44 protein-coding genes and 3 pseudogenes are annotated in these 57671 nt (G+C 38.3%); 38 read left to right on the top strand and 9 right to left on the bottom strand.

The features are described 5' to 3' along the window. The first annotated feature begins 183 nt into the window (after positions 1-183). From B0I26_RS13505 to B0I26_RS13480, 6 genes are all read left to right on the top strand, one after another. On the top strand, positions 184-3024 hold the full coding sequence (locus tag B0I26_RS13505) for a 2-oxoglutarate dehydrogenase E1 component (RefSeq protein WP_111645950.1): 2841 nt from the start codon (positions 184-186) through the stop codon (positions 3022-3024). 43 nt (positions 3025-3067) lie between these two features. Then, positions 3068-4318, top strand: coding sequence for a 2-oxoglutarate dehydrogenase complex dihydrolipoyllysine-residue succinyltransferase (gene odhB / locus B0I26_RS13500; protein ID WP_111645949.1), 1251 nt, complete (start codon positions 3068-3070; stop codon positions 4316-4318). Positions 4319-4658: 340 nt separating this feature from the next. Continuing rightward, positions 4659-6284 carry a methyl-accepting chemotaxis protein gene (locus B0I26_RS13495; protein ID WP_111645948.1) on the top strand — a complete coding sequence of 542 codons (1626 nt, stop codon included), beginning with the start codon at positions 4659-4661 and terminating at the stop codon, positions 6282-6284. A 166-nt stretch (positions 6285-6450) separates the two neighbouring features. Next, positions 6451-6705 carry an enoyl-CoA hydratase-related protein gene (locus B0I26_RS13490; protein ID WP_281268712.1) on the top strand — a complete coding sequence of 85 codons (255 nt, stop codon included), beginning with the start codon at positions 6451-6453 and terminating at the stop codon, positions 6703-6705. A gap of 301 nt (positions 6706-7006) precedes the next feature. After that, positions 7007-8278 carry a DNA polymerase IV gene (locus B0I26_RS13485; RefSeq protein WP_111645947.1) on the top strand — a complete coding sequence of 424 codons (1272 nt, stop codon included), beginning with the start codon at positions 7007-7009 and terminating at the stop codon, positions 8276-8278. A 159-nt stretch (positions 8279-8437) separates the two neighbouring features. Further along, on the top strand, positions 8438-9265 hold the full coding sequence (locus B0I26_RS13480; RefSeq protein ID WP_111645946.1) for an ABC transporter ATP-binding protein: 828 nt from the start codon (positions 8438-8440) through the stop codon (positions 9263-9265). A 380-nt stretch (positions 9266-9645) separates the two neighbouring features. On the opposite strand, the gene B0I26_RS13475 is transcribed toward B0I26_RS13480, so the two are convergent. Together B0I26_RS13475 and B0I26_RS13470 are read right to left on the bottom strand one after the other, a co-directional pair. After that, positions 9646-9849 (bottom strand): tautomerase family protein, encoded by a 204-nt coding sequence (locus B0I26_RS13475; RefSeq protein ID WP_111645945.1) that lies wholly within the window; start codon positions 9847-9849, stop codon positions 9646-9648. Then, a complete protein-coding gene (locus B0I26_RS13470) occupies positions 9830-10984 on the bottom strand; it encodes a YbfB/YjiJ family MFS transporter (protein WP_111645944.1) in 1155 nt (384 codons plus the stop codon). Before B0I26_RS13470 ends, B0I26_RS13475 begins: the two co-directional genes overlap by 20 nt. 179 nt (positions 10985-11163) lie before the next feature. Here B0I26_RS13470 and B0I26_RS13465 point away from each other — a divergent pair, with 179 nt between their 5' ends. The 12 genes from B0I26_RS13465 (at position 11164) to B0I26_RS13405 (ending at position 26497) form a co-directional block, all read left to right on the top strand. Then, positions 11164-12039, top strand: a complete 876-nt coding sequence (locus tag B0I26_RS13465; RefSeq protein WP_111645943.1) for a LysR family transcriptional regulator — start codon at positions 11164-11166, stop codon at positions 12037-12039. A 727-nt stretch (positions 12040-12766) separates the two neighbouring features. Further along, entirely contained in the window at positions 12767-12955 is a 189-nt protein-coding gene (locus B0I26_RS13455) for a hypothetical protein (RefSeq protein WP_111645941.1), read from the top strand. Between the two features lie 475 nt (positions 12956-13430). Beyond that, positions 13431-14801 carry a sensor histidine kinase gene (locus tag B0I26_RS13450; protein ID WP_111645940.1) on the top strand — a complete coding sequence of 457 codons (1371 nt, stop codon included), beginning with the start codon at positions 13431-13433 and terminating at the stop codon, positions 14799-14801. Between the two features lie 6 nt (positions 14802-14807). Continuing rightward, positions 14808-15479 carry a response regulator transcription factor gene (locus B0I26_RS13445; RefSeq protein WP_111645939.1) on the top strand — a complete coding sequence of 224 codons (672 nt, stop codon included), beginning with the start codon at positions 14808-14810 and terminating at the stop codon, positions 15477-15479. Positions 15480-15491: 12 nt separating this feature from the next. Continuing rightward, the gene (locus B0I26_RS13440; RefSeq protein ID WP_111645938.1) at positions 15492-16061 is read left to right on the top strand and encodes a TVP38/TMEM64 family protein; all 570 of its coding nucleotides are present in this window, start codon (positions 15492-15494) and stop codon (positions 16059-16061) included. Between the two features lie 211 nt (positions 16062-16272). Continuing rightward, positions 16273-17004 carry an urease accessory protein UreH domain-containing protein gene (locus B0I26_RS13435; RefSeq protein WP_111645937.1) on the top strand — a complete coding sequence of 244 codons (732 nt, stop codon included), beginning with the start codon at positions 16273-16275 and terminating at the stop codon, positions 17002-17004. A gap of 549 nt (positions 17005-17553) precedes the next feature. Then, a complete protein-coding gene (locus B0I26_RS13430; RefSeq protein ID WP_111645936.1) occupies positions 17554-17865 on the top strand; it encodes a metal-sensing transcriptional repressor in 312 nt (103 codons plus the stop codon). 16 nt (positions 17866-17881) lie between these two features. After that, positions 17882-20278, top strand: coding sequence for a heavy metal translocating P-type ATPase (locus B0I26_RS13425; protein ID WP_111645935.1), 2397 nt, complete (start codon positions 17882-17884; stop codon positions 20276-20278). A 33-nt stretch (positions 20279-20311) separates the two neighbouring features. Next, on the top strand, positions 20312-20515 hold the full coding sequence (gene copZ / locus B0I26_RS13420) for a copper chaperone CopZ (protein ID WP_111645934.1): 204 nt from the start codon (positions 20312-20314) through the stop codon (positions 20513-20515). A 399-nt stretch (positions 20516-20914) separates the two neighbouring features. Further along, positions 20915-22408 (top strand): efflux RND transporter periplasmic adaptor subunit, encoded by a 1494-nt coding sequence (locus tag B0I26_RS13415; RefSeq protein ID WP_111645933.1) that lies wholly within the window; start codon positions 20915-20917, stop codon positions 22406-22408. After that, positions 22401-25505, top strand: coding sequence for an efflux RND transporter permease subunit (locus B0I26_RS13410; RefSeq protein ID WP_111645932.1), 3105 nt, complete (start codon positions 22401-22403; stop codon positions 25503-25505). The genes B0I26_RS13415 and B0I26_RS13410 overlap by 8 nt, the downstream gene beginning before the upstream one ends. A 107-nt stretch (positions 25506-25612) precedes the next feature. Continuing rightward, positions 25613-26497 carry a TetR/AcrR family transcriptional regulator gene (locus B0I26_RS13405; RefSeq protein WP_181502905.1) on the top strand — a complete coding sequence of 295 codons (885 nt, stop codon included), beginning with the start codon at positions 25613-25615 and terminating at the stop codon, positions 26495-26497. A gap of 210 nt (positions 26498-26707) precedes the next feature. Here B0I26_RS13405 and B0I26_RS13400 read toward each other — a convergent pair whose 3' ends face one another. After that, positions 26708-28243, bottom strand: a complete 1536-nt coding sequence (locus B0I26_RS13400; RefSeq protein WP_111645930.1) for a multicopper oxidase family protein — start codon at positions 28241-28243, stop codon at positions 26708-26710. Between the two features lie 859 nt (positions 28244-29102). Here B0I26_RS13400 and asnB point away from each other — a divergent pair. After that, positions 29103-31004 (top strand): asparagine synthase (glutamine-hydrolyzing), encoded by a 1902-nt coding sequence (gene asnB, locus B0I26_RS13395; RefSeq protein ID WP_111645929.1) that lies wholly within the window; start codon positions 29103-29105, stop codon positions 31002-31004. Between the two features lie 62 nt (positions 31005-31066). Here the strand turns inward: asnB and B0I26_RS13390 are convergent, their stop codons facing one another. Next, positions 31067-31345, bottom strand: a complete 279-nt coding sequence (locus tag B0I26_RS13390; protein ID WP_111645928.1) for a hypothetical protein — start codon at positions 31343-31345, stop codon at positions 31067-31069. A 776-nt stretch (positions 31346-32121) separates the two neighbouring features. On the opposite strand from B0I26_RS13390, the gene B0I26_RS13385 reads away from it, so the two are divergent. Continuing rightward, positions 32122-32520, top strand: coding sequence for a gamma-glutamylcyclotransferase family protein (locus B0I26_RS13385; protein ID WP_181502903.1), 399 nt, complete (start codon positions 32122-32124; stop codon positions 32518-32520). Positions 32521-33067: 547 nt separating this feature from the next. Beyond that, entirely contained in the window at positions 33068-34129 is a 1062-nt protein-coding gene (locus B0I26_RS13375) for a PQQ-dependent sugar dehydrogenase (protein WP_111645925.1), read from the top strand. Positions 34130-34259: 130 nt separating this feature from the next. Here the strand turns inward: B0I26_RS13375 and B0I26_RS13370 are convergent, their stop codons facing one another. After that, positions 34260-34565, bottom strand: coding sequence for a hypothetical protein (locus B0I26_RS13370; RefSeq protein ID WP_111645924.1), 306 nt, complete (start codon positions 34563-34565; stop codon positions 34260-34262). Positions 34566-34783: 218 nt separating this feature from the next. Here B0I26_RS13370 and B0I26_RS13365 point away from each other — a divergent pair. Continuing rightward, positions 34784-34924, top strand: a pseudogene (locus tag B0I26_RS13365) (CAP domain-containing protein); the annotation flags it as partial. Between the two features lie 360 nt (positions 34925-35284). Here the strand turns inward: B0I26_RS13365 and B0I26_RS13360 are convergent. Both B0I26_RS13360 and B0I26_RS13355 read right to left on the bottom strand, forming a co-directional pair. Further along, complete coding sequence (locus tag B0I26_RS13360; protein WP_111645923.1) at positions 35285-37381, bottom strand: DNA topoisomerase III; 2097 nt, start codon at positions 37379-37381, stop codon at positions 35285-35287. A 287-nt stretch (positions 37382-37668) separates the two neighbouring features. After that, a pseudogene (locus B0I26_RS13355) lies at positions 37669-38283 on the bottom strand (aminotransferase class I/II-fold pyridoxal phosphate-dependent enzyme); the annotation flags it as partial. A gap of 32 nt (positions 38284-38315) precedes the next feature. On the opposite strand from B0I26_RS13355, the pseudogene B0I26_RS19040 reads away from it, so the two are divergent. Continuing rightward, positions 38316-38414: pseudogene (locus tag B0I26_RS19040) on the top strand (dihydrofolate reductase); the annotation flags it as partial. Positions 38415-38966: 552 nt separating this feature from the next. Here B0I26_RS19040 and B0I26_RS13345 read toward each other — a convergent pair. Continuing rightward, positions 38967-41006, bottom strand: coding sequence for a molybdopterin oxidoreductase family protein (locus tag B0I26_RS13345; protein ID WP_111645922.1), 2040 nt, complete (start codon positions 41004-41006; stop codon positions 38967-38969). Between the two features lie 815 nt (positions 41007-41821). Between B0I26_RS13345 and B0I26_RS13340 the strand changes: the two genes are divergently transcribed. The 14 genes from B0I26_RS13340 (at position 41822) to B0I26_RS19030 (ending at position 54864) form a co-directional block, all read left to right on the top strand. Continuing rightward, positions 41822-42367 carry an RNA polymerase sigma factor gene (locus tag B0I26_RS13340; protein ID WP_111645921.1) on the top strand — a complete coding sequence of 182 codons (546 nt, stop codon included), beginning with the start codon at positions 41822-41824 and terminating at the stop codon, positions 42365-42367. Then, positions 42364-43125 carry a hypothetical protein gene (locus B0I26_RS13335; protein ID WP_111645920.1) on the top strand — a complete coding sequence of 254 codons (762 nt, stop codon included), beginning with the start codon at positions 42364-42366 and terminating at the stop codon, positions 43123-43125. Before B0I26_RS13340 ends, B0I26_RS13335 begins: the two co-directional genes overlap by 4 nt. 1 nt (position 43126) lies before the next feature. Then, positions 43127-44008 (top strand): ABC transporter ATP-binding protein, encoded by an 882-nt coding sequence (locus B0I26_RS13330; RefSeq protein ID WP_111645919.1) that lies wholly within the window; start codon positions 43127-43129, stop codon positions 44006-44008. Then, the gene (locus B0I26_RS13325; protein WP_111645918.1) at positions 44005-45261 is read left to right on the top strand and encodes a hypothetical protein; all 1257 of its coding nucleotides are present in this window, start codon (positions 44005-44007) and stop codon (positions 45259-45261) included. The genes B0I26_RS13330 and B0I26_RS13325 overlap by 4 nt, the downstream gene beginning before the upstream one ends. A 10-nt stretch (positions 45262-45271) precedes the next feature. Further along, positions 45272-46408 (top strand): hypothetical protein, encoded by a 1137-nt coding sequence (locus tag B0I26_RS13320; protein WP_111645917.1) that lies wholly within the window; start codon positions 45272-45274, stop codon positions 46406-46408. A 458-nt stretch (positions 46409-46866) separates the two neighbouring features. Beyond that, positions 46867-47088: an alpha/beta-type small acid-soluble spore protein gene (locus B0I26_RS13315; protein WP_111645974.1), complete on the top strand. Its 222-nt coding sequence runs from the start codon at positions 46867-46869 to the stop codon at positions 47086-47088. Positions 47089-47765: 677 nt separating this feature from the next. Continuing rightward, positions 47766-49553 (top strand): DUF2339 domain-containing protein, encoded by a 1788-nt coding sequence (locus B0I26_RS13310; protein WP_111645916.1) that lies wholly within the window; start codon positions 47766-47768, stop codon positions 49551-49553. A gap of 258 nt (positions 49554-49811) precedes the next feature. Continuing rightward, positions 49812-50771 (top strand): helix-turn-helix transcriptional regulator, encoded by a 960-nt coding sequence (locus B0I26_RS13305; protein WP_111645915.1) that lies wholly within the window; start codon positions 49812-49814, stop codon positions 50769-50771. A 76-nt stretch (positions 50772-50847) separates the two neighbouring features. Then, positions 50848-50970 (top strand): TrmO family methyltransferase domain-containing protein, encoded by a 123-nt coding sequence (locus tag B0I26_RS19035; RefSeq protein WP_220084983.1) that lies wholly within the window; start codon positions 50848-50850, stop codon positions 50968-50970. A gap of 229 nt (positions 50971-51199) precedes the next feature. Beyond that, positions 51200-52012 carry a molybdate ABC transporter substrate-binding protein gene (modA, locus tag B0I26_RS13295; protein ID WP_111645913.1) on the top strand — a complete coding sequence of 271 codons (813 nt, stop codon included), beginning with the start codon at positions 51200-51202 and terminating at the stop codon, positions 52010-52012. Between the two features lie 402 nt (positions 52013-52414). Next, complete coding sequence (locus B0I26_RS13290; protein WP_111645912.1) at positions 52415-52795, top strand: GntR family transcriptional regulator; 381 nt, start codon at positions 52415-52417, stop codon at positions 52793-52795. After that, the gene (locus tag B0I26_RS13285) at positions 52795-53649 is read left to right on the top strand and encodes an ABC transporter ATP-binding protein (protein WP_111645973.1); all 855 of its coding nucleotides are present in this window, start codon (positions 52795-52797) and stop codon (positions 53647-53649) included. The genes B0I26_RS13290 and B0I26_RS13285 overlap by 1 nt, the downstream gene beginning before the upstream one ends. 2 nt (positions 53650-53651) lie before the next feature. After that, the gene (locus tag B0I26_RS13280) at positions 53652-54302 is read left to right on the top strand and encodes an ABC-2 transporter permease (protein WP_111645911.1); all 651 of its coding nucleotides are present in this window, start codon (positions 53652-53654) and stop codon (positions 54300-54302) included. Positions 54303-54648: 346 nt separating this feature from the next. Continuing rightward, positions 54649-54864, top strand: a complete 216-nt coding sequence (locus B0I26_RS19030; RefSeq protein WP_111645910.1) for a 5-methylcytosine restriction system specificity protein McrC — start codon at positions 54649-54651, stop codon at positions 54862-54864. A 189-nt stretch (positions 54865-55053) separates the two neighbouring features. Here the strand turns inward: B0I26_RS19030 and B0I26_RS13270 are convergent, their stop codons facing one another. After that, positions 55054-55779: a MurR/RpiR family transcriptional regulator gene (locus tag B0I26_RS13270; RefSeq protein WP_111645909.1), complete on the bottom strand. Its 726-nt coding sequence runs from the start codon at positions 55777-55779 to the stop codon at positions 55054-55056. A gap of 257 nt (positions 55780-56036) precedes the next feature. On the opposite strand from B0I26_RS13270, the gene B0I26_RS13265 reads away from it, so the two are divergent. Then, positions 56037-57473 carry a glycoside hydrolase family 1 protein gene (locus B0I26_RS13265; RefSeq protein WP_111645908.1) on the top strand — a complete coding sequence of 479 codons (1437 nt, stop codon included), beginning with the start codon at positions 56037-56039 and terminating at the stop codon, positions 57471-57473. Positions 57474-57671 lie beyond the last annotated feature (198 nt).

Genomic DNA, 57671 nt, shown 5'->3' with positions numbered 1-57671 from the left:
ACAAAAACATGTTCAAAGGGTGGATATGACTATGATTTCCAATTAGCCATATCACTATTTACTACAAGGATGCATTATTTTGAGTGTTTTGTAGCACCCTCTTTCATGGTAAAAGTAGTGTGGAAAAACGGGGATTAATCATGATGTAAGGCGTATTTAATTAGCTTTGGAGGGTATTCAAAAATGAACACGCTTAGTGACAGCTTCAAAAATCCATGGGAAAAGTTTCACGGTCCAAATCTTGGATATGTTATGGAAATGTATGAACGGTATTTACAAAATCCAAGTTTGGTTGATCCAGAGTTGAAAGAGTGGTTTGACTGCTGGGGGCCGCCTGAGTTTTCGGACAGTAATAACGATAATAAGCCGAAAGATGTTGTGCATCACACAAATGTATCGGCAAACTTGTTAGAAAAATATGTTCAGGCAGTCAAATTGGCCGATTATATTCGTACTTTTGGTCATTTGGATGCCAAGATTAATCCATTAGAAACGTCTGAAAAAGATTCGCGTCATATTGATATTCAAAAGTTCGGATTAACAGAAGATGATTTAAAATCCATCCCTTCTTCCATTATAAGCCCGTATTTGCCTAACCATATTAAAAATGCGTTTGAGGCGATTCAATATTTAAAAGAAGTCTATACGTCCAAACTAGCGTTTGAATTTGGTCATGTCCAAGATGTAGAAGAAAAAAACTGGCTCTTACAAATGGTGGAGTCAGGCAGCTATCGACCTGCTATCTCGAATGAAAAGAAAATGGAACTGCTAAAACGGCTGACCGAAGTGGAGGTATTTGAGCATTTTTTACATCGGACATTCGTCGGCCAAAAACGTTTTTCCATTGAAGGTGTGGATACGTTGGTTCCATTGCTGGATGAAATTATTTCAGAAGCTGTGCAAAAAGGAACAAAATTGATTAATATCGGAATGGCTCATCGCGGCCGGTTGAATGTATTGGCGCATGTATTAGGGAAGCCTTATGAAATGATTTTTGCGGAATTTCAACATGCACCAAATAAAGATTTGATTCCATCCGAAGGTTCAATTGGGATTACATATGGATGGACGGGCGACGTTAAATACCATTTAGGATTAGATCGAAAAATCAAGAATGAGAACACCGTTCGAGCCGTTATTACTTTAGCCAATAACCCAAGCCATTTGGAATATGTCAACCCTGTTGTTGTCGGCTATACGCGGGCCGCTCAAGAAACTCGCGATAAACCTGGTTTTCCTGAACAAGATGAGAGTAAATCGTTCGCCATTTTAATCCATGGGGATGCGGCGTTTCCAGGTCAAGGGGTAGTAGCGGAAACGTTAAATTTAAGCCGGTTAAAAGGTTATCAAACAGGCGGCACGATCCATATCATTGCGAACAATATGATTGGTTTTACGACGGAAAGCGAGGATTCTCGTTCTACAAAATATGCAAGCGATTTAGCAAAAGGATTTGAAATTCCGATCGTTCATGTCAATGCAGACGACCCGGAAGCAGTGCTTGCAGCCGCTCATTTGGCTTTCATTTACCGTCAGACATTTAAGAAAGATTTTTTAATTGATTTAATCGGATATCGTCGTCACGGCCATAATGAAATGGATGAACCAGCCGCGACCAATCCGTTAATGTATCAAATCATTCGTAAACATCCGACTGTCGGCAAGCTCTACGCTGCTCGTCTCGAACAGCAAGGGATCATCCCGTCAGCAGAGGAAGTGGATCGCTTTGCCAAAGAAGTGGAGAAGAAGCTGCAAGAAGCTTATAGCAGAGTAGCTGAGCTAAAAGAAGAACCTGATTATGAAATGAATCCGCCGGAAGTAGCGGAAAAAGGAATTCCAAAAATTGATACAAGCGTACCGGTTAACGTGCTTGAACAAATAAACCGCGAACTTGTACAATGGCCGGACGGCTTTCACGTATTTAATAAATTGGAACGAATTTTAAAGCGGCGCATTACCGCGTTTCAAGAGAACAAAATCGATTGGGCGCATGCCGAAGCGCTCGCATTTGCGACCATCCTTCAAGATGGCATTCCAATTCGTTTGACGGGCCAAGATTCAGAAAGAGGAACGTTCGCCCAACGTCATCTGATTTTACACGATGACAAAACAGGAAAAACGTTTTCGCCGCTGCACCAGCTATCGGGCAGCAAGGCGTCTTTTGCGATTCATAATAGTCCTCTGTCCGAGGCGAGCGTGCTTGGATTTGAATACGGTTATAACGTATTCGCTCCCGAAACGCTAGTGCTGTGGGAAGCGCAATTCGGTGATTTCGCAAACTCCGCCCAAGTCATCATTGATCAGTTTATCTCATCGGGAAGAGCAAAATGGGGACAAAAATCCGGTCTCGTTATGCTGCTTCCACATGGATATGAAGGACAAGGACCTGAGCATTCAAGCGCCCGTTTGGAACGATTTCTTTCATTAGCCGCTGAAAATAACTGGACGGTCGCCAATATGACGAAATCATCGCAATATTTTCACATTTTACGCCGTCAAGCGCTGATTTTACAAAAAGAAGAAGTGCGGCCGCTTGTCATTATGTCGCCAAAAAGCTTATTGCGTCATCCGTTGGTCGTATCAGGAGCAGCGGATTTGAGTGAAGGAAGTTTCCAACCGGTGCTGCCACAACCGGGATTAGGAAATGCCCCTGAGAAGGTTGAACGCTTAATCTTATGTTCAGGTAAAATCGCGATTGATTTAGCGGAAAAATTAAACGAAGTAAAAGACAAGGACTGGTTCCATATTTTACGGGTAGAAGAATTATATCCATTCCCAATGGAGGAAATTTCTCGTTACGTCAAACAGTTCCCGAATCTCAAAGAAATCGTATGGGTGCAAGAAGAGCCGAAAAATATGGGAGCTTGGAACTTTGTAGAGCCTCGATTGCTTACATTGGCTCCTGCGGGAGTTCAAGTCTCTTATATCGGCCGCAGAAGACGCTCTAGTACGGCAGAAGGCGATCCAATTGTTCATAAAAAAGAGCAGGCACGCATTATCAACCAGGCATTCACACGTTCGTAATTTTTGAATGATAAAAACGAAAATGGCGAAAGGAGATATAACAGTGGCAGAAATCAAAGTACCAGAATTAGCGGAATCGATAACGGAAGGGACCATTTTTCAATGGCTTAAAAAACCGGGAGATTTTATTAACAAAGGGGAGCCGATTGCCGAGTTAGAAACGGATAAAGTCAATGTGGAATTAATGTCGGAAGAATCAGGGGTCATTACCAAATTACTATTTAATGAAGGGGATACAGTCAAAGTAGGGGATACAATCGCCATTGTGTCAGCAGAAGCGGAAGCAAACGTGCCACAGGCGGCGGAAACACCACAGCAACCAGAAAAGGAAGAGCTAAGTCAAACGGCAGCTGTAAAAGAGACGCCGGTCAAGGAGGAACCAGTCGCAAGACCAGCGCAACGACCGGTTGCTTCACCAGCTGCGAGAAAGCTAGCCCGCGAAAAAGGGATTGACTTATCCAAAGTGACGCCATTTGATCCGCTTGGCCGCATACGTAAACAAGATGTAGAAGCGTATTCGAATCAACCGGTTCAATCGGCACCAACTGCGGAAACAGTCAAACCGACGATGCCTGATCTGTTTGAACCGGAAAAACCAGTGGAACGAATAAAAATGTCCAGACGCCGCCAAACGATTGCGAAGCGGCTCGTAGAAGCTCAACACACAGCGGCGATGCTTACAACGTTTAACGAAATTGACATGACGGCGATTATGGACTTGCGCAACCGTCGAAAAGATGCGTTTTATCAAGAACATGATGTACGGCTCGGCTTTATGTCTTTCTTTACGAAAGCCGTCGTCGCGGCATTGAAAAAATATCCTCTGTTGAACGCGGAAATTCAAGGGGACGAAATCATCGTGAAGAAATACTATGATATCGGGGTAGCCGTGTCGACGGACGAAGGCTTAGTCGTTCCGGTTGTGCGCGATGCAGACAAGAAAAATTTTGCCGAAATTGAACGGGAAATTTTACACTTAGCGACAAAAGCGCGTGAAAACAAATTAAGCTTAAAAGACTTGCAAGGCGGCACATTTACCATTACCAATGGCGGAGTGTTCGGCTCGTTACTGTCCACACCAATTTTAAACGGACCGCAAGTCGGCATCTTAGGAATGCATAAAATTCAACTTCGTCCTGTCGCCATCGATGAAGTGCGCATGGAAAACCGTCCGATGATGTATGTGGCACTGTCATACGACCACCGCATTATTGACGGAAAAGAAGCGGTCGGCTTTTTAGTGAAAGTAAAAGAACTCCTCGAAGATCCAGAGCAATTATTATTGGAATCATGAGGGAGAACTTCCTCATGAGAGACTGCCTCTATTCGAGTAATAGGGGCAGTTTTTTATTTATTAGAAAAAATAATAAAGAACGTTATTATTTATATTAACTATAATAAAATTATGTTAACTAATAGTCGTATTATCTTAAATTAGTACCGCTCAAACTTATTCCTCCTAAAATCTCTTCCTGTAAATATCATCGAGTTTTTCTGACTCACGGTGAATTTCACGATTTGTTTCTCATTGAGCAAGTTCTTCATTTTTCCGTTACCGTTAGTACCTAATTTTTTATTCTTTTTAATAGTCTTAAAATTGTGTATATTATTATTAAGGGGAGGGGGTTACAAAATTGGAAAAATTATTAAAGAGAAAAGTGGCACAAAAAGCATTGAACAAAGTTCAGCGAGTAGCGGAAGAAATTCAACGAACCATTCATCCTGACATGTCTATTTCAGAGCAATTGGAGACGTTGCGCCACATCTTAGATAAACGGTTAGAGCATGATGAATATTTTCTTATTGTCGATGAATCAGGATATGCAATCATTCATACAAATCGATTGCGTGAAGGAATAACGTTTAACGATGAAGTAGGAAGCAAAGCAGCAACAACGAACGTTCCCCTTCTGCAAATTTATAAACGGAATACAGGGGAAGTTTTAATCGATGCGTCATGTCCATTGTTTACTGACCGAAATGGAAAGCGCTTTAATTTGCGGATGGGAAGGCTTGTTCATCAGCCTTATTTAGAAGCATGGTTTAGTTCCATCGTTTTACTTCCGAGCATCACAGTCGCAATTGCTTCGTTCTTATTAAGTTTATCTCTTTTTCACATTTTTCTTTTAACATCGGGCGCTTTTTTGGTTAGCTTCGTTTGTTCGTTTTGTTTTTACCGTGTCCTTATTACACGTTTACGCAATTGGTATCACGTGACTCGAACCGTTTCATCTGGAAACTTGCATACGGAAGTACGCACCGTCGGCAAACGAAATGAATTCCATCAAATTGGCTATGAAATCAATAAAGTCATTCTTGGCATGCGTTCCATTTTGAATGAGTTTGCTAAAGCCACACATTCTGTTGATCAAGTGAGCAAAGAACAAAAAGAAGAAGCAAAAAGACTATCGGAAGCATTTGATGAAGTATCTGCTACAATGGAAACATTTCGTCAAGGGGCACAAAAACAAACAACATTCGTCCAACAAGCAAAAACGCGGATCGAAACGATGATGGAGAGCATTTGGAGAATTCAGAAGGAAATTGAACAAGCCGTTCAACGGGCTCAATCAACCCTTGATTCCGCTCAAATTGGAAATGAGCAAATTCAAAAAACAGAGCAAAAAATGCGCACCATTCAAACGAAAATTAGAGAAACCTCTCAGCTGATTCAAATGGTTGCAAAAGAAGCTGATATGGTGATGAAGAAGGTTTCTGCCATTACGGCGATTGCCGATCAAACGAATATGCTTGCCTTAAATGCGTCCATCGAAGCCGCTAGAGCGGGAGAAGCAGGAAAAGGGTTTGCTGTCGTCGCTTCAGAAGTGCGAAAGCTAGCAGAGGATACAAATAGTTTCGCATCTGAAATTTTATCTTCACTAAACAAAACACGAAAGGATTTAATAACGGCTGTGCAAGCAGTCGATGAAAATGTTGATGCCATTGAAGAAACGACCTCTTCCCTTTTGAAAACGAGCAAAAGTATTGCCGAATTCCAAGAAATGTCTACACAAATGAACGAACTCATCAGTCATAATCGTTCTTACGTCGAAAAAGCAACAGCAGAAGGAGAGGAGCTGCAACATTTAATCACAGACGTTTACTATATAGCTGAAGATTTTACAAATGTTGTCCACGAAACAGCGACTGGAATAGAGCAACAAGTCTCTGGGGTACACATGTTGGCAAAAGAAGCAGCTGCTTTGGCGGAAGAAGTTCACCGGCTAAATCAAATATTAAAACGATTCCAATTCAATTGAACTACTCACCACTTCATTTGCTGAACAAATTGGAAGTGGGGCTTCGGGATTATGTTAAAAAAGAAAGGCTTGCGTTCACATCTCGTCCGTGATGCGTCCCGCAAGTGAGTAAAAAACGCACGGATTTTTATTCCAAGCGTTTTTCTTTTGGAGTTTATATACGCTCATCGCATTATCATTAAAATTGCTTCAAGAATTAGGTTCTCTTCTTCAAGAGATTGCTGAAAAAAGAGAAGTAAAGATTGAGGTTGTTGTTATTGAAGGATCTACAAAGGTATTTTGTGCTGGTCATAGTTTACGTGAAATAGAAACTATGAATGTACACGAAGTACTTAATCTATTGCCAAAGAAACAGAATTTGATCGTAAAACGATTCGTAAGTATCTATAATAAATCAAACTTGATTTTTCAACATATTTAAAAGGCGAACAGAACACTGGTTGATTTTCATGCTTGATTCACATGGTGAGAGTTTAAGTTGGAGTTATATAAAAGGGAACAAACTTCCAGAGCGTAAAGTCAATGAGAAAAAGAAAGCAAGTAAACTAGATCCTTATAAAACCATCTACTTCAATGATAAAATAAAACAAAGTGAGGATCGTTTTCTTTGAACGATCCATTTTTTCATTATTTTATTGTCTTTTTTCATTGGAGTAAAAATCAACACTGAAGCAGATCGAATCAAATCCTGTGTGAAAAACGATCGGAAAGGAAGAAAAGGCATGAAATCCATGTATCCTAAGAATGGACGCGTTATTTTACATGTTGACTGTAATGCCTTTTACTGCAGCTGTGAAATCGCGCGGGATCCATCATTAGAAGGAAAAGCGGTAGTGGTGGCTGGAGACCCGAAAGAACGAAAGGGAATCGTTTTGGCGGCGAACTATATAGCGAAAAATGATTTTGGGATATATACGACGATGCCTTTGTGGGAGGCAAAGAAAAAGTGTCCACACTTGGTGATCCTGAAACCTGATTTTGACCTATATCGAGAAATGAGTACGAAAGTTTTTCAATTTTTAGCAACCTTTTCTCCCATCGTGGAACCCGCTTCTATTGATGAGGGATATTTGGATATAACCAATCGCTATTCGCCGGGTTCTCCTTTTGAAATCGCTCAACAAATTCAAAAAGGGTTGTTAGAAACATTAAAAATTCCCGTTAGCATCGGGATCGCTCCTAATAAGTTTTTGGCAAAGATGGCGAGCGATCTGAAAAAACCATTAGGAATTATGGTCCTTCGCAAACGGGATGTACCAAAAATACTCTGGCCTTTGCCTGTTCAAGCGATGCATGGGATTGGAGAAAAAACAGCTGAAAAGTTAAAAAGCATTGGTGTTTTTACCATTGGTGAATTGGCCAAAACAGAAAAAGGAGTATTAAAAGACTTACTTGGCATCACAGGGTTTTACTTGCAGGAACGGGCAAATGGAATTGATCACCGCCCGGTTGACCCAGAAGCCGTTCTTAAGTTTAAAACTATCGGTCATTCGACGACCCTTTCTCATAATGTGACTGAAGAGCATACCCTTATTGAAGTGTTGCGAAAGTTATCTGATTCGGTCAGCAACCGAATGAAAAGGAAGCGAGTCGTTTCCTCAACAATTCAAATTACGATTCGCTACGCTGATTTTCAAACGGTGACTCGAAGTAAAAAATTATTGAATCCGTTTCAAGAGCCAGAAGAAATTTTTGAATATGCGGTGAAGCTATTTAAGCAGCATTGGAACGGAGATCCAGTGAGATTGTTGGGAATTACCGCCCTGGATGTATTGGACAAAAAAGAATCGACCAAACAATTAGATTTGTTCAGCTATGAAGAAGATGCGAAAGATGAAGCATTATTGAATACCATTGAGCAGTTAAAACAAAAATTCGGTGAAGGAATTATTCAACCCGTATCAGAACTTCTTAACAAAGAGAAAAATCTGAAAGAAAAGATCCAATTGCGGTACGATGCGAAGCAAAAAAGGAGGAACGGTGAATCTATGTGATGAGGTTGATGACAAATTTAAAATAGAATAAGTCCTGAGCTCCCCTTACAGCAGAGAAAGAGAGGGATGGTCTGCTGCAAGGGGAGATTTTTATGTGGACAATCAAATATATTGATTGATTTGTTATAATATTCTTAAAAAACAGAGGTGTGGTGTGAAATGGAAAATATCATAAGTATGAAAAATGTGTCCTTTATAAGAGGAAATCAAGTTATTTTAAAGGATATAAGTTGGGAAGTAAAAGGAAAGGAACAATGGGTCATATTAGGTTTAAACGGTTCAGGAAAAACGTCCATATTAAATATTGTCACAGGCTATCAATATCCGACAAAAGGGGAAGTTTCTGTTTTAGGACATACATTCGGGAAAACGAACTTGCCCGAGCTTCGAAAGCAAATCGGATTTGTCAGTAGTTCTCTTGATGACCGCTTTAATCAAACGTTAAGATTGGAAACGGTAGAGGATATTGTGATAAGCGGTAAATTTGCTTCAATAGGATTATACGAAAATGTAACCAATGAGGATCGTGAACAGGCTGAACAGCTAATGACATTTCTGAGAATCGATTATTTGAAAGGAAAAACGTATGACACATTATCACAAGGCGAAAAAAGAAAAGTGCTTATTGGAAGAGCGTTAATGGCAAAACCGCAATTGCTTATATTAGATGAACCGTCTATAGGATTAGACATTTTAGCAAGGGAAGATATGTTATCATTAATGAAAGAGATTATTACACATCAACAATGTCACGTACTATATGTCACTCATTATATTGAAGAAATTATAGAAGAGATGACACATGTACTATTGTTAAAAGAGGGGCAAATTGTAGCGGCAGGACAAAAAGAGAAAGTATTAACAGATGAATGTTTATCAGAGACGTTTCAATTGGCGATGAAAGTTCATTGGGAAAATAATCGGCCATGGGCTTCTATACATAAAAATATGGATTGGACAAAATTTGCCAAGGCAGAATCAAAATAAATAAAGAGGCTGTCTCATAAGGGTCTGACCTCACACGTGTTTCACAATATATAGTTCATTTATCCAACATGATGTCCCATATATTGTGTTGTGGGGTCTGACACTTGGCTTTTTATTACGAAAATGTTCCAAAAAACAAAAAATCCAGGGGCATGCAATCATAGTTATGTCCCCAAAAAAGAAAACGGCCTGTGATCTGCTTCATCATTAAGCAAGTCACAGACCCATACATTTTCATTCATCGTGGTGGCTGGTAAGTCATGGATGTTTGGGACAGCCTTTTATTCCTTTTTATTTTTTAGTTTATTTAGACTTCCTTTGTTAGCTTTGGTTTTGTAAGTCGGAATCTACCCAAAATATGAAATCTTTTTCTGAAAAAATTACTGTCCCCGCTTTCTTCTTACCGTTACCGACTCTCCAGCAATTCCCCAATTGTCGGTTTCAACCTCATCGATGATTACAAAGGTTGTCTGTGGGTTTTTCCCTAAAACTTCTTGAAGTAATTTTGTGGCACCCTCAATAAGTTGTTGTTTTTGTTCCGGAGTAGCTCCTTCTTTCGTAATTTTAATGTTTACATAAGGCATTGTTTTTCATCCTTTCAAGTTTTTTATTTTTAATCTGAACGATACCTAAAAACAACATTCCAAAAACTAATACGCTTGCCGCAAAAAGCAGGGAAGAATGATAGTTTCCTGATTTGGCAATTAAGATCCCTGCAATGGAAGGACCGATCATTTGGCCGATTCCATACACACACGTTAAATAGCCGATTACTTTACTGCTTTGATGCGGTGCAATACGGCGTCCCTCTGAGACGGCTAAGGTAGTAATCCCCATAAACGTGGCTCCGAATAATAAGGCTCCAATCAAAGCTCCGTAAAAATTAAAAAATATCACTGGCAGAATCACACCAACGATTTGGGTGAAAAAAGCGATTTGTAAAGCGATAAGATTACTGTATTTCTTAGCAACCCAAGCCCATAGCATACAAGAAGGAATAGCAGCAATACCGACAAACACCCAGCTTAAAGAAGGAATATGGCTTAAAGAGGGGATGTCCTGTACGAGAGCAACTAAAAAAGTGCCGCTCACGCTATACCCCATTCCTTCACACCCATAGGAGGCGATAAGCCATGGTAAAATCCTTTGTTTATGAGAAGCTTTGGGACAGGGCATGATTGATGAGGGATATTTTATTTTGTCTGACGAATTCTCTTTTAACCATAGAAACGTGAATACACCTATGAATATAGAAAGTATGCCTAATCCGCTCCAAGCCCCGCGCCAACTAAAATAATGCTCCAAAACAGGGACAATAAGGCCCGTTATGAAAATCCCCATTCCAACACCGCTATAAAACATTCCTGACCAAAGTGATTGCTTGGTTAAGGCAAGAATATCCAAAATAATACTTGAAGCAAGCACAAAGACGAGTCCGCTTGTTAAACCTGAAATAAAGCGAAAGAAAAACCAAAGCAAGTAGAGATCGGTCAACCCCATTGCAATGGTTGTCAAAATGTTGATGACGAGATAAAACCTTAAATAAAATGTTTTTCCTTTCTTCCACTGGGATATTCCTGCCAAGAAAGCTCCCAACAGGTATCCTAAGTAATTGGCTGAGGCAAGGTATCCTGCCATCACATCGGTAAGCCGTACGGCATCCTGAAGGTACGGCAAAATAGGCGTATATGCGAATCGACCGATACCCATGACAATCATTAAAGCGGCAATGCCTCCAATAACAACGTATATAGGTGGTGACTTGTTGATCGGAATACCCTCCCTCTATTTCTAAAAATGGTTTAACTTTATCTTACTCATGATATAATATTTGGTAAAATGATAAAAACGAATGGTACGTATTAAAAATATCGATACCTAACAAAGGGGAAGGAAAAATGGATATTGAGGATTTAAAATTGTTTCGGATCGTGGCCAAACACGGAAATATTTCGAAAGCAGCAGAAGAGCTGCACTTTGTTCAATCCAGTGTTACTTCCAAAATCCAAAGGTTGGAGGCGCACTTTCAAACACCACTATTCCATCGACATCGTTATGGTGTTTCGTTAACATCAGCGGGCAAAATCCTCCTAGCGTATGCCGATAAAATCATTCATTTATTTACAGAAGCAGAAAAGGAGATTATGTACTCCGACATTCCAAAGGGCCCTTTGTCGATAGGTTCTATGGAAACAACAGCTGCTGTAAGGTTGCCCTCACTTTTATATTCCTTTAGCCTTCATTATCCAGAAGTAGAATTATCATTAAAGACGGGACCGACAGATGAACTAATCAAATCGGTTCTTGCCTATGAAATAGATGGTGCGTTTGTAGCAGGACCCGTTCATCATCAAGATCTCTCCCAACAAGCAATCTTTGAAGAAGAGTTAGTGCTTGTTGCCCAGAGGAAAGGGACAGATATAAATGATATACCAGATTTAAATAAAAGTAATTTATTAGTATTTAGACAAGGTTGCTCATATCGCAAAAGGTTGGAAGAGTGGCTTCATGCAGAACAGATTATGCCCAACAAGATAATGGAGTTCGGTTCATTGGAAACCATTTTAGGATGTGTCAGTGCGGGATTAGGCATTACCCTTTTACCGAAAACGGTAATCGATCGTTTTCAATATCACTATCCATTGTCTTGTTATAAGATACCTAAAAAATTTGCGGAAGTAACTACTTTTTTTATTCAACGTAAAAATGTAGTTGCTACGTTAGCGATGCAAAAGTTTCTCGAAACAGTAATGGATTCTTGTAAGAATCATTAGATTCAACAATATGGCAAGTAATCGAAGAAGAATGATATGTTGTGCTTAAAGGACAATTGAGAAAATTGCGGATTCTATAACGGAGAATATTATAACTCCATTCGTATGAGAGTTTTATGAGAAAAATGGAATTCCATTAGGTTAAAAGAAGAAAATACATCCATTACACCAACCCGTTTTATTCACAGACTAAACTATCTAAAGAAGTGGAATATTGGATTGATTCTTTTCTCCCCATGTTTATTTATTGTCGATCTATTCATACTGGATCTACCGCTTCCTGTAGACGGATTATCCATTGCAGGTTTTATTTATATTTTTGCCATAATCGAATATATTAATTACTTTCATATACAGCTTTCCTATGACAATATCTCGGATATAAAATTCCTCATAAAATCAAAAAAAATTAAAAGGGCAACTTTGGCAAAGGAATTCAAGAGATTAAATAAATTTATTACATGATATCGAAAGAATCAAACCTCATCCTTGACCTTGTTACGTATAAAATTGGTGTAGAAAGATTTTCTTTTCAAGTTTTTTGTTAGTCTAAGGGAAAGTCATTCTTTTTCATCTATTCAAAAATTTCTAAAATTAGTTATTTAAGGACATTTCCTCAACATTTATCCTCTCTGAGTTTCACTTGCACCTCCCGTTACGTGAGGAAGTATGATTGAAATGACCTCAGCTGCAATCATATTGGATGGGAGGAATTTGAAGATGAACCATGAAGTTAGCCCTTGAATTTGTCAGTGAAGAAGCAGCGAAAGTTTTCAGTGGGTTAGATGAGGCAGAAGTAGAAGAACTCAGGAACAAGTTTCCGTCTCCGCATACAAAGGAAGAGGACGAGTGGTTTCAACAAGCGATAGAGTATTATATGCTTAAGAACGACATGCATGAGCCGAATGTTGAATAAGAAAATAAAAAAGAACCTGTAACGCTCTTTACCACACCGTTCAGATGTTTCTTGTCGACAAGCATTAATATTAATTACCCATGATGTTCACATCGCTGAGACGGCGGAAGAGGGAGCAATTAGTAAAATGTGTTTGGCAAACGGCAAGCACTGTAGACTTAAACCTGCAGTGCTTTTGTATTTGGTTTCTATTGAATTTATCGCTATGATAACGTAAGAATACGGAGCGGTTGTAATAATTTTACGATAAAAGTGAAATCGTCCCCAACAGTTACACTTTATTGAAATCCATAAATTCTGCAAATTTAGTTTATAAAATAAAAATATCGTCCAAAGGCATAAATAGAGAGAGCGTACAAATATTTATTTGCCGGAACCAATATGCCATATCGCTCGGAATCAACGAAAAAGAGATCAAAAAACAGTTTTTCCTAAACTGTATGGAAGTTAATGGACTGATAAGGAAGGGACAAAAATGAGAAAAATCTCGTTTAAATTAGGACTATTATTTTTTGTATTTGTGTTAGGAATAGAAACGGTTTTGTTTGTGTCATTATATATTACTCTTGTTCATTCTAGAATTAATGAGGAATTTGAGCAGCTGTTGGCAAGAGGAAATAATCACCGCGATGTGTTAGAAAAAAATTATGACTCTTCTACATTGGAACATGTCACCATGATGGAGTCGGAAGCGGTGACGGACGTTGTTATCACAGATGACAAGGGGAATATATTATATTTTTCGGATCATATTTTACCATTTGCCAAAAGAATAATAAAAAACGAAGTTAAAAACATTCCCCATGATGGTATGATTGTACAAAAAAATTGGCAAAAAGAGTCGCATATTTCAACAGTAAGCCCGATTCGGGTTGACGGCAAGATAAAAGGGTATGTCTATATGTTTCAAAATACAGCTTCCATTCAAAACATGATTTATAAGTTAAAGCATCATTTTATTATAGTTGGAATTCTTTCTGTATTTTTAACGATTATAACTATTGCTTTCTTATCAAGAGTGATTACTATTCCTCTCATTCGCATGAAACAGGCGACAGAAAAATTGAGTAAAGGTGATTTTTCTGTCCGTTTACAAGTAAAAGGGGAGGATGAATTAGCACAATTAGGAAAATCCATTCAAACATTGGCAAGGGATTTAGAATACTTAAAAAAAGAAAGAAACGAATTTCTTGCCAGTATTTCTCATGAGCTTCGTACCCCTCTCACATATGTAAAAGGATATGCGGACATCGCCAGAAGACCAAACATTAAGGAAGAAGAGAGAGAGAAATATTTGACTATTATTTATGAAGAAGCAGAGCATATGCAAAAATTAGTAAAAGATCTTTTTGAATTAGCAAAAATGGATCAGCATTCATTTCAAATTCATAAGTCATCGACCAACTTATGTTCATTTTTAAGAAAAGTATACGAGAAAATGCACCCTGCTTTTCAGGCGAAAAACATGTCTCTTATATATCACTGTGATGGAAACATTACTGTCCATATAGACCAAAAACGTTTTGAGCAAGTGATGATGAATCTGTTAGATAATGCTTTAAAATATTCTGAGCAAGGTTCTACCGTCTCTATTGATGTAAGGACGGAGAAAAAGAACATCGTGATGATTGTTTCAGACGAAGGCAGAGGAATTCCTGAAGAGGATTTGCCGCATATTTTTGAACGGTTTTATCGGGTGGATAAATCAAGATCAAGAGCCAGCGGTGGAACGGGATTGGGCTTAGCGATAGCAAAAGAAATTATTGAAGCCCACGGAGGTTCTATTTATGCGGATAGTATCTACGGAAAAGGAACGAAAATGATGATTACATTACCGGAGGAATGAGGGAGCATGTATACGATATTACTTGTTGATGATGAAAAACGAATGTTAGATTTACTTGATCTTTATCTTTCGCCTAAAGGGTACCATTGTGTAAAGTGTGAATCCGGTTTATCAGCGATACAGTACTTAGAAAATAACAAAGCTGATTTAGTGTTATTGGATATTATGATGCCGGAGGTGGATGGTTGGGAAACTTGTAAACGTATTAGAGAATTTTCCAATGTCCCTATTATTATGGTGACCGCAAGAGATCAAACATTGGATATCGTAAAAGGACTTAATATGGGAGCTGATGACTATATCACAAAACCATTTGACGAATCCGAACTGCTTGCCCGCATAGAGGCGGTGCTGCGCCGTTCGGTAGGGAAACAACCAAAAATTGAGTTTCAAGGTTTAGTGTGGGATGAAGCTCAACATAAGGTTCAATATAATAAACATGATCTTTTTCTGACACCTAAAGAGTTTGCCATATTGGGGCTTTTTCTGAAAAACCCAGGCAGAGTGTTTAGCAGAGACCAAATTATTATGTCACTATGGGGCTATAACGCAAATACAGAAGAGCGCACTATCGATTCCCATGTGAAAAATATTAGAGAAAAGCTGAGACAAGCTGGATTTCCGATCGATCGATTTCTGCAAACTGTTTGGGGGGTGGGGTATAAATGGAAGGTATAAGGTGGGAAGAGAATGAAAGAGCAAATTATTACACTACTCAACACATATGAAAATGCTGCTTACTTCATTAGTATCGTTATAAATATAATGATCAGTATTTTAGGACTTGTGCCAAGCGTTTTTTTAACCGCTGCCAATTTGGCTGTGTTCGGGTTTTGGAAAGGCACCTTTTTATCTTTTGCTGGGGAAGCCATCGGGGCCGTTGTCTCTTTTGTTTTATATCGTAAAGGATTTAGGAAACTTTCTGAAACGAAGTTGTTTTCTCATCCGAAAGTCAGACGTTTGCTTGAAGCAAAAGGTTTAGAAGCCTTTTTTCTTGTTTTATCTTTGCGGCTTCTTCCTTTTGTTCCGTCAGGAGTCGTTACCTTTGTTGCAGCGATAGGAAAAACTTCCTTACTTATCTTTATGATTGCCAGTTCAATAGGGAAAATACCTGCCTTACTTTTAGAAGCCTATTCGGTTTATCAATTGATGAATTGGACATGGAAAGGGAAGGTAATATTAACATTTTTGTCTGTTTCTTTATTTCTTTTTACTTGGAAGAAAATCAATCGAAAAAAGACTCAAACCAACAAAAACTAGAAGGATTTATGAAGATTGACAAATATCATATCCGAACAAACAAACTCCATAAATTCTGCAAATATTTCTGCTATAGCAGTAAAGGGGAAACTACTATAGGCTAATGACAAGGCGTGCGATTAGCATGTCTTTGTTATTTACCACTCCACATTTCTACAAAATCCACTGCTACAATATAGACATCAGATTAGAGAAGAAGGTGAGAGGAAGGATGTATTCATTCTTCAGTCAAATAAGTAACCTTTTAAGTCAACCGTTTTTAAATATTGCACATCATACAACAACTATCCCCATTTTATCAGCGTTTGTTCTTGGTATAGTAGGAGCGATGGCCCCGTGTCAACTCACCGGTAACTTAGGGGCAATCACGTTATACAGTAATCAGTCCTTGCAAAAAGGAATTGCGTGGAAAGAGTTGTTTCTTTATATTTTTGGTAAAATTATTGCCTTTTCCGGTTTGGGGATGATTGTCTGGCTTTTGGGGAAAGAGATTCAAAGTACACTAACATTATATTTTCCGTGGCTAAGAAAGCTGATCGGTCCCATTCTCATTCTTGTAGGTTTATACTTGTTAGGGCTTTTTAAAATGTATTGGAACGTCACCTTGTTCAAAATACCTGAGAGATTTTTAAAGAAAGGAAAAACAGGTTCCTTTTTAATGGGGTTCAGTTTTTCGTTAGCGTTTTGTCCAACGATGTTTGTGCTGTTTTTCGTGACTTTAATGCCTCTTGTGTACTCAACGTCTTATGGAGTGATATTGCCGGGCATCTTTGCCATCGGAACCTCTGTACCTGTTATTTTCTTCATCTTCATTCTATGGTACTTAGGATTTAGCGGTACTCTAATGAAAAAAGGAAAACAAGCAGGAAGGTTCGTTCAGAAGGCAGCTGGAATCGTGATGATCTTACTTGGCATATTAGACACCATCACTTATTGGTTCTAACGTTATGAAAAGGAGGAAAACGAATTACTATACCTGGAGGTTATGACATTAAAAGGCAAGCTGTCCCGGATTTTGAATTGCTTTCAAAATAAAGTGAAGTTGTCTGATTTACGTGGAAAGATATAGGGGAAAATATGTTTCAGAGAGGAAAAAACTAAAAAACACTTTAAATAGCAACCTATATAATTTCAGATTGACAAATCGACATAAGCAAAAAGTTTAAGAATATAAAAAGGGGTCAAAATGTTTTGCATATGTCGGAAAATCAATCTGCATTTATATAATTCGCAACTGAATTATCACGTTATTAAACCGAAGTTAACAAATAAAAACGCTTGGATTTTTAAATTTAAGTGTTTTTTCGATATTTATTTCTATTTCTTCTTAAATTATTGGACTAACGCACTCATTTGCCCCTTCCTATTCAGTTTTTATTATGGCTGACTGGCAAACGCAATTGGATTCATTAAGAAGCTCAGTTGCATTTTATACCCATTACCCGTATAATGTATTTAAGGATAATCATTAATAATAAACGAGGTGATACCAGTGAATCACTGTGAAGATAACAATATGAACGCAAAAATGGTTCCGCGGACAGAACAAGAAATTGAAAGCATCATTAAGCGGTTGAAGCGTATTGAAGGGCAAGTGCGTGGTGTGCAAAAGATGGTGGAGGACAATCGTTATTGTATTGATATTTTGGTTCAAATTTCGGCGATTCATGCAGCATTAAAAAAAGTAGGATTTAACCTGTTGGAACGTCATGCCAAACATTGTGTTTCTAAGGCGATCCGCGAAGGCAATGGAGAAGAATCGATTCGAGAGTTATTGGATGTGATTAAGCAATTCTCAAAATAAAGGAGAGGAAAGCTTTATGAGTGAACAAAAGCTCGTCACACTTAGAATAACCGGCATGACATGTGCAGCTTGTTCCAATCGGATTGAGAAAGTGTTGAACAAAATGGATGGAGTAGAAGCCAATGTCAATTTGGCGATGGAAAAAGCAACGATTAAATATGATCCGGCTAAACAAAGTATAGCTGATATCCAAACGAAAATTGAGAATTTGGGGTATGGTGTTGCGACTGAAAAGGTGACGCTGGATATTGAAGGTATGACATGCGCGGCATGTGCGGCACGGATTGAAAAAGGGTTAAATCGTATGGAAGGTGTTTCGAGCGCTGCTGTAAACTTGGCGACAAACAGTGCGGTTGTAGAATACAATGAAGGCATTACATCTGTCGAAGACATTTTAGAGAAAATCAAAAAGCTTGGGTACAAGGGACAGATCCGAAACGAAGAACAAGATCAGGCAGGCCGGAAAGAAGAGTTGCTTAAACAAAAACAACGGCAGCTTGCCATTTCAATTGTTTTGTCACTGCCTCTTCTTTATACGATGATTGCTCATATGCCGTTTGATATCGGCTTACCAATGCCGCACATTTTGATGAATCCGTGGTTCCAGCTTCTTTTGGCGACACCCGTTCAGTTCTATATTGGCGGTCCCTTCTATGTAGGGGCGTACCGGGCATTACGAAACAAGAGTGCGAACATGGATGTGCTGGTGGCGCTTGGAACATCGGCCGCTTACTTTTACAGCTTGTACGAAGCTTTCAAAACATTAGGAGATCCCGAATATATGCCAAGTTTGTATTTTGAAACGAGTGCCGTGCTGATTACGCTTGTACTTGTCGGAAAATACTTTGAATCACTGGCGAAAGGACGAACAACCGAAGCCATCTCCAAACTGTTGAGCTTGCAGGCAAAAGAAGCTTTTGTCATCCGTAATGGGCAAGAAGTAAGAGTTCCGCTTGAGGAAGTGATGATAGGTGATACTATTCTCGTCAAACCGGGCGAAAAAATTCCGGTAGACGGTATCGTCATCGCCGGAGTATCCTCCGTAGACGAGTCGATGATTACCGGTGAATCCATTCCTGTTGATAAGAAGGAAGGCGACTCTGTCATCGGCGCGACGATTAATAAAAATGGTGTACTAACCATTCGTGCCGAAAAGGTCGGGAAAGATACAGCACTTGCCAATATCATTAAAATCGTCGAAGAGGCGCAAGGCTCGAAAGCACCGATTCAGCGTATGGCTGATGTTATCTCTGGGATTTTCGTGCCAATTGTTGTCGGAATTGCGGTTGCTGCGTTCATGATATGGTACTTTTTTGTAGCGCCGGGTGATTTGCCAACGGCGCTTGAGGTGGCTATCGCCGTTCTTGTCATTGCATGTCCTTGTGCGCTCGGTCTGGCCACACCGACATCGATTATGGTCGGTACAGGTAAAGGTGCAGAAAAAGGGATCCTCTTTAAAGGAGGTGAGTACTTGGAGGAAACGCATAAAGTTAATGCCGTGTTGCTGGATAAAACAGGAACTGTAACAAAAGGAAAACCAGAAGTAACAGATGTGCTGGAATTCCAAGAAGGTATGCTTGACTATGCCGTTTCAGCCGAGAGCGCTTCTGAACATCCGTTGGCTCATGCGATTGTCGGATATGGGAAGAAACGAGCGATTTTGGCTAAGCCGTTAGAGCATTTCTCCGCCATTACCGGTCACGGAATTGAAGCTGTCATTGATGGAAAAAACGTCCTTGTTGGAACGCGAAAACTGATGAAAGAACGTTCTGTAGAGATTTCAATGCATGAAGACGAGATGGTGGAACTTGAAAAACAGGGTAAAACAGCGATGCTTGTTGCCATTGACGGGCAGCTTGCCGGCATCATAGCTGTCGCTGATACGGTAAAAGAAAGCTCAAAAGAAGCCATTGAAACATTAAAACAAATGGGTATAGAAGTGTATATGGTAACGGGAGACAACAAACGGACAGCGGAAGCGATCGCGAAGCAGGTTCATATCGACCATGTCTACGCTGAAGTGCTTCCTGAAGACAAAGCAAAAATCGTCGAGGAGCTGCAAAAACAAGGTAAACGAGTGGCGATGGTCGGAGATGGAATTAATGACGCACCGGCTTTGGCAAAAGCGGATATTGGCATGGCCATCGGTACAGGAGCGGATGTTGCCATCGAAACGGCCGATGTTACGTTAGTCGGCGGGGATTTAGCCCATATCCCGAAAGCGATTGAGTTAAGCCGCAAAACAATGAAAAACATTCGTCAAAACCTGTTCTGGGCGTTGTTCTATAATACCATTGGCATTCCGGTAGCTGCCGCTGGATTATTGGAACCTTGGGTTGCCGGAGCGGCAATGGCATTCAGTTCCGTATCAGTTGTAACAAACGCGCTTCGTTTGAAACGCGTGAAAATATAAATAAACATGGAAACAAGTAAGGAGGAATTGATGATGGCAATTACATTACATGTACAAGGAATGACTTGCGGACACTGCAAAATGGCAGTGACGAACGCTCTTAAAGAGCTAGACGGTGTAAAAAACGTAGAAGTACATCTGCAAGAAGGTATTGTCGATGTCGATTATGATGAAACAAAGGTAAGTGTAGAAAAACTCAAAGAAGCGATTGAAGAGCAAGGTTACGATGTAAAGTAACAGTAAAAAAATCCCTCTAAGTTTTAGTTGAATATACTATAATGATAGAGGATACTATGTTCAATATAAGAACATATATCCTCTTTTTTCATGCTGTACATTTATTGAAAATATTGCGGCAGACGAAGTCAATGTAGCAAAAGCGACACTGTACAATCATCCTGAGCTACGTGAGTGTATTGAAACTTTGCATCAACAACAAGCGAAATCCCCTATCAGTATTTCCGAGATTTCGAGATTACTTGCAATTATCTTAAATTTTTTGCACCAGCTTCTGTTAATAAGTACATGTGATTCTAATTGTTGACAGTAATAAGATATAGGACTTATAATTCAATCTGAGACTTATTGGTCAAAAAATGACTGATTAGTATATTTTCTTAGGGAGGATGTGAAAAGGTGAGGAAACGTTGGCCTTTAATTATCACTGCGGTTAGTTTGGCTTTTGCATCTACAGCTTGTTCTGCCAAGGAAACAAGCAGTGTTCAGGAAGAAAAAAACGACATTAAAACTGTGCAAGTGGCAACTGTAAAAAATGAATCGCTAGATGCTATTTCTAACCTTTCGGGAACGCTCCAGCCTTATGACGAAACGATCGTTTCGTTTGAAGTGGGAGGCCAAATTCTCGATACGAATGTTAAAATAGGCGATTCAGTCCAGAAAGGAATGGTTCTAGCCAAATTAGATCCAACTGAATATCAACTCCAAGTAGAACAAGCCAATAAAGCCGTTCTGGAAGCTCAAGCAGCCATCAAATCTGCGGAGGCGGCCATCGGATCTGCCGATGCTGGTGTCCAATCTGCCGATGCTGGCATCCAATCTGCGGAGGCAAATATAAAGGCAGCCAATTCGCGCATACATAGTGTACAAGCGAGTTTAGATAAATTGAACAAAGGAGCGCGTGAACAAGAAAAGGCACAGGCTAGACTTGCAGTTGAAAGAGCGAAAGAAAACTATAAAAAAATCAGCGCAGATGCCCAGCGTATAAAAGCCCTCTATGAAGAAGGACTTGTATCAAAACAAGAATATGAAGCAATACAGCTTCAACTGTCCAATGCCCAAAAAGACGTAATGAATGCCGAACAGTCATTGTCGCTTCTCTTAGAAGGGGCAACCCAAGAAGAGCGCAAACAAGTAGCTGCGTCGCTGGAAGAAGCGCGGGCTGGAAAAGAGCAGGCTGAAGCCGCAAAAGGGCAAGCGGTTGCTTCAAAAGATCGGGCGCTCGCTTCAAAAAATGAAGCGGCAGCCGCTAAAGAGCGGGCAGTTGCTGCTTATGAACAGGCTCTTGTCGCGAAAGAAATAACAGAGTTTACCCTTTCTAAAACAGTATTGAAATCTCCGATTTCGGGTGTTGTATTGGAGAAATTTGTTTCTGACGGTCAAATGGTCAATGCTGGTTCATCCATTTATCGATTGGGCCGTACTGATCAACTGAAAGTTCTTCTTCCTGTTCCTGATAAAGAAATTAAAGAATGGAAAGTCGGACAGGAAGTCAAGCTTACCTTATATGACCAAGTGAAAAAAGGGAAAGTGAGCAAAATTTATCCACGAACAAACGCCAACACAGGAACAATCAGTGTGGAAGTAGTCGTTCCAAACGACAAATTCGATTGGTTCCCGGGTCAAGTAGTAAAAGCGAGCCGGATTAGTTCTGACAACAATGGCATCCTCGTTCCTGTTGAAGCAGTCATTAGTAACGGAGATAAGCCTTACGTATTTAAAGTAGTAAAAGGCAAAGCGGTTAAAACGTTTGTAGAAACAGGACAATTAATTGACAACAAGCTTCATATTGTAAGCGGCTTGAAAGAAGGGGATAAAGTAGTTGTTCGAGGAGCGGAGTTATTATTTAATGGTGACTCAGTGAAGGCAACGGAGGAAAAAAGAAATGATTGAATATATCGTCAAAAAACGCAAAATCACTCTTCTGTTTTTTACCTTGATCGTTATAGTGGGAGTTCTTAGTTTTTTTCAGCTGCCCAAGCAGGAAATGCCTGATGTTATTATAAGACAAGCGATTGTCACAACTACTTATCCCGGAGCAACTCCGCAAAAAGTAGAGCAGACGGTGACGAAAAAAATTGAACAAAAAATCAAAGAGTTGCAAGGAATTAAAGAAATTTCTTCCACGTCGGGAAACGGGATATCAACGATCGTTGTTGTTGCTGATGATAATGTAGATCCAAAAGAAAAATGGGATGAACTTCGCAAAAAAGTGCAAGATGCCGAAGCGGAACTTCCAGAAGGTGCTAATCAGCCGAATGTAAATGATAATTTAACAAAAGCATTCATTCAATCTTCTGTTGTGTATGCCGATTCTCGAGAAGACCTTTATAAACTAAGCGATTTAATGAAATCGTGGAAAGATCAGTTGCGAACAGTACCCCGTGTAGCAGATGTAACAATTAAAGGCATTCCGGAGCAGGAAGTCCGCGTTGATATTGATATGCAAAAAATGCAGCAATATCATATTTCATGGCTCCAGCTTATGCAGGCGATTCAAGCGGAAAATGAAAGAGTTCCTATTGGTGATTTAGATTATAATGAACGCAAATATCAACTCGTTATTAAAGAAGCGCAAAATGTAGAGGAACTTAATAAGATTATTATCTCAAGAACAGAAGAAGGATTTCCGATTTATTTAGAGGATGTTGGAACAGCAACGCTCACACACGCCAAGCCAGATTACTTAGCTTATTACAACGGAAAACCGGCTATTACCATTAGCGTGAGCGCAGAAACGGGCAGCGATGTTCCAAGCGTGCATAAAAATGTCAATAAAATGCTGAACAAATTGGAAAAATCTCTTCCAAAAGAGGTTCATCTTAAAACGATATATGCACAAAAAGATCGCGTCGACGAAATGTTCCATGATTTATCTGTTGAAACACTTACTGCCATCGCTGCTGTAATTTTAGTTTGTACATTAGGGCTAAATTTGATTACTGCATCTGCTGTAGCATTGGCGATTCCAATCTCGATGGCGGCAGGATTACTTTTACTTCCTTCTTTAGGAATTACGTTAAACCAAATAACAGTAGTTGGCTTGATTATCGTACTGGGGCTTCTAGTCGATGATGCCGTTGTAGTAAATGATAACATTGAACGCAGGTTAACATCCCTAGGAGAAAGCCCTTCGGTTGCAGCGATCAACGGAACAAAAGAAGTAGCGATTTCCATTATCACCGCTACTTTGGCTACGATTGCAGCCTTTGCACCATTAATATTTTTAAAAGGAAATATGGGATTATTTATTAAGCCCATTCCAACGGTAATCACATTCTCGATGCTCGCTTCAATGGTGATGTCGCTTACAATTATCCCGATTTTTCGTGAATGGCATGAAACAAAAAGACGCCGTGATCAAAGAAAAGATAAACCGGCAGGATTACTTGGAAAGCAACTACATGCCTTAACCCATATTTATTCAAGAAAAATTATTCCAAAAGTTTTACAGCGCCCTCTCTTCGTTGGAGTATTAGGGCTGCTCATCGGAACATTGGCCTATGGATTGATCCCGTTTACTCCTGTTCAACTATTTCCAGGCGACGATAAGCCGCAATTTACGATTAAAGTTGAAATGCCAGTAGGTACATCATTGCAAGAAACAGATCGACAGGTGAGAGAAATCGCCAATTGGGTCCAAAAACAACCGGGAGTCAAAAAAGTAACTGCAGCTGCCGGTGGTGCTGCGCCTCAAGCATTCAGTAGCATGGGAAATTTATCAGGCGATGGACCGGAAGTTGGACAACTGTCAGTCGTTGGTGAAGAAGGAAAGATGGATATAGAAAAAACGCCCGAAGAGTGGGCGAAAAAATTCAAAGAATTGTATCCAGGAATTACAGTAGCGCCGGATTTGCCTCAAGCCGGGCCGCCTGTTGGCAAGCCTGTTTCAATAAGAATTACCGGGGACGATTTAGAAAAACTGCGTTCGCTGTCCGAGCAGGTAAAAGAATTGGTTGCTGATGTGAAAGGAACATACGATATTCAAGATAATCTAGGGATTGAGCAATATGCTTTAGAGTTTCAAGTCAATAAACAGGCGATGGATCAAAACTTGGTCAATTATACCGATTTATCGCGTACGCTTCGCTTGATTAGCGAAGGGGTGACTGTCAGTCAATTTGACACAGGTAAAGATCTGATTGATATTAAGCTCTATCTAAAAAATGAAAATGAAGATCCGGCTGTCTTGTTCCAACAGCTAAGTGTTACTAACGCAAAAGGAGAACAAATTCCGTTAACACAGCTTGCCCAAATCAAACCATCTTTTTCATTGAAACAAATTACTCACTATAATTTAGTGCGGACCGTAACCGTAGAAGCGAATGTGAGAGGACGCACCGCAACAGAAGTGATGACGGAAATTAAAGAAAAACTAAACAAGATGAATTTTCCAGATGGATATACATGGGAAACAGGAGGAGAAACTTCAGATCAGGCGGAAGTTTTTGCCGATTTAGGCAGACTATCCATTGTAGTAATCTTTTTAATTTTAATCTTAATCACAATGCAATTTTACTCCTTGTCCATTCCTTTAATCATTATGACAACAGTTTACCTTGCAGCTTCTGGAGCGCTTATTGGACTGTTCATCACGAGAACGCCGCTTGGATTTATGACGGTAATGGGAATTATCTCGCTGGCCGGAATTGTTGTCCGAAACGGGATTGTATTAATTGAGTTTATTGAAGAAGCGCGGCGTGAAGGAATGGAATTAAAAGAAGCGGTTATTAAAGCAACTGAGGCGCGTTTCCGCCCTATTTTATTGACATCGTTGACGGCTATTGTCGGCCTTTTACCGATTGCAATCAGAGGGGACGTTCTCTTTAAACCGATGGCCATGACCATTATTTCCGGTTTAGTCTTTTCGACAATACTGACACTTTTCGTCGTTCCATCTTTATATACAGTATTAGCAACATACAAAAACAAGCGCCAGCAAAAAAAGATGGAGCGTCAATTAAACCAAGAAAACGGGCTTTCTATTTAAATAGAATCATCATGTCCTAAAGGCTTGAAAAACTGGCCTTTAGGACATCTTTGTCATATACAGCTTACACTATTACCAAGAGAAAGCTTTTAACGTGGAGGGGTTTTGTGGAAGAAAAAAAAATCGAAATCATTCACGCGGCCATCCGCCTATTCTCGGAAAAAGGTTACAATTCTACGTCTGTTGAGGAGATTGCAAAAGAAAGCGGGATAGCAAAAGGGTCTTTTTATAAACATTTCCATTCTAAAGAAGACTTGTTGCTGCAAATTTTTTCGTTAATTAGGGAACATATAAAAAAGGGATTAACGCAAATTTATAATAAAAATTATGTATCCGATCGAGAGAAACTCATTGATTTTATCTATTTAACGATTGAAAGTATTATTTCAAATCGTATTCATCTTTTAACAACTATTTGCGATTTTCCGTTAAGTAAAAGCAACGAAATAACAAAAGAGATAGAGCACTTAGAGTTGAAAATCATGACATGGTATAAGGGGTTTTTTTTAGATTTTTATGGGGAAAAACTAGAAGATTATGTAGGAGATCTTGTTTTATTTTTTAAGGGGATTATTTTTCAATATGTTCAACTGTTCCGTTATATCGAGTCCGTGATTGATTCTAAAAAGCTAGCTGTGTTCATTGCCTCCGTTCTAGATAGCGTAGTTCAAGGATTGCTAGAGAGAAGACCCGAGCCGGTTTTCAATATGGAAGCTTTAGGTTGGGGCATGCAGGATGATCCCGAAAATCCCCGACTAAAAGGTCAAAAGATAAAGCTTTTATTAAGACAAATGGAACACACTGTAAAAAATCTAAAGATGGACTCAGCAGATCAAAAAGAGTATTTGAAGACAATTTCTTTGCTTAAAGAGGAAAGTGCATGCACAAAACCAAAAGTTTTCTTATTAAAAGCTTTGATCCATTATCTGCAAAGGATACCAGAACTTCAGGCTGATTGTAGCGCCCTTAAGACTCTGTTGGATGTAGAGTAAGAAAAATAGATCAACGATAGAAGAGGAGAAAGGAATAGAAAAAACATTCAAAAATTGCTGAGATCATCAAAAAGAAGTGTAATTAAGAATCAAATTAGATGATGCGAACCAGACAGGAATGGGCGGTTTCAGACTACCGATAAGCTGAAAGGGGCTGTCTCAAAAGGCCAAGGGTCAGACCATTATGAGACAGCCTCTTTTTTCACATTGTTACTCAGGTTTATTTGTTGTGTCATTAGGATCTGGCTTATAGTCAGATTTGTAATCTTTATATGTTACTTCTGTGACCATTCCGGCTGAAGCATGGTGCAAGTCATGGCAATGGAACATCCAATTTCCCGGATTATCAGCTTTAAATGCGACTACATATTCTTCACCCGGTTTTAAATTCAACGTATCCTTAATCAATGGAGAGCCTGTAATTGGCTTACCATTTTTACTTAATACTTGGAAGAAGTGTCCGTGTAAATGCATAGGATGTAAATCTGTCGGTGAATGGTTCACCAATTTTACTTTTACTAAATCTCCTGTCTTCACATTGACAGGTGCTGTTTCAGGATACGTTTTCCCATTAATCGTGAAGACCATGCCATCTTTGCCCATCGCGGTTCCTAAATCCATTGTATACTCTACATCATATTTTTGATCTAATGTAAATTCACCCAACTCTTGCTTTCCGTAGCTTGTCATATCAACTACAGGTAAATTTTCTGTTGCATTCGCTTTATCAGTGCTGCCTTTTTCGCCTTCGTATTGAAGTTTCACTTTCATGTCATCGGTACCTTTCATATCACCGTGGCATTCTAATAACCATTCACCCGGATTATTCGCTGTAAATTCAATATCATAACGTTCACCCGGAGCAATGTTTAAAAGTTCATCTTTGATCGGCTGCGGATCTTTTAACGGTTGCCCGTCTGTTGCGACAATTTTAAAATCATGACCGTGTAAGTGTAGTTTGTGCGACATATATCCAGCGTTGACAAGACGAAGGCGTACTTTTTCGCCTTTCTTCACTTTTAAAGGTTCGATAGCGGAACCGCTTTTCCCGTTAATCGTAAAAATATCATACATACTCATATCGTGGCTCATGCTGTTCATCGAGCCATGCCCCATCTGACTATGATCCATGCCGCTCATATCCATGTTGCTTTCATCAGGATTACTTACCCATTCATCTAATACAAGTGTATAATCCCGATCGACTTTTTCCTCATTCCTAGGCTCTACGATGAATGTGCCATACAACCCTTTATCTATTTGTTTTGCGCTTTCTTGATGGGAATGATACCAATATGTTCCCGGTACAGTTGCAGTAAATTCATACGTAAAGGTTTCACCCGGTTTAATTGCGTTCATCGTAACGCCCGGAACCCCATCTTGACTATTTGGAACAGGGTAGCCATGCCAGTGAATCGTAACTGGTTCTGGTAATTCATTTTTCAAATGGATTTTCACCGTATCTCCTTGTTTCACCCGGATTTGCGCTCCTGGAACCGATCCATTGTACGTGTAGACTGGAAGTTTTACTTTATCATTAATTTGTAATAGCGCTTCCTTTGCGGTAAGGTGAATCTCTTTGCCCGTTAACACTTCCATATTTGTCTCTGAAGGCAGTTGTTTGCTGACTTCAGACGTTTTATTTTTCATGTTTGACATATCGTGACCTTGCATCGAATCGTTTGAGCATGCCGCACCAATAGCAACAACTCCCGCCAAAACGGTTCCAAACAATAATTTCTTCATTCTAGCTCCCTCCGTAAACATGTCATTTGAATCATTGCTAATATCATCATAAAAAATAAATTTGCAAAATTTATGGAGAAAAGAGTTAAATAAGTAATTTTCCATAAAGTCATTTAGGGAAAATAAAATTATTCGATGTTAATGGGAGATATGAAATAAAAAAGAAAAGCCGCTATATAACCGGTTTATTGCGGTCATAGGTAATAGCTTGTTTGTCCATTGGCATCCAGCGTTAATATTCAGAATTTACATAGTGGGTAAATAGAGTCAAAAGCAATAAAGAAAAAGCGATATTGGATCCTATTGCTAGTTTATATAACTCTCATTAGTTGGCTTTCACAAAAGAAATAGAAACTAAAAAATATAATTCCTAACATGACAGATGCAACTCTGTTTTTATATTATCGACTAAATGTGTAGAAACAATGGAGACGATTCTTATCATATAATCACTGTGACATCTCAAAAGAATCCATAATTTCTCCACATTTTATTGTTTTAATATGTTTGTGGAACCGAGAATATCATTGAGTGAAAAGCTGATGATAAATAAGCAGATAATGAATCAAATTTGAATGAATAAAAAATAGGAAATGCGGTCTGTTGAGAGGATAAAATATTAAGTGTTTATAAAGGGTGTATTATATAATAATAGAGGAAATTTAGGCAATTTTCTCTAATTTTTTTACGTTTTTTGTGTTAATATGTTTCTATTATGAGAATATTGCAACCGATTTAATTGTTAAAAGTTCATTACAGGTAAAAATATAGTTTGTTACATTCATTTTAATATAATATTCTGCTAGCAAAATCGTTGATACAATCTATAATTCACTTAATAAAGTGAGGGAACAATATAATGTGCGGTTTTATTGGGTGCATTCATGATCATCCGAGAACCATTGATGGAAAATGGAAAGAAACGTTTCATGAAATGAATGATATCATTATTCATCGAGGTCCTGACGATGAGGGTTATTTTTTTGATGAATACGTAAATTTTGGGTTTCGTCGTCTGAGCATTATTGATCTTGAGGCGGGACATCAGCCATTGTCTTATGAAAATGAACGGTATTGGATCATATTTAATGGAGAAATCTACAACTATGTGGAATTGCGGGAAGAATTGCTTGCAAAGGGATATAAATTTGCTACTCATTCCGATACGGAAGTGATTATTGCTCTTTATAGTGCTGAAAAAGAAAAAGCGGTAGAGAAACTCCGCGGTATGTTTGCTTTCGTCATCTGGGACAAACAAGAGAGGGAGATTTTTGCTGCGCGTGATCCGTTTGGCATTAAACCGTTTTTCTACATGGAACAAGAAGGTCGTACGTTTTTCGCTTCCGAGAAGAAAAGTATTTTGCTCGCTCTTGAGAATGATTTATTAGACTATGATTCACTGCAGCATTATTTAACATTCCAATATGTACCTGAACCGATGACGATGTCGGTTGGTATTCAAAAATTGGAGCCGGGTCACTATATGAAGAAAAAAATCGGTGAAAAATTAACGATTCATCGCTACTGGAAAGCCCAATTTCAACCTGTCATCAAATCAGAAGATGAACTTGTCAAAGAAATTCGCAACGTGCTGTTCGATTCCGTGCAAGTGCATATGCGCAGCGATGTGCCGGTCGGTTCGTTTTTATCAGGCGGAATCGATTCATCGTTCATTGCGGCAATTGCCAAACAATTTAATCCGCGTATCAAGACATTTTCTGTCGGTTTTGCACGGGAAGGCTTCAGTGAAATTGATGTGGCAAAAGAAACAGCAGAAAAGCTGGACGTTGAGAATATTAGCTATGTCATTTCACCAGAGGAATATATGGAGGAATTGCCGAAAATTATGTGGCATATGGATGATCCACTTGCCGATCCGGCTGCAGTGCCGCTTTATTTTGTTGCCCGGGAAGCAAGAAAGCATGTAAAGGTCGTTCTTTCCGGTGAGGGAGCAGACGAGTTATTTGGCGGTTACAACATTTATCGTGAGCCGCAGTCATTGGAACTCTTTGAACGAATGCCAAGTGCGGCTAAATCAGCCTTGAGAGTGATTGCAGGGTTACTCCCGGAAAGAATAAAAGGAAAAAGTTTTATTGAGCGCGGTACCACACCTATGGAAGAACGATATATCGGCAATGCAAAAATGTATAGCGAAGAAGAGAAACAAGAGCTGTTAAAAGGATATAAGAGGGGACTGGAATATACAAATATTACAGCTCCTTTTTATAGAGAAACAACCCATTATCCTCCTGTTAACCGAATGCAGTATATTGATATTCATACATGGCTGCGCGGTGATATTTTATTAAAAGCGGACAAAATGACAATGGCCCACTCATTAGAGTTGCGGGTTCCATTTTTAGATAAAGCGGTATTTGAAGTAGCGGCAAAAATTCCTCCAGAGATGAAGACGGCAAATCACACGACGAAATACATTTTGCGCAAAGCAGCGGAGGGTATTGTGCCAGACCATGTTTTAAACCGCAAAAAACTAGGATTTCCAGTGCCAATCCGTCATTGGTTGAAAAACGAAATGTATGACTGGGCGAAAAACATGATAAAAGAAAGTGCAACCGATCATTTATTTAATAAAGATCTATTGTACCGTTTACTAGACGAGCATTGCAGTGATAAAACAGATCACAGCCGAAAAATTTGGACCGTCCTTGTCTTTATGATTTGGCACCAAGTATATGTAGAAAAGAAATATGATTTTACAAATATATATAAAAAAAGACAAACCGCTGCTATCAATCAATGATAAGTAAACCTCTCATAGTAAGAGGGTGTCCCCATTTCTACTTTTGGAACACCCTCTTACTATTACCAGAAGAAAAATGGTAAAAAGGCCAGAGTGGCAATTGCTCCAAAAGCAATACCTAATCCGAAGCCCAATCCGAAGCCGCCCCATCCCCATCCATATCCGCCATAATAACCTAAACCAAATCCACCTAAGTTTCTATTTCTACCTAGTGGTCGAAGATATACCTTTGTAGGAGTTACACGTGTAATCAATCCTCGATGGATTCCTCCGTCAATTGTTTTTATGGCTACTGCTCTCCCGATATTTTTGCAACATAAACCGTAATAATAAGCAGACATTAGAAATGATACACCTCCAAGTATGTTCTTACTTAATAATTTATTCGTTTGGTTTTACGTGTGTAAGGGTTTGTACCTACCTAGAACAAAAAATAAGCAAAGACATGAAAGTTTCAATGATAGCGAATGGAAAAGTATTACTAGTTAGAAACTTTTTATTTCTTCAACAAAAGATGTACTTGATTTTTTTACAGAAGTGTGCTAAATCGCTCACATCTAAATGGTAATAAAAGTAAAATAAATAATAGATGGTAACACACATTTTACAAAATCAATTGTTTATCAAGTTCATTTTGTGGTGAAGACTCAACTTTTTAGGAATGTGCATAAAAAATCCTCTTGGTATGATTTCAGGGGTGTCAATTGGAAAGTTGCCCTTAATTTGATATCAATGGGGACTACACATGAGCTCTACCCAAAATAAAAAGACCATACTTCTTTGCCACCACCATTTATGCTAACAAACAGGTTAGGAAGAAGGAAAAGGTGTAATATATGATGTAATATATCTTAAGGGTAAAATGATTGGTTAAATTAAGCTGCCTAACTGGATTTTCAAAAGAACAAAATCTACTTTTTTCCCTACTTAACTTCATACAACTGTAAAATTGTATCGGTTGCTACAGACTTTGTTACAAACAGAGAGTTTGTACCAAAAGAATAACGGACTATTGCCTATTCTACAGGCAGACTCACAGAAGATTTTTATCCAGATTTATGCCCAAACCCGAAAGTTGAGAGATTGTTACCATTTCTACATGAAGGAGATGTTTAAAATGAATAAGACTTTCCATGTATTTGTGTATGGCACACTGCGACAGCACGAACCAAATCACTACTTATTGAAAAAAGCAAAATGCCTTGCGCGGCAATGTTGGACTTATGGAGTGCTTTATGACACGGGTTTTCGTTATCCTGCTATGGTCAGCGGTACAAAGCAGAGAGTGTACGGTGAGCTCTATGAAGTAAACGAAGATCAGCTAAAACGTCTTGATTGGTTAGAAGGATATGAAGGTGAAGGGATGGCGAATGAATATGACCGAATCATACAAACCGTTTACACGGACAGCGGAACTGTTCAAGCGTATATGTATGTTTATTCCCCTGAGAAAGTAACAACCTTGACTGAAATTAAGTCTGGCGATTGGAAATGTCACAAGCTTTCTAAAGAATAGAATTTATATTTTACTAATAAATAGTGGATATAGATTATATCAATTTGTGTAAAGAACATCTCGGAAAGTAAGATCATAAATGTAAAATTTCAGCAAATGTTTTCTTTTGGTTTAATTAACAGGCAGAGGGAGGAAATAGATTCAAAGAATAGAATTGTTATTTATGTGCGGGTTCTATCAATATTAAAGATGGATTGCGAGAATCCTTGGATGGAAGAATCGAAAAAGCGGGCTTTACAATCTGTACTAAAAATAAAGGTGGCAATGGTGAATTGTTTGGTTATTCTTGTCAAGAGGACGGACAAAAGGCTAAAAAAATTGGGAGCGTTTATCCAATGCAGTGAATAATTTCGGCGTTTTTTACCATTAGCAAATGCTCCAAAAGAAATTTTAACCTCACTCTTAGTTATACGTTCAATTATTAGTGAGCGGTTTTGCTTTTTTACACGAATAATTCGAAGCACAAAATTATCGTAGCAGCCAAGTTTGATATCGATGATTGGTGGCCAAAAAAGCTGAAGGTTCATTTTATCGGGAGGGAAATTTGATGAAACAACATCCTCTCATCATGATCAGCCTCATTTTTCTTCTAACCGGCTGTTTAAAACAAGAAGAAAACAGCCCTCAAAATGAACAACAAACAAACAACAACGACAATATGGAAATCGTGGCCCAAGATTTAAGTGTGCCATGGGCGATCGACTGGGACGGGGTATCTTTTTATATTTCAGAGCGGACCGGCTCCATTGTGAAAATTACAGGCAATGAAAAGATTAGACAGAATCTGCATTTAGAAAAGAAGCTTTCGACGGCATCTGAAGCTGGTGTATTAGGTTTTGCGCTTCATCCCGAGAAAAAGAATTACGCCTTTCTTTACTATACATATGAGGATGAGAGCGGGCAATTTAATCGTGTTGCCGAAATACGGGAAGAAAATAATGAATGGTTTGAGGAAAAGGTTTTGCTAGACCAAATTCCAAGCGGAAACTTTCATCACGGCGGAAGAATAAAAATCGGACCGGACAAAAAGTTGTACATCACGACTGGAGATGCTACAGATGCGATGATTGCCCAAGACGAGACATCTCTTGGCGGAAAAATTTTACGAATGAATCTCGACGGCACCATACCGGACGATAATCCTGATCCCAGCTCCTTTGTCTATAGCTATGGACACCGCAACCCACAAGGTTTGGCATGGGATGAAACGGGTCAGCTTTATAGCTCTGAGCATGGTTCAAGTGCCCATGATGAAATCAATTTGATTAAACCGAAAGGAAACTATGGCTGGCCGCTTATTCAAGGAAATGAAACGAAAGACGGGATGATCGCACCATTGTTCCATTCGGGGAATCATACTTGGGCGCCATCTGGAATGACCTATCATAATGGGATTTTGTATGCTGCACAGCTGCGGGGGGAAGGTGTTTTAGCGTTCGACTTAAAAAATAAAACATATCAACAAATTGTTTCAAACGTAGGGCGCGTACGGGATGTATTCATATTGGAAGACCATTTGTTTTTTGTTACAAATAACACGGATGGAAGAGGGACGCCAACCGAACATGATGACAAATTCATCAAAATTCCCATTCCGAAAGCTTTTTGACGCAAAGAAATATCAATGAACCTTATTTTTCCGAATCGGGATTCTATACTGATTGAAACCAACGAGAATAGCTGTCAGGGTACAAATATGTGGATATGGTCAAATAGCTTGTAGACAAACAGAAGCAGTCTCACGCTGAGACTGCTTCTGTTTGGAAAAGCTCTTCATGCTTCGTTTGAAGCATCTGTTTTAATTCGGCCGGGGAAGGCGATTTGTTTTCAAATGTATATACACCAAGGCAGACGAGGGAATATTCATTGCCAGGATCAAAGACAACAGTAACAACCTCTTCTGTTCCGCAGTCAATTTGTTGAAACATATGTGCGCCACATAGATCGATATCCAGCATGTTGTATTTTTTACGAATGACGTAATACCCTTCCTTTAACTCTTTGGCAAACAAATTCTCTGTACCAACTAACTCATGAACGATCATCGTTACACGCTCCTTGGAATATGAAATCTCTTCTAATCGCACTATACACTATACTACAAAATTAAAACAAATATAACGTGTGGAAGTGAATGTTCGAAAAATTGTCATGAAATCATGAAGATTTGACAAGATGGGATAAAAGTTTGTAAACAAAATGATGTATTGTAACATTAATGTAAAAAATGTTAATTTTTATCCTTTTCTTAAACTTTGTCAATCGAACTCCGCAAGAAGTAGTGACAGCTTGGATGAATAGCGCAGGCCATCGGGCGAATATTTTGAACAAAAACTACACTCATATCGGAGTAGGTTTTGAAGAAAACGGGTACATCTGGACACAACAATTTATAAGAAAATAAAGATTAACGTTTCTGCACCACACCACTAAGGTAGGCATTAGTGGTGTGGTTTTTATTTTTATCCATGTGCTTTTGGACATGTTTAAGATAGATTGCGTGTTATTTTAAAAGGCTCCCATGTTGCTCTATCCGGTGGGCAAAGGTGTGAAATTAAAAATGTAGGTGGCGACCAAACGATTTTTGGAAGGAAAATAATTGAGGTACTTTAAGTCCAGGGAGGGCTTTAGAAGGGCTTAACATGAAGCGGAAAAAAGCAAACAGGCGGCACTTCATGAATGTAAGAGTGACACCTGTTTGACTAGTGGTTTTATTCGTCAACTTACCGCGGGCAAGCCGATTGGGAAAACGGCTTTTATGCTTTTAGCTGTCCTTTTTTTCCAACGCTTGTTTTAGCAGCTCCCCTAAACTTGTGCCGAATGAATCGTTTTCTGGGCTGTATTTTTGCAGTAAAGCCCGGTCTTTGCGGTTAATCGCCGCGGTTTTCTTTTCCTCCGCTTTTTCAACAACATTGCAGCTGCGGCATTGGAAATAGACCCCTGCTTTTCCTTCATGAATTTCCATCCGCTTTTTGCATTGCGGGCAACGCCGCTTAGAAAGCTTTGGATCTTTATGCTTGCGAAAGCGGCATTCCATGTTTGAACAGACCAACATCCTTCCTTCTTTTGTCGCCCGTTCTTTTAGAAACGAGCCGCATTCCGGGCACGTCGAGCCAGTCAGATTGTGGGCAAGGTAAGTCCGATCGCTTTGTTTAATTTCAGACACAAGATGTTCAGTCTGCTTGCGAATGTTTTGTAAAAAAGCTTTCGGATCTCCTTTTCCGCGTGCGATCGCTTCAAGCTCTTTTTCCCATTGTGCTGTCAGTTCAGGCGATTTTAATTCTTCATTGACAAGTTCAATCAACTGTTTTCCTTTTTTTGTTGGATAGAATCTACCGTTTTTCCGCTCGACCGCTTCTGTCTCAACGAGCCGTTCAATAATGTCCGCTCTTGTTGCCGGTGTGCCGAGTCCGTACTTTTCCATTTGCGACAGAATGTCCGCTTCTGAATAGCGGAGCGGGGGTTCTGTCAGCGCCTCTTTCAGTTCGAGTTCATGAAGCGTAAACGTTTGCCCCTTCATTAAAGAAGAAAGCTGTTTTTTGCCGCGTCCGTCGTCATTTTTTCCAAGAACTTTTCTAAATCCCGCATTGACAACAACTATTTCGCGGGCAGTAAGCGTTTCTTCGCCTATACGAAAAACAGCATGGACGGTTTCATATTCATAGACAGGGTAAAACAACGCCAAAAAACGGCGGGCGATTAAATCATACAGCTTCCGTTCATCTTCGGAAAGTTTGTTCATATGCAGAGGTTCTTCTGTCGGAATAATCGCATGGTGATCGGTCACTTTTTCATTATTGAACACCTGTCTTGCGTTCACTTTCCCTCTATCCGACAAGAGCGGCCCGATCTCGTCTTTGTAACTCGATGCCATTGCCTTCAGCCTGTCAAACATGGTTGATTCCATGTCCGACGTTAAATAGCGGGAGTCTGTGCGCGGATATGTGACAAGCTTATGGTGTTCATAAAGCCTTTGCAAAACGGTTAACGTTTTTTTGGCAGAAAAACCGAATCGTTTGTTGGCATCCTGCTGCAGCTCGGTTAAGTCATAAGGAAGAGGCTGCTGCTCCTTTTTCTTCTTACGCTCAATTGAGAGGATGGCTGCTTGCTTGTTTTTTAGTTTTTCGTAAATATGTTTTGCGGTTTCTTTTGAAAAGATCCGTTTTTCTCCATTTTGTTCCCAAGATGCGGAAAGGGAGCCAATGTTGGCATGGATCGTCCAGTATGGTTTTGGAACAAATTTCTGAATTTCCTTTTCCCGGTCGATGATCATGGCAAGAGTAGGGGTTTGGACACGCCCTGCTGAAAGAGGATCGTTGTATTTGGTTGTCAAGGCTCTTGTAACATTTAATCCGATCAGCCAATCGGCTTCAGCGCGACAAATGGCCGATTGATATAAATGGTCAAATCGTTTTCCCGGCTTTAAATCTTTGAATCCATCGCGAATCGCTTTGTCTGTCTGTGAAGAAATCCATAAGCGCAAGATCGGTTTTTTCCAGTTAAGCTTTTTTAAAATCCATCGGGCAACGAGCTCACCTTCACGGCCGGCATCTGTTGCGATGATGCAATCTTTAATGTCCGTTCGTTTGGCCACATTTGCAATCGCCCTAAATTGGTGGCTCGTCTTCCTGATGATGTTTAAGCCCATTTGCTGGGGGATAATCGGCAAGTCTTCCAGCCGCCATGTTTTATATTTTGGATCGTAATCCTCCGGCATTTTTAATTCGATTAAATGGCCGAGCGCCCAAGTTACGATATACTTGCTTCCTTCAAAGTAATGCTTGTGCGGTTGTTTGCAGCCAAGCACCCGGGCAATCTCACGGGCGACGCTCGGTTTTTCTGCCAGAACAAGAGATTTCATGATATTCTCCTTTCTATCAATCAACAGGCTACTGATTAAGTATAACGGAAAAAAAGAAGGTTTGCATTAGGGGAAGCATTTCAGTGTTTAAATATATAGCATTTTGCTATATCAATGTAGGCAGGTTTGTAGAGTCTAGGTGATAAAATGAAAAGCGGAGAAGAGAGAGGGAAAATAGGATTAAGTACAATGAATTTTAATACGCATCAACTTTATGCTGTTTGTTTTCTCCTGTGCAGGATGATTGTAAGTTGAACGTATCTTAAAACATGCAAATATGGCTAAATGAGCCGCTCCTGTTCGCATACATCAATCAGTTCTCTTCGTCTCTCTTCGGACATCAAGATTCCCGTTGGATTATGGAAGGACGGAATCGTATAGAGAAGTGAAGCATTCTGTCTCTTTTTTTGTTTTGTAATCATTTTTGTTTGAACACCGTTTTCATCCAAAGGAAGCCCGAATAATCGCATTCCGGCAGACTGAAACACATGCAGAGAATACAGATATGACGGTTTTTCAAGAAAAATTGTAGATCCCCGCTGTAATAGACTTATTGAAATCAATTGCAACGCCTGCAAAGCTCCTGACACAATCAAAATGGTGGATGAAGAAGCTTCGATTCCGATGGTTTTTAAATACTTGCTGAGCTGTTCCCTGAGAAAAAGCAATCCTTTCGGTTCTTCGTAGCCAAGCGAATCAATAAGGTTCGCCAACCGGTGAAATATTTGCTTCATCCTCTCACGTGGAAATAAATGAGGCGAAAGCTCTCCCGTCCCCAATCGGATCACATTTGGAGCAAATTCCGCTTTATTGATTTCCTGTATTGTAGGCAAGTTGGGCTGATGGATACCCGATTGCACATAGGAGTTCCAGTCAGGGGGCGGGGTAGAGATCATCAAGGATACTATGCGTCTTGAGAAGTTCATTTCACTTTAATTTTGATGAATGGAAAGAAGTATATGTTGAGAAAGGGGTAACTGACGACAACAATCCTTATATGTACTATTTTCATGTTTATGAAAGAAAAGCCTGAATAACTGCTGTTTTTGAATCAAATCAGCTTAGGTGTTTTCTCCAAGAAAAAATACAGAGTATTGCAGTATATCTATATCAAAATATTGTGTATAAACATACATATAAGTGATATAACTATCAAAGGATTGACATGGATCCTCTGTAGCCATGATTCTCCAGCCAAGCCCCAGCTGGCAAAACCTCAAAAGGTTATCATGGCTACCTCTCCATGTATAGCTCCGTTGCCTATCACTGCATAAGCTCTGCACTTTTATTTTGCAAAAAACAACTACTGAAAAAGGATTCAATAAGACAATTTTAAAATCCACCGCTTTAGTCGTGAACGTGACCAGTTTTTTATTACATGATTCATATTACTTTGGATATAAGAGATATGTCATACAAGTAATTAGATTTGTGGGTTTTTCATTTTATTCATATACTGATCTGCTATGTTCGTTAGCCAGATTTCGGGAAATCTTTTTGTATTTAATAGATCCAATGTTTTTGAAAGAGACTTTAGGGGGGCATTCGTTAAAATGCCTAAAGAATATGCATATTGAAATTCATCCTAAAGTTTCTCCACATCTACGCGACCAGAAAAGAAAGTTGCTCCACCGCCCATATCAGCAACTCGATCTGGGGTAAGTGAGTTTATCAAGCGTTTCGCGCCTGGGGAATCGGCCCAGAGCCCTTGCGTGACAACGACACCTGGAAGTACATTTTCTCCCACAGAAACTTTCAAAATACATTCTCCGCGATTGTTCCACACTCGAACTTTCTCTCCATCCTTAATATCTTTCGATAAAGCATCTTTAACATTCATATGCAAGCAAGGTTCTTTTTCAAGAGAGACATGTTTTTCATTATTTGAAAAGGTTGTGTTTAAAAAGTTATGGTTGGGACCAGGCACAAACAAAAACGGAAAGTCTCCATCGTTAACAAGCGGTGTATAGGTTGGCAAAGGAGGGTAGCCGTCTTGTTCCATCTTCTTTGAATATAGTTCAATTTTTCCGCTAGGAGTTAGCAGTTTTCCTGGAAACAATGGTTTTACATTTGCTTTTATATAGTACTTTTCAACCAATGTTTCATAATCGATTCCTTTCAGGTAAGGATTGTTTGGGTTATTTAGGGCTTGCGAAATCATTTCTTCTTCTGTCTCATATAAACACGGATCCTCGAAGCCCATTTTTTTCGCAAGCAATTGGAACACTTCGACATTTGATTTGGACTCTCCATATCGTTCAATAACCGGCTGCTGAATTTGAACGTAATGGTGCCAGTATGATGTATAAAGATCCGTATTTTCGAATGAAGATGTTGCAGGAAGTACAATATCTGCGTATTTTGCTGTTTCTGTTAAAAATAAGTCATGAACGATGACAAAGAGATCTTCCCTTGCCAAACCTTTTCTTACTTTATTGCTATCCGGTGCAACAACTGCAGGGTTTGTACTGTACACGAATATTGATTTGATCGGCGGGTCTAATTCCAATAATGCCTGGCCGAGCAGATTCATGTTTATGACCCGTGTATGTTTATTTTGCAATAAATCCGGGCGTTGCAAGCTCATTGTATTAAGGGCCAAATAACCGCTATTTGACTTGATGGCTCCGCCGCCTTTTACAAGCCATTGTCCGGTCAGGGCAGGAAGGCAAGCAATGGTCCGGATACACATGCCCCCATTGTCGTGATGCTGAAGACCGTTGCCGATTCGAATAAAGGAAGGCGTGGTTTGTCCATACAATCTGGCAAGTTTATAAATGTCTTCAACTGGAATACCTGTAATTCCGGAAACAGTGATGGGATCGTACTGGACAACATGCTCACGCAGCTCTTCATGTCCGACTGTATATTTTTTTAAGAAATCATCGTCTACCATGTTTTCGGCAAATAAAATATGCATCATGCCCAAAGCGAGAGCAGCATCGGTACCCGGCAAGATTGGAATGAACCAATCGGCGAATTGGCCGGTTTGATTTTTATGAACATCAATACAAATGATCTTTGCACCATTTTTCCGGGTTTTTTGGGCAAGGACAATTTGATGCATGTTTGTGCTAACAGCATTGATTCCCCAGAAGATGATTAATTTTGAATGAATCGTATTTTCCGGGTCTATTCCAAAGCCTCCTCCCATTGTATATTTAAGCCCTTCTGAGCCGGCTGACGAACAAATCGTCCGATCGAGCAGGGAGGCACCCAACCGATGAAAAAAACGACGGTCCATTCCTTCGGCGCTGAGTCTTCCCATGTTGCCATAAAAGCTATACGGAAGAATGCTTTCAGGTCCCTCTGTTTCGATCAGCTCTTTCCATTTGGCAGCAATGGTCTCAATCGCTTCGTCCCAACTTATCCGTTCAAATTTTCCTTCACCTTTAGCTCCCATACGTTTCATTGGATATTTCAAGCGCTTTGGATCGTAAATTCGTTCAGTCATATTCCGTACTTTATTGCATATATTTCCTTTTGTCACAGGATGATTCGGATCTCCTTGTATTTTCACAATTTTTCCATCTTGCTTATGTACCAGTAACCCACATTGATCGGGGCAATCCAGAGAACAAACGGATGGAAATATACCTGTTGGCTGGTACACAAATGAGTACATATTTTTCTCCTTTCATTATCAGGTAATCCTTATTTATTCATTTAGATGGTTAATATGATAAAATAATTTGAAAAGTAAGGCAATAATGATATATAGACTTTTCTTATCGCAATAGTGAGACTAAGGATGAGCAATTTGGAAAACTAAAAAATAAGCTGTACAACGAATGGATTAATGGGTGCGATGCGTATAAAGCATCGCTTCTTTCATTCAACTAATGGAACAGGTTAGCTGAATAAAACAGAAAGAAACCCGTGATACAACTGAATGAACACAGATTTCTTTGAAAAATAATTCGATGGATTTTTAAGAGAAGATATATAGCACCCTTCATTTTGGTAAGGACGAAATGAAGACGATTGCTCCAACAATGATGAGTGGGATCAATACTTTTAATATTCCTTTCATTGATGGATCGATGTGTTCATGGTCATTTTAGATTTGTCTTCATCCTATAACCTTCTTTTTCCTCCTCCATTTTTTTCATTGAGAAATATTAGACACTGTGCAAATCTATTCCTGCTGAGCAAAAACATAAGTATTTATAAGGAAATAGATATTTGATTTTTTTACCAATAAAAACAAAAATTTTAATAATAACCGAAAATATGATAGGGTATGTCAAAATGAAGGGTGAGGCTTATCATTAATCGCTTAGATGAAGCAGAGGAAATCTCTAGATGATGAACCAATAGTTACGGATAGGCAGGACTAAGAGATCGTTACATTTTTTGATAAAATCGAAAACTATTTTCTAATAGATTACGAATATATAGGTGAAAGGTTAGTACAGAAGAAAAGTGAGAGTAGAAACGATGGATCAAGTAAGGAAATGGATAACAAAAGTGAAAAAGTCGGATCATGATGCTGCAAATCAACTTGTAAGCTTCTACTACAAAGACGTGTATGCCTATATCTACAGGCAAACGCTAAACAAGGAGCTGGCGATGGACTTAACGCAGGAAGCATTTATCAGTATGCTGCAGTCCATTCATTCGTATGATGAGCGCAAGGCTTCATTTCGAACATGGCTATATAGAATCGCTACTAACCAAATCGTCAATTATTATCGTTCAAAGTATTACAAGTATAGTCAAGTAGTTACTGAAATGGATGACGAGTTAGGACAAGAGCAAGATTTTACGATGAAATTAGAGTACAAGGAGGACATTGAAAGAGTTTTGGCGCTTCTAAATACATTTGAGACATCGGCTCAGCAGATTTTTCGGCTGAAACTCTTTGGTGAATACACTTTTGCCGAGATTGCGGCAGTAATCGGGTTAACCGAATCGACCGTTAAAACGAAGTTCTACAGTACATTAAGAAAAGTGAAAAAAGAATTGGTAGGTGATGCCCCATGAATAAAGAAAAATTTAAAGTTGACTTTCCTAGTGATGAAGATATTGCTAGGCAAATCAGTTTTATCGTAAAGGAGGGATTACCAAAGCAAGAGACATTTTTCAAACAAGTGTATACCATGTATCGACAATTGGGGTTCCAGTATTTATTCCCAAATTCCATAGAGATTGCTTTTATCTCTATCTTAATAGCAATATTCCTTCTCATCACGGGGCTGCACGTGCGGGATTATTTTGAGGCGGAGCCGGGAAGTGTATACACCTTTATTTTTGTGACCTCGCCCCTGCTGTATTTAACCATTTGCTCGCTTTCATTGTATCACATATGGGACAACAGGACATATGAGCTGGAGATGACCTGTAAATATGATTTTTTCCAGCTGACCGCTGTTAGAATGCTTGCCTTCAGCATTTTTTGTTTCGCGGTAAATACAGCATTTATTATAGCGATGGTCAATACCTATCATCATATTTCATTTGTTAAGGCGTTCCTCATCTCAACGACAGGTTTGTTTCTATTCTCTACATTGACACTGTTTGTGTTAATGAACAATCAAGCGAAGATCGTCAAGATAGTGTTGTTGGTCGGCTGGACAGCGGGGAACTTTTTAGCATTTATTTGGAGCAAGAACTTTTTCTTGCTAGTTCTCAACAACATTTCAATCTCTGTATACGTTGTAATTACTGCAAGTCTATTAGTGCTCTATATCAAACATTTACAAAAAATGATGCAGTTTAGAAAAACAGAAGGGGTGGCTTAACTTGTTAGTCGTCAATCATGTGAGTAAAAGCTATGGCAAATTTGAGGCACTTAAGGATATTAATTTAGAGTTTTCAAACGGAGTATACGGGCTCCTTGCACCGAATGGAGCGGGAAAAACGACGCTCATTAAGATGTTAACAACGCTCATTTTTCCAAGCTCAGGAGAAATTTTGTATAACGGAACAAATATCACAAGATTAGGTGAGAAGTATCGTGAGCAATTAGGGTACTTACCGCAAGAATTTGGATACTACAAAAACTATAGCCCGAAGCAATTTTTGGCGTATATCGGTGCATTGAAGGGCATGGACAAAAAAGTGGTCAATAAGAAAATCGATGAGCTCTTAAAACTTGTTGCGCTTGAAGATGTCGCCACGAAAAAGATGAAAAAATTCTCCGGGGGAATGATTCAACGGGTGGGGATTGCACAAGCGATGCTAAATGACCCCAAGATACTAATTCTAGATGAACCAACAGCGGGACTTGACCCGAAAGAACGTGTGCGATTCCGTAATTTGTTGTCAGAGCTTGCGAGAGACCGCATCGTCATCCTGTCCACTCATATTGTTTCAGACGTGGAATCTATTGCGAATGAAATTATTATGATTAAGGACAAGCAGGTACTATATAAGGGCAGTATAGACGAGATTTGTAAAGTCATTGCGGGCATGGTATATGAGACAAGCATTCCTTATGAACAGGCGGCCATGTTTAAGAAGGAAGTCTTTTCATTATCCGAAAAACAAGAGGATGGTTTGTTGAAAATAAGGTTTATTTCAAAGAAGACTCCGGAACCAACCTGGACTGCCGTGAAGCCAAATCTTGAGGATGTATTTCTGTACGTATATCGCGACGATATACAGGAGTCGAGTGCAATATGAATGTTTGGAGGTTTGAACTGAAAAAAGCGTTTCAGTCACCGGTTGTCAGTATATTGATTATGTTATTTTTATTTTTCAACTTTTGGTTGATATATAACCATGCTGGAATTCGTGAAGAGCTGAAGGTGACCAACCAGTTAGTGGAGAGGTTTGGCTATAAGATTGATGCCGAGATGTCTGCAAAGTTACAAGCCTATTACCAGTCAAAGCTGCAGAAAATGAACGAACTTACAAGAAAAAAATTCGGCAAAACATATGAGCGTGCAGGTGATTTTTTCTCGGAATATGAGTATAGAAGCGAGGTGTTGAGTGAAGAAGAACTGCATGTCATCACTGAGACAGCCATTGTCGAAGGATACTATGAACTAATACAGGAAGTTGATCAAAAGTATAGTCATTTGGATTTATCGAAAAAGGCGAAGGCAGACATTAATAAGTATGGCTTGAGCGGAAAAACAGCTGAAGTAACACGGGAGTACTATAAGAAATTGAACAACCGTCTAGACGAATTAATCGAGGCGGGGGAACATAAGAACTTATTTTTCATAGGATATGTGTATCGTATGCATTCGTTCCTATTCAAAGATTTAATGCGGCAAATGATCTTTGAAGTGATGATACTAGTCGTACTCATTACCGGACATGTCACGACCTATGAATTTCAAAACCAAACCCATTTAACATCTTATGCTTCCAAAAGGGGCAGAAAGCTCATGCTGGATAAGCTTGTCGCTAATTTGCTCGCCACTTTGTGTATTAGCTCCGTCATTCTCGGAGCCACGCTGTTGGTCTATTTCCTTGTCTTCGATTACAGCGGACTCTGGGGGATACCGATCAGCAGCTTCTTCAATAACGAGTTTCCTTTTCCGTATATTTCATGGTGGAAACTTCCATTTGGAATATATCTAAGCTGTGTGTTGGTCGTTTTCATCATTTGTCAGCTTTTTTTCACTGTCATTACTTATTCCATCGCCGTATGGATCAAAAACAACTATCTGGTCTATGCAGCATTTGCCCTCTTATTTGGTCTTTGTCTCTTAGTACCTGGCATCGTTCCTAATACATCTTCGGCGATATTTTGGACAAGATATACACCTTTTGAGCTTATTTTAAATCCACATCTTTGGTTCATTGGCTGGAATGTATTCTTTCCAAAAAACTATATATGGATGACAAGTGTCATATGGACATGTCTGCTAGCGATTGTAACCGTAGTTACCTTCTTAAAATTTAATAAAGAGCAAATTGACTAGGGGGATTTTTGTGAGAATTATATTATATGAATTAAAGAAAATTTTTCAATTAAAGATGGTGTGTTTACTTTTTATCATTAGCTTCATCTTCTATCAGCTATTCATTAATTTTTACTTCGAACACTTTCCAAACGGGAGACCGGCTCTCGATCTTTACCGTATAAGTATGGAAATGATTGAACAGTACGGATATCAGATGAATCAGGAAGAATTTGAACACTTTAAAAAAGTCTATGAAAAAGAAAAGGCTGCTGCTGATGCGTACTTGCAAGCACGACAGGAGTACGTAGAAGCAGGACTTGACACCTACGAGAAGTTTCGTACAGCGGATACAGAAAAACAGGAAATAGGAGAGCTTGTGGATCAGATTATATTTGTAGATCAAGTTGATTTATTTTGGGAGCTGCAAGCACGGGAAACCTTGATTGAGTATTACGAAAACAGAGATTCTCTATTTTCTATAGTAGACCATCCACTGACTGCAGAGCAGAAAGAAAGGATAAAGGATACCATTGCATCCGGCAATATTATGTCAGCCGAGGTATTCGAAAATTACAATAACCTCATTCGTTATGTTGCCATTCTCATCATAATAAGTATTATGTTTATGATTTCGCCGATTTTCCTGCAGGATCGCCGTAATCATGTCGTATTTCTGCAATACTCAAACAAAACAGGCCGTAAAATTTTTAACCTGAAACTTCAGACAGCTTTTATTGCGGCTGGCTTCATTACAACGATGCAGCTCGGATTGTTTTTTCTACTTTATAGAGGCAATAAAGTGGGGATGTTTTTGGATTCTAACATTAACTCAGTCTTTACCCACGAGGTATTTTGGTTTGAATTAACATTTTTTCAATATATCCTTTTGACCATCGTTTCAATTTATTTACTTACATTTACGTTGACCATTATTGTCGCAGTTCTATCCAACCGGGCTCCTAACTATATATCAATAGTCGGATTTCAAGTGCCGCTGGCCATTTTGTTATTTGCGGTCGTCATCGATTATTTGGTAGTGCGTATCACAAAGATCGGATTGCCAATATACTTTTTGCCATCTGCATATGTTTTGTTAATCTTAATTGGCAGCTTCGTTTATTTCTGGTCTGTTAAAAAGGAGAAAAAAGTCGATCTTTTACACTAGAAGTTGCATCACATAAAAGTAGAGGCTCGCGGAACAACGAAGACTTGATATACAGCTTTGACACTTTCGACACATTCTTAAACTCATTTGTGGGAAAATTTGAAATGTGTCTTAGACCTAAATCATACAAATTAAAATGTGTTTAGCATACCAAGCCGCATATAAGCTGGTATGCTTTTTATTATTGTTAATTAACACTCGAGTATTAAAACACATCAAATCGCACCACAAAATACAGATTGACAATAATCATTGCCATTTTACAACTAAATGCTTAATTCTTTGTGAAGCAGGATTTAGACTCCCCGCTGTATGACGAATTGCGATTTTTATTAAAAACGAATATCTAAGCGTTATAACTTTCTGTATTAGTTCCATAAATTACCTGTATGACGTATAAAATTATTTTTTAAATGGATATTAATAACAAAATATGAAAGGAGATGATAATATTGCCAATGCAACAACAAAACCAACGAGTGAATAATTCGAATGAGATTCTAATTCCTGATGCAGCGGCTGCAATTGAACAAATGAAGTACGAAATCGCCCGTGAATTTGGTGTGGAGCTCGGTCCGGATACTTCTTCTCGAGCCAATGGTTCAGTCGGAGGAGAAATTACAAAACGTTTAGTATTAATGGCTCAACAGAAATTACAATCAACTTTCCAAACACACTGATTTATTCATGTATTTTGCAAAGCGTTCCATTCCTTTATCATTAGCATCCAAGCGAACTTTCTGCTTGGATGCTTTTTACTTTTCAAGTCTTTCAAATAAAAAAATTACTTTCGTATACAAGTGATTTTTCATTTATATGTGTAAGCTCATTTGCGAAACGAAGGCAGGGCGAATTTTTGATATTAGCGGGTATTACGCGAGATGGTAGGAATGTTTACTTAATGATGACAGCTTAAATAATATATTTCAAGAAATAAAGGAACAAAATCAAACAGGAAGGGCAACCCCCTTAACAAAGTCGTTCATTTGTTTCGGTCAATTACTGTATTTTATATACGGTTTTCGACATAGAGGTGGTTTCCACTCATAGGCACAAGCAAGCGTATATCCGGTGCGGCTGTTTTAGCGAACCGCATATACATCTTCTTTCAGGAAAAAGAAGGATAATTGTATATAAATGGTCGAATTGTATATTCAGCAAGAGAAGCAATGCAAATAGAGAGGTGGTCCATCTGAACAGAATAACCTTTTTTCTCAACGGGTTCTTTACTGCGATAAGGAGTAAATTTTATTGTACTCAGGTCCGGGTTCGTTAAATAAGAATGGCACAATAAAGAAAACGTGGTCAGGGTGATTTTTTATTTTTATCTATCTTAGAAAATGAAAGGAGACAGTTAATGGACCCAAAACGTATGGAACAACTAGAACAACGGATTGCTGTTCTAGAAAAAGAAATGAATGTATTAAAGGCGCAAGTTGAAAGTGTGTTGCAAGGGGGACAAGAAGCGCAAAAAGTACCTCGAACGCAAGAGCGAAAAGAAATTATAGCTTCTGAGAAGAAAGGAAAAGCGATTCAGTTTAAAACAAGAGAAGGACAAGAAAAAGCAGTTTCTCCGTCAGTGCAACAGAAAGAGTCTGGTTCGATAGATTGGGAGCATGTCATCGGAAGAGTGTGGCTTCCTAGAATATTTATCTTCGTTCTCTTGCTCGGATTGGTATGGGGATTTACGATTGCTGCTGCAATGGGAATATTAACGGAACCAGTCAGAATTTTGATGGGATTTGCCGGTTCCGGTTTACTTGTGTGGTTAGGAGAAAAGCAAATCAAAAAACAAAGAGAAAGTTTAGGAAAAGTTTTATTATCAGGCGCGATTTCTCTTTTGATTCTTACAACATTTGCGATGCATGTACTATATGACATGGTGCCGGGAGTGGCGGCATTTATTTTAAATGTTGGATGGATTGTCTTGGGGCTACAATTGGCAAAACGCCATAAATCCGAAGTGATTGCGATATTAACCGCTTTTGCGGGGTATCTTGTTCCGTTTTTAATTGAAGGTCATGAAGAGGCTGCTGCGCTGTTTACAGCCTATGAAACATGCTTCTACACGTTATTGTTGTTATTTGCAGTGAAACAAGGGTATAAACGACTATTCTATACAGCAAGTGTATTATGGCATGTAGTGGTTATGTTATATGTAGCGACACTCTTATGGAGCACAGATATCGACAAAATCATGTTGTCTGCTGCTTTTGGAGCGGTGATACAGCACATTTTAATCGGCTATTTTGGATTCAAAGGCAAGTTCCAAAAGATCAAGGTCAAGGTATTGCCTCTTGTCTTTACAAGTTTTGCGATTACAACTTTATGGGCTTTTGAAGGATTCCAATTCGATTTGTCTTATGATGGATTGGAAACATTAACACCTTTCCAAGTGCATGTAAAAACCGCTGTTTTATTGGATCTGTATTTACTTGTTTCTGCAGGTGGTTATGGCTTCTTAGCTTATAAAGGTTTGAAAAAGCAAGAGCACCAGCAAACAGCGGTAGGGTTAGCTATCAGTACGTTGAGTGCGGCGTTGTTGGTGTATCAGCTTGTAGATGATGATGCTTTCAGAGCGATTATCTATTTGATTAAAGGAACTTTAGCTATCTATTTAGGTTACCGTTTCAAAACTACACTTCAAAAGTATATCGGTTGGGTTGTCTATGCAATAGGGGTATTTACCACTATGGCATATCAAGAAATTAGAGAAATTCTAAGTTTAGAAACGCTATGCTGGTTTGTATTAATCAGTTCTTTATATGTGCTATATCGTTTAGTAAATCATCATCACGCAACCCGCAAAGTTTTACGCGATTTTATGTTAGGAGTAAATGTACTTACACACCTTATCTTCCTTTCTTCTATTACTGGTGTCATCATAGAAAATTGGTCTATTAGTATGCAGATGATGACATTATCCTTTGCTTGGGCCTTATATGCGGTGGCAGGGGTAGTTTTTGGGGTAGTGAAAGGTAAGAAAAACATCCGCTTAGTCGGAATGATCCTTCTCTTACTCACACTTTGTAAGATTGTGTTAGTGGATCTTCAATTTGTTACGATTATTGTGAGAACCGTATTATTTATTGGTTTAGGTACAATCGGACTATTGGTATCCCGCTTATTCTATGTGAAAAAGTAACGTCAAACCTTGTGTATCAATTTCGGTACACAAGGTTTTCTATTTTATTTATGTTCAAACGTATACAACAAAGAGCTAAACAAAACATGATATAATTAAATCTAAACTACTTTATACATAGCCATCTTCTTATCGAAATATAATTAATATGTTTATTTATAATTAAATATAAATCATGGTATGGAGGTTATCAATAACATTATATAAAATTATATTTAATTACTTATAACGAAATTTTCTAATGAAGGAGTAAGTAGTATGGAAAAAAGTCATTCTTATACAACCGAGGAAGTGGCCAACATATTAAAGGTTTCAAAATTAACCGTATATGATTTAGTGAAAAAAGGCTTATTACCTGCTTATCGTGTCGGACGGCAAATGAGAATTGATCCTTCCGATCTAGAAGAGTATATAAAAAGGTCAAAAGGAGAGTTACAGTCAAGCTCCTCACAGTCATTATCACAGTCATTAAATAAAGAAACAACGAGTGGAGCACAAGGGTATTCACAAGTGAGACAGTTAATCATAAGTGGCCAAGATATAAGTTTAGATATTTTGGCTAACTACTTAGAAAAATCCTCGAAAAGGTTTCGGCCACTACGTTCTTATGCTGGAAGCTTAGAAAGTCTAATTTCAATGTATCAAGGATATTCAGACATTGTAAGTACGCACTTAATCGAAGGGATTTCAGGTGAATATAATGTTCCGTATATAAGTAAGATACTAGTGAATTTTCAATATATCGTGATTCATTTACTAACAAGGAAGGCAGGCTTTTATGTCAAAAAAGGAAATCCATTGAATATCAAGCATTGGGAAGATTTAAGAAGAAAAGATATTAAAATCGTGAACCGTGAAAAAGGATCTGGTGCACGAGTTTTACTAGATGAAAGTTTGAGAAAGTATCGCATACCTGTATCTGAAATTAACGGTTATGACAATGAGGTAACTAATCATGTAAGTGTCGCAAGTGCTGTCGCTAAAGGGGATGCTGATGTCGGAGTAGGAATTGAAAGGGGAGCTAACCTAGTAAAAGATGTTGATTTCATTCCATTAGTTAACGAAAAGTATGATTTGGTTATTTTAAAGAACGATGAGAATAGAGAATTAATTAGTCAAGTCCGACAAATTTTAAGCTCTGATAACTTTAAAAACGATTTGGAAGCATTAGGTGGCTATGATTTATCGCAAACTGGACAGGTGGTTTATGAAACCTGAAATAGATCTAGCTAGCAGGGTGATGAAGGAATGAAATGAACAAAAATCCAGTGGTTTCTCTTGAAACCGCTGGATTTTGTTTTCCGCATGGTATTTTGCAACGAGATTCCTGAAAAGACCAAATTCAATCGGTTTTTTTGTTGTTCGATTGAAAAGTATTGTGGAGAACAATATTCATCTTCTGGATGTCGATGTATGATGGATATAGAACCTCCTTACAGAAGAAATGCTCTGGAGAAAAAGTGCTATAAGGCGATTTTTCTTTGTACTGGACATAGTATGTTTTCTATCGAATAACGGCAAGATATTTCACAGTTCTATATAAATAATTATATATTATACAATTTAATTATATATTGTATGAAATAGTTATAAATAATTATAATAAGTTTATGATAAAATATATAAGAAAGGAAGGAACAGAAAGCATGAAGCATTTTATTCGCATCATCATGAGTGTGTTTTTGTGTACTTCACTCCTCTTTATTCTGGGCTGTACGAATCAAGCGGAAAAACAGGAATCGAAGAAGACAGAGTCGAAACAGACCGTAACATTAACTATCTCAGCAGCAGCCAGTTTACAAGATGCCCTAACGGAAATTCAGAAAAAGTATGAAAAAGAACATGAAAATATAAAACTAGCATTTAACTTTGGAAGTTCCGGTGCATTACAACAGCAAATCGAACAAGGAGCACCAGTAGACCTATTTTTCTCGGCTGCTGAAAATAAGTTTCGTCCTCTCGTAGACAAAGGGTTGATTAAAGAGGAAGAGAGCAAGAACTTGTTAGGAAATGAACTCGTTCTAATTGTTCCAAAAGACAAAGCAGACACCATAAAAGGATTTCCGTCTTTGGCAAACAGCAACATAAAGCAATTTGCAATAGGGAATCCTGAAACTACTCCAGCAGGTCAGTACGGAAAACAAACCCTGACCAAGCTGAATCTTTGGACAAAAGTAAAAGGGAAAATTGTGTACACAAAGGACGTGCGTCAAGTATTATCGTACGTAGAAACAAATTCCATAGATGCAGGAATTGTATTCAAAACCGATGCACAAATATCCGATAAGGTAAAAATTGTCGACACAGCGTCCGCTAATATGCATGATCCCATTATTTATCCAGTTGGTATCATTAAAAATACGCAGCATAAAACAGAAGCCACAGATTTCTACCAATACCTACAGACAAAAGATTCTCTCCAAATCTTTGAGAAATACGGATTTAAGATTTTGAAATAAGCGATATAACACAAGAATGTTGGCACCCTGTACCGTCACTTGCAGTTAGATTTGTAAAGCAAAAACAACGTATACAAAAGCAGTTCATCTTACGAGAGTTTCGAGCCTCTGAAGTTGTCTTGGAGCATTCCATCACGGTGAAATTACAATCACTGAATAACCACTAAAACATAGCAGGGGTGAAATTCCTATTGCGAATTGCCCTGCATTTTCTTTTTATATGAGCGTTATTTATTCAAAGTACAAAAGATATATTCTATATTCATTGCTTATTGAATACCTTTACAATTTTGTGAACACCTTGATATTTCAAAAATTTCTAATTAAAATTGAATTGTAAATTTTGTATATTATATATATAGTGTATATGTAATACATATACAGTTAAAAGAGGTTTTTTCTATGAAAATAATTATTAAAAACGGTTCCGAACGACCTTTATATCAACAAATAAAAGATCAAATTAAAGGTGCCATTCTCCGTCAAGAATTAAAAGAAGGAGAAAAACTACCTTCCATTCGTTCATTAGCAAATGATTTGCATGTTAGTGTTCTTACAACGAAAAGAGTGTATGAAGAGTTAGAGAAAGAAGGCTTTATTATAACTATTGTAGGAAAGGGGTCATTTGTAGCGTCTGAAAACATGGAAATGTTATCGGAATTTAAAAGGCATCTGGTGGAAAAAAAGCTCTCAGAAGTGTGGCAAATGGCTAGAACTCTTGGAATAAATAAAGAAGAACTTTACTCAATGATGGATATCATTTTTGAAGAGGATGATGAATGATGAAAGCCGTTTTAGAGGTAAATAACTTAAAAAAAGAGTTAGGTAGTTTCAGCTTAGAACAATTAACTTTTTCACTAAAGGAAGGCTGCATAACAGGATTCATCGGTGTAAATGGTTCTGGGAAAACAACAACAATTAAAACCATTCTTGGACTTTATCCCAAAGATAACGGCAGCATTAAATTTTTTGGCAAAGAGATGAAAAAAAATGAATGCGAAATAAAAAATCGCATTGGTGTAGTTTTAGACGAAGGCTATTTTTATGAAGAGATGACATTGAAAGAAATGAAGAGTATTATTGCCCCGGCATATACGAATTGGGATGAATCTGTTTTCTTAAACTACATAAATCGCTTCAATTTAAAATTAGACCAGAAAATTGCCACTTTATCGAAAGGTATGCGTATGAAATTTGCTATTACTTTAGCTCTATCTCACCATGCGGATTTATTAATAATGGATGAACCAACAAGCGGGCTTGATCCATTAATTCGTAATGAGTTAATGGAAATACTTTTAGATTTCATGGAGGAAGAGGGGAAAAGTGTTTTCTTTTCTACTCATATTACGTCTGATTTAGAGAAAGTAGCAGATATGCTTATTCTAATCGACAATGGCAAAATCGTATTCAATGAAAGCAAAGACGAACTATTAGAAAGACACGCTTTGATAAAAGGTGATAATCGTTTAATAAATGAACACTCGACTAAATTATTTTTAAGATTACGTCAAACACCATTTGGATTCGAAGGAATTACCAATAAAGTAGACCAAGTACGTGAGCAAATGAAAGATATTATTATAGAAAGACCCACCATTGAAGATGTAATGTTGGCTTATGTAAAGGAGGGATAAAATTGTTATTTCATCTCGTTAAAAAAGATTTAATTTTGGCAAAAAAGTATCTATTGGTTATGCTTATTTTTGCAATTGTAGCACCTATATTTATCAATTCAAAATTAGGATTAAGTAACGGCAGCTTTATCAGTTTTCTTATTACTGTTTTATTTGTGGAATATATTTTGTTTAATATGATTTCGCTTCAAGAGGATAAATATAGAGGATCAGCTCTCCTTTGTATAACTCCACATACTCGAAATGGTGTTATTAAAGCAAAGTACGTATTTATTCTCGTGATTTTTATTGCGTGCTTTCTTTTATATAATCTTGCTGCAGCAATTGGTGCATCATATGGGTTAACACGGTTAAGTATTTATAGTGTAGGAGTAGCTCTTCTTATTATTTCTATTTTTTTCGGTTTATTAATTCCTGTTCAAACTAAATTTGGGTATGAAAAAACAAAATATATCTTTTTTATTACGGTCTTTTTAACTCCATTTATACTGCCAACTATTATTGAATGGTATAAATCTATTGATATTAATATCAATTTTAACTTACCAATACCTCAATCTATAAAGGTTTGGGTACCTTTTGTCATAGCCGTTTTGATCGCATCGATTTCAATGGTTATATCAATCCGAATCTTTTCAAAGAAAAACTTATAATCATCATATTATAGGGTGAATATGAATGAAAATCATCATATTGTTATTTCTTTTTGTTGCTTTAATGTTCGCATTCAAAAAAATTAGAGATAAACATAAAAGGAATATTAAAGGTTAGCCGCAGAAAAATAGAACAGCGTAAAATGAGAATGGCAGATAGAAAGCTGATTTCTTTAAATATGAAAAAGATGCCTTGTAATAAAAAGTTTGTACAAAGTTTCTTGTCTTTTTTGTTTTAATAGCTGAAAAAGAGCATTGTACAAACATACATGCAACAAAATAAATCGATTAGTTTCGATAAAAAATCTTATTTAATCAATAAACTATGAGAAATAAGCACTGAAAGATAAGAACTATCGAAACGATTATTGATGTAAAATATAAAAATCCTATTCATGGCATAGACGTAAATGTGTCACAAGCAGATATTTATCAAATGCTTTCGTATTCACTAGCATATTGCAAAAACATTATCTTAGTTTATCCGATGTTCCGTATTAATAATGGATATATGAATCCTCTTGGTAAATATGAGGTTGAAACGGAAAAATGGGATAATTAAAATAACAGTTATTCACGTTGATATTTGTAGGGATAATTTAGATGGAATTTTAAATAATTTAAATATGATGAACATGAGCGGCAAGGCACTGTTATGCGAGAAGTTATAGAGGCTGTCCCAAAAGGTCGGTAAAACGACTTTTTGGGACAGCCTCTTATACCTTTTTATATATTCATTAGGATTTTCAGCCTATTGATTAAGTTTATGTATTTCCCGAGCCATAGATTCTAAAATATAAACAACAGGTACTTGCGTAGTAATATTAGATCCTTCAAAAAATTCCTCTGTTACATAATAGGAAATATTTATATCAGAGATTTTGGCAACGGTTGAGAGTTTATTGTTTGTAATACTAACGATTTTACTTCCTTTTTGTTTAAGTTGGTTAAGATGAGTGACGGTAAAATGATTTTCTCCTGAGACAGATAAAGCGATTGTTACGCTATTATTACGGAGTTTGGAATGAATCGGAAAGTGAGGATCTTTAATATACAACGAAAATTTACCTAAGCTTGAGAAATATCTTGCACCATATTCAGCAAGAATACCAGAGCTTCCAATCCCAATAAAAATAACGTTATCTGCTTCGGTAACGAGCCTTGCAGCTTCCTTAATTTTTTCTTCTAAATCACCTTTTAACGTTCGCTCAAAAAATTCTACTATTGATTGTTGGGAACTTTTTATCATCGTCTTTTTATTCTCTTTTAAATGCATTTTAAGCTTTACTTTAAATTCGGAAAAACCCTCACAATTCAGTTTCCTGCAAAAACGTAAAATCGTCGCTGTTGATACATGGGTTTCAGCCGCTAGTTCACGAATTCGCATATAAGCCACTTTATCACTGTTTTGACAAATATAATTGTATAAAGAAGTTTCTAATTCATTAAAAGAAGCGATGATGTCATTTGAAAACATTGCTCCAGTTTCTCCTTCAGTAAAAAAGTATCGTAACCTGCAAAAAATTGATAACTACATTTTAACACAACTTCCCCACAAGAAACATAGTGTTACATTTATGTAACAAATCACTTTTTCCGTTATGAAAAACTAGATATTTTTCATTCATTTACTATCGTGCTAAATGCAGTTATGATTATTTTGTAGTCTTGATAAGGAAGAGAAAAGCAAAAAACAAATAGTAATGATGGAATAAATTTCTGGAGGTAATCAAAATGAAAAAATATCGATTCCCTGAAGGTTTTTTATGGGGAGGGGCAACTGCAGCCAATCAAATAGAAGGCGGATTTAATGAAGGGAATAAGGGACTAAGTATTGCCGATGTTCTGCCAGGCGGAAAAGAGCGGTATAAAATATTAATGAATCCAGGTTTTGATTTTGAAATCCATCGTGATCAATACTACTATCCAAATCATGAAGCGATTGACTTCTATCATCGGTATAAAGAGGATATTGCGTTGTTTGCGGAAATGGGTTTCAAGGCATTCCGTATGTCGATTGCCTGGACACGCATTTTTCCAAATGGCGATGAGTTAGAGCCAAATGAAGAAGGGTTGGCTTTTTACGATCGTGTGTTTGATGAATTGCATAAACATGGGATTGAACCAGTCGTCACCATTTCTCACTATGAAATGCCTCTGCATTTGGTAAAAGAATATGGCGGCTGGAGAAACCGTCAAGTGGTGACATTCTTCGAAAGATATGTAAAAGCTATTTTCAATCGTTATAAAAATAAAGTAAAGTATTGGATGACTTTTAATGAAATCAATACCGGCTTGGTGATGCCAATTCAAGGTCTTGGTTTTTCAATTCAAAAAGAAGAGGATAAATATCAGGCTACTTTCCAGGCATACCATCATCAATTTGTCGCAAGCGCCATTGCGGTCAAAGCGTGCCATGAGATCATTCCTAACTCCAAAATTGGCTGTATGATTCTCTTTGCACCTGTCTATTCTTTTGATTGCAATCCCGAAAATGTAATGTATGCCCTTCAGGAAGAACGCCTGTTCAATTACTTTTGTGCAGATGTACAAGTACGTGGTGAGTATCCAGCTTTCATAAAGCGCTACTTCAAAGAACATAATATCGAATTAGAGATTCAAGATGGCGACTTAGAATTAATAAAGGAAGGCACTGTTGATTATATTGGCTTTAGTTATTACATGTCCCGCACTGAGAAGAAAGTGAAGACAGATGCAGAAGCAGCACAGGGGAATATTATTGGCGGCATAAGAAATCCGTTCTTAAAAGCAAGCGACTGGGGCTGGGAAATTGACCCAGTAGGATTACGCATCAGCTTAAATAAATTATATGATCGCTACCAAAAACCACTATTTGTTGTAGAAAATGGGTTAGGAGCCTATGACAAAGTGGAAGAAGACGGCACGATCAATGATGACTATCGAATTGACTATCTTCGTGAGCATATTAAAGCAATGGGTGAAGCCATTGAAGATGGTGTTGAATTAATGGGCTATACAAGCTGGGGCTGTATTGATATGGTAAGTATGTCGACAGGCGAGTTCTCCAAACGTTATGGTTTCATTTATGTTGATAAACATGACGATGGCAGCGGAACATTAGAACGGAAAAAGAAGAAGTCGTTTTTCTGGTATAAAGACGTAATTGCAACAAATGGGGAAAAACTATAAAAGTCTATTCAAAGAAAGCCTTCAATACTTAAATATTCGATCAGAAATCGAGAAGAGCTTAGAACATGTAGAATTATACGGGGATTTTTATGAACTATCCCTAGAATTCATAAGTTTATTGCAGAATGGGCAAATTACAAATTGGAGAAGGCTATTGGCACTTTTACGATCTAAGATGGTCGGCTTCAATATTTACTC

Source organism: Paranoxybacillus vitaminiphilus, from assembly GCF_003259935.1.
Taxonomy (GTDB): Bacteria; Bacillota; Bacilli; order Bacillales; family Anoxybacillaceae; genus Paranoxybacillus; species Paranoxybacillus vitaminiphilus.
Note: the sequence above shows the minus strand (reverse complement) of the source record. Positions and strands in the feature narration are given on the sequence as shown.

Coding starts and splice junctions, on each gene's coding strand:
- B0I26_RS13465 (WP_111645943.1), top strand. CDS start 11,164: ATGGATATTGAGGATTTAAAATTGTTTCGGATCGTGGCCAAACACGGA.
- B0I26_RS13390 (WP_111645928.1), bottom strand. CDS start 31,345: ATGTCTGCTTATTATTACGGTTTATGTTGCAAAAATATCGGGAGAGCA.
- B0I26_RS13305 (WP_111645915.1), top strand. CDS start 49,812: ATGGAAAAAAGTCATTCTTATACAACCGAGGAAGTGGCCAACATATTA.
- B0I26_RS13370 (WP_111645924.1), bottom strand. CDS start 34,565: ATGATCGTTCATGAGTTAGTTGGTACAGAGAATTTGTTTGCCAAAGAG.
- B0I26_RS13265 (WP_111645908.1), top strand. CDS start 56,037: ATGAAAAAATATCGATTCCCTGAAGGTTTTTTATGGGGAGGGGCAACT.
- B0I26_RS13410 (WP_111645932.1), top strand. CDS start 22,401: ATGATTGAATATATCGTCAAAAAACGCAAAATCACTCTTCTGTTTTTT.
- B0I26_RS13290 (WP_111645912.1), top strand. CDS start 52,415: ATGAAAATAATTATTAAAAACGGTTCCGAACGACCTTTATATCAACAA.
- copZ (WP_111645934.1), top strand. CDS start 20,312: ATGGCAATTACATTACATGTACAAGGAATGACTTGCGGACACTGCAAA.
- B0I26_RS13360 (WP_111645923.1), bottom strand. CDS start 37,381: ATGAAATCTCTTGTTCTGGCAGAAAAACCGAGCGTCGCCCGTGAGATT.
- B0I26_RS13340 (WP_111645921.1), top strand. CDS start 41,822: ATGGATCAAGTAAGGAAATGGATAACAAAAGTGAAAAAGTCGGATCAT.
- B0I26_RS13435 (WP_111645937.1), top strand. CDS start 16,273: ATGTATTCATTCTTCAGTCAAATAAGTAACCTTTTAAGTCAACCGTTT.
- B0I26_RS13385 (WP_181502903.1), top strand. CDS start 32,122: ATGAATAAGACTTTCCATGTATTTGTGTATGGCACACTGCGACAGCAC.
- B0I26_RS13450 (WP_111645940.1), top strand. CDS start 13,431: ATGAGAAAAATCTCGTTTAAATTAGGACTATTATTTTTTGTATTTGTG.
- modA (WP_111645913.1), top strand. CDS start 51,200: ATGAAGCATTTTATTCGCATCATCATGAGTGTGTTTTTGTGTACTTCA.
- B0I26_RS13480 (WP_111645946.1), top strand. CDS start 8,438: ATGGAAAATATCATAAGTATGAAAAATGTGTCCTTTATAAGAGGAAAT.
- B0I26_RS13375 (WP_111645925.1), top strand. CDS start 33,068: ATGAAACAACATCCTCTCATCATGATCAGCCTCATTTTTCTTCTAACC.
- B0I26_RS13400 (WP_111645930.1), bottom strand. CDS start 28,243: ATGAAGAAATTATTGTTTGGAACCGTTTTGGCGGGAGTTGTTGCTATT.
- B0I26_RS13270 (WP_111645909.1), bottom strand. CDS start 55,779: ATGTTTTCAAATGACATCATCGCTTCTTTTAATGAATTAGAAACTTCT.
- B0I26_RS13310 (WP_111645916.1), top strand. CDS start 47,766: ATGGACCCAAAACGTATGGAACAACTAGAACAACGGATTGCTGTTCTA.
- B0I26_RS13455 (WP_111645941.1), top strand. CDS start 12,767: ATGAAGTTAGCCCTTGAATTTGTCAGTGAAGAAGCAGCGAAAGTTTTC.
- B0I26_RS13505 (WP_111645950.1), top strand. CDS start 184: ATGAACACGCTTAGTGACAGCTTCAAAAATCCATGGGAAAAGTTTCAC.
- B0I26_RS13475 (WP_111645945.1), bottom strand. CDS start 9,849: ATGCCTTATGTAAACATTAAAATTACGAAAGAAGGAGCTACTCCGGAA.
- B0I26_RS13425 (WP_111645935.1), top strand. CDS start 17,882: ATGAGTGAACAAAAGCTCGTCACACTTAGAATAACCGGCATGACATGT.
- B0I26_RS13485 (WP_111645947.1), top strand. CDS start 7,007: ATGAAATCCATGTATCCTAAGAATGGACGCGTTATTTTACATGTTGAC.
- B0I26_RS13440 (WP_111645938.1), top strand. CDS start 15,492: ATGAAAGAGCAAATTATTACACTACTCAACACATATGAAAATGCTGCT.
- B0I26_RS13445 (WP_111645939.1), top strand. CDS start 14,808: ATGTATACGATATTACTTGTTGATGATGAAAAACGAATGTTAGATTTA.
- B0I26_RS13285 (WP_111645973.1), top strand. CDS start 52,795: ATGAAAGCCGTTTTAGAGGTAAATAACTTAAAAAAAGAGTTAGGTAGT.
- B0I26_RS13470 (WP_111645944.1), bottom strand. CDS start 10,984: ATGATTGTCATGGGTATCGGTCGATTCGCATATACGCCTATTTTGCCG.
- B0I26_RS13325 (WP_111645918.1), top strand. CDS start 44,005: ATGAATGTTTGGAGGTTTGAACTGAAAAAAGCGTTTCAGTCACCGGTT.
- B0I26_RS13315 (WP_111645974.1), top strand. CDS start 46,867: ATGCAACAACAAAACCAACGAGTGAATAATTCGAATGAGATTCTAATT.
- asnB (WP_111645929.1), top strand. CDS start 29,103: ATGTGCGGTTTTATTGGGTGCATTCATGATCATCCGAGAACCATTGAT.
- B0I26_RS13335 (WP_111645920.1), top strand. CDS start 42,364: ATGAATAAAGAAAAATTTAAAGTTGACTTTCCTAGTGATGAAGATATT.
- B0I26_RS13345 (WP_111645922.1), bottom strand. CDS start 41,006: ATGTACTCATTTGTGTACCAGCCAACAGGTATATTTCCATCCGTTTGT.